52 protein-coding genes and 4 tRNA genes (2 of these 56 cut by a window edge) are annotated in these 57,671 nt (G+C 44.4%); 13 read left to right on the forward strand and 43 right to left on the reverse strand.

The annotated features are described in order from the left end of the window. The 4 genes from VIG27_RS16595 to VIG27_RS16610 form a co-directional block, all read right to left on the reverse strand. Positions 1-658, reverse strand: partial view of a GNAT family N-acetyltransferase gene (locus VIG27_RS16595; RefSeq protein ID WP_394523739.1) — the 5' portion only. It extends 200 nt beyond the left edge of the window; only the first 658 of its 858 coding nucleotides appear in the window; it begins with the start codon at positions 656-658; the stop codon falls past the left edge of the window. 216 nt (positions 659-874) lie between these two features. Further along, entirely contained in the window at positions 875-1,318 is a 444-nt protein-coding gene (locus tag VIG27_RS16600) for a GNAT family N-acetyltransferase (protein ID WP_394523742.1), read from the reverse strand. 198 nt (positions 1,319-1,516) lie between these two features. After that, positions 1,517-2,533 (reverse strand): alpha/beta hydrolase family protein, encoded by a 1,017-nt coding sequence (locus VIG27_RS16605; RefSeq protein WP_394523744.1) that lies wholly within the window; start codon positions 2,531-2,533, stop codon positions 1,517-1,519. A gap of 60 nt (positions 2,534-2,593) precedes the next feature. Continuing rightward, complete coding sequence (locus VIG27_RS16610) at positions 2,594-3,196, reverse strand: GNAT family N-acetyltransferase (RefSeq protein WP_394523745.1); 603 nt, start codon at positions 3,194-3,196, stop codon at positions 2,594-2,596. 97 nt (positions 3,197-3,293) lie between these two features. Between VIG27_RS16610 and VIG27_RS16615 the strand changes: the two genes are divergently transcribed. Continuing rightward, positions 3,294-4,121: a MerR family transcriptional regulator gene (locus VIG27_RS16615; RefSeq protein ID WP_394523747.1), complete on the forward strand. Its 828-nt coding sequence runs from the start codon at positions 3,294-3,296 to the stop codon at positions 4,119-4,121. Between the two features lie 465 nt (positions 4,122-4,586). Here the strand turns inward: VIG27_RS16615 and VIG27_RS16620 are convergent. Both VIG27_RS16620 and VIG27_RS16625 read right to left on the reverse strand, forming a co-directional pair. Beyond that, positions 4,587-4,657, reverse strand: a tRNA-Gly gene (locus VIG27_RS16620). A gap of 41 nt (positions 4,658-4,698) precedes the next feature. Then, positions 4,699-4,771, reverse strand: a tRNA-Phe gene (locus tag VIG27_RS16625). 291 nt (positions 4,772-5,062) lie between these two features. On the opposite strand from VIG27_RS16625, the gene VIG27_RS16630 reads away from it, so the two are divergent. Further along, positions 5,063-5,455, forward strand: coding sequence for a desulfoferrodoxin family protein (locus tag VIG27_RS16630; RefSeq protein ID WP_394523749.1), 393 nt, complete (start codon positions 5,063-5,065; stop codon positions 5,453-5,455). A 68-nt stretch (positions 5,456-5,523) separates the two neighbouring features. On the opposite strand, the gene VIG27_RS16635 is transcribed toward VIG27_RS16630, so the two are convergent. The 16 genes from VIG27_RS16635 to VIG27_RS16710 all read right to left on the reverse strand — a co-directional run bounded on the left by VIG27_RS16635 (position 5,524) and on the right by VIG27_RS16710 (position 19,383). Then, positions 5,524-6,468, reverse strand: coding sequence for a DUF1848 domain-containing protein (locus VIG27_RS16635; RefSeq protein WP_394523751.1), 945 nt, complete (start codon positions 6,466-6,468; stop codon positions 5,524-5,526). A 45-nt stretch (positions 6,469-6,513) separates the two neighbouring features. Continuing rightward, positions 6,514-6,945, reverse strand: coding sequence for a hypothetical protein (locus VIG27_RS16640; protein ID WP_394523753.1), 432 nt, complete (start codon positions 6,943-6,945; stop codon positions 6,514-6,516). A 70-nt stretch (positions 6,946-7,015) separates the two neighbouring features. After that, positions 7,016-8,980 carry a methyl-accepting chemotaxis protein gene (locus VIG27_RS16645; protein WP_394523755.1) on the reverse strand — a complete coding sequence of 655 codons (1,965 nt, stop codon included), beginning with the start codon at positions 8,978-8,980 and terminating at the stop codon, positions 7,016-7,018. 234 nt (positions 8,981-9,214) lie between these two features. After that, a tRNA-Leu gene (locus VIG27_RS16650) sits at positions 9,215-9,300 on the reverse strand. Between the two features lie 40 nt (positions 9,301-9,340). Next, positions 9,341-9,422: transfer RNA gene (locus VIG27_RS16655), tRNA-Tyr, on the reverse strand. A gap of 69 nt (positions 9,423-9,491) precedes the next feature. Continuing rightward, positions 9,492-11,555 carry a glycoside hydrolase family 13 protein gene (locus VIG27_RS16660; RefSeq protein ID WP_394523757.1) on the reverse strand — a complete coding sequence of 688 codons (2,064 nt, stop codon included), beginning with the start codon at positions 11,553-11,555 and terminating at the stop codon, positions 9,492-9,494. A gap of 372 nt (positions 11,556-11,927) precedes the next feature. Then, entirely contained in the window at positions 11,928-13,745 is a 1,818-nt protein-coding gene (gene ftsH, locus VIG27_RS16665; protein ID WP_394523759.1) for an ATP-dependent zinc metalloprotease FtsH, read from the reverse strand. Positions 13,746-13,757: 12 nt separating this feature from the next. Continuing rightward, positions 13,758-14,285 carry a hypoxanthine phosphoribosyltransferase gene (hpt, locus tag VIG27_RS16670; RefSeq protein WP_394523764.1) on the reverse strand — a complete coding sequence of 176 codons (528 nt, stop codon included), beginning with the start codon at positions 14,283-14,285 and terminating at the stop codon, positions 13,758-13,760. Further along, positions 14,278-15,654, reverse strand: a complete 1,377-nt coding sequence (gene tilS / locus VIG27_RS16675) for a tRNA lysidine(34) synthetase TilS (RefSeq protein WP_394523767.1) — start codon at positions 15,652-15,654, stop codon at positions 14,278-14,280. The genes hpt and tilS overlap by 8 nt, the downstream gene beginning before the upstream one ends. A 74-nt stretch (positions 15,655-15,728) precedes the next feature. Then, positions 15,729-17,144, reverse strand: coding sequence for a SpoIIE family protein phosphatase (locus VIG27_RS16680; protein ID WP_394523768.1), 1,416 nt, complete (start codon positions 17,142-17,144; stop codon positions 15,729-15,731). A 147-nt stretch (positions 17,145-17,291) separates the two neighbouring features. Then, positions 17,292-17,615 (reverse strand): septum formation initiator family protein, encoded by a 324-nt coding sequence (locus tag VIG27_RS16685; RefSeq protein ID WP_394523769.1) that lies wholly within the window; start codon positions 17,613-17,615, stop codon positions 17,292-17,294. A gap of 17 nt (positions 17,616-17,632) precedes the next feature. Beyond that, positions 17,633-17,989 carry a spore cortex biosynthesis protein YabQ gene (yabQ, locus tag VIG27_RS16690; RefSeq protein WP_394523770.1) on the reverse strand — a complete coding sequence of 119 codons (357 nt, stop codon included), beginning with the start codon at positions 17,987-17,989 and terminating at the stop codon, positions 17,633-17,635. Positions 17,990-18,006: 17 nt separating this feature from the next. Continuing rightward, positions 18,007-18,291, reverse strand: a complete 285-nt coding sequence (gene yabP / locus VIG27_RS16695; protein WP_394523771.1) for a sporulation protein YabP — start codon at positions 18,289-18,291, stop codon at positions 18,007-18,009. An 89-nt stretch (positions 18,292-18,380) separates the two neighbouring features. After that, on the reverse strand, positions 18,381-18,620 hold the full coding sequence (locus VIG27_RS16700; RefSeq protein WP_394523773.1) for an RNA-binding S4 domain-containing protein: 240 nt from the start codon (positions 18,618-18,620) through the stop codon (positions 18,381-18,383). A 3-nt stretch (positions 18,621-18,623) separates the two neighbouring features. After that, positions 18,624-18,926: an HU family DNA-binding protein gene (locus VIG27_RS16705; RefSeq protein ID WP_394523774.1), complete on the reverse strand. Its 303-nt coding sequence runs from the start codon at positions 18,924-18,926 to the stop codon at positions 18,624-18,626. Between the two features lie 64 nt (positions 18,927-18,990). Beyond that, positions 18,991-19,383, reverse strand: coding sequence for a MazG family protein (locus tag VIG27_RS16710; RefSeq protein WP_394523775.1), 393 nt, complete (start codon positions 19,381-19,383; stop codon positions 18,991-18,993). Between the two features lie 179 nt (positions 19,384-19,562). Here VIG27_RS16710 and VIG27_RS16715 point away from each other — a divergent pair, with 179 nt between their 5' ends. Then, positions 19,563-20,543: a ComEC/Rec2 family competence protein gene (locus VIG27_RS16715; RefSeq protein ID WP_394523776.1), complete on the forward strand. Its 981-nt coding sequence runs from the start codon at positions 19,563-19,565 to the stop codon at positions 20,541-20,543. An 86-nt stretch (positions 20,544-20,629) separates the two neighbouring features. Here VIG27_RS16715 and VIG27_RS16720 read toward each other — a convergent pair whose 3' ends face one another. The 7 genes from VIG27_RS16720 to pth all read right to left on the reverse strand — a co-directional run bounded on the left by VIG27_RS16720 (position 20,630) and on the right by pth (position 29,694). After that, positions 20,630-22,630, reverse strand: coding sequence for a methyl-accepting chemotaxis protein (locus VIG27_RS16720; protein ID WP_394523777.1), 2,001 nt, complete (start codon positions 22,628-22,630; stop codon positions 20,630-20,632). A gap of 202 nt (positions 22,631-22,832) precedes the next feature. Then, positions 22,833-24,005, reverse strand: coding sequence for a tyrosine-type recombinase/integrase (locus VIG27_RS16725; RefSeq protein ID WP_394523779.1), 1,173 nt, complete (start codon positions 24,003-24,005; stop codon positions 22,833-22,835). A gap of 327 nt (positions 24,006-24,332) precedes the next feature. Continuing rightward, positions 24,333-24,476 (reverse strand): AE-binding protein, encoded by a 144-nt coding sequence (locus VIG27_RS16730; protein ID WP_394523780.1) that lies wholly within the window; start codon positions 24,474-24,476, stop codon positions 24,333-24,335. Between the two features lie 31 nt (positions 24,477-24,507). Beyond that, positions 24,508-25,056 (reverse strand): stage V sporulation protein T, encoded by a 549-nt coding sequence (spoVT, locus tag VIG27_RS16735; protein ID WP_394523781.1) that lies wholly within the window; start codon positions 25,054-25,056, stop codon positions 24,508-24,510. Between the two features lie 194 nt (positions 25,057-25,250). Next, a complete protein-coding gene (locus tag VIG27_RS16740) occupies positions 25,251-25,436 on the reverse strand; it encodes a hypothetical protein (RefSeq protein WP_394523783.1) in 186 nt (61 codons plus the stop codon). A 145-nt stretch (positions 25,437-25,581) separates the two neighbouring features. Further along, entirely contained in the window at positions 25,582-29,118 is a 3,537-nt protein-coding gene (mfd, locus tag VIG27_RS16745; protein WP_394523785.1) for a transcription-repair coupling factor, read from the reverse strand. Positions 29,119-29,127: 9 nt separating this feature from the next. Continuing rightward, a complete protein-coding gene (pth, locus tag VIG27_RS16750; protein WP_394523787.1) occupies positions 29,128-29,694 on the reverse strand; it encodes an aminoacyl-tRNA hydrolase in 567 nt (188 codons plus the stop codon). A 294-nt stretch (positions 29,695-29,988) separates the two neighbouring features. Between pth and VIG27_RS16755 the strand changes: the two genes are divergently transcribed. From VIG27_RS16755 to VIG27_RS16765, 3 genes are all read left to right on the forward strand, one after another. Next, on the forward strand, positions 29,989-31,395 hold the full coding sequence (locus tag VIG27_RS16755; RefSeq protein ID WP_394523788.1) for an NAD(P)/FAD-dependent oxidoreductase: 1,407 nt from the start codon (positions 29,989-29,991) through the stop codon (positions 31,393-31,395). 570 nt (positions 31,396-31,965) lie between these two features. After that, the gene (locus VIG27_RS16760; RefSeq protein ID WP_394523789.1) at positions 31,966-32,418 is read left to right on the forward strand and encodes a hypothetical protein; all 453 of its coding nucleotides are present in this window, start codon (positions 31,966-31,968) and stop codon (positions 32,416-32,418) included. 109 nt (positions 32,419-32,527) lie between these two features. Continuing rightward, positions 32,528-33,088, forward strand: a complete 561-nt coding sequence (locus VIG27_RS16765) for a hypothetical protein (protein ID WP_394523790.1) — start codon at positions 32,528-32,530, stop codon at positions 33,086-33,088. Positions 33,089-33,174: 86 nt separating this feature from the next. Here VIG27_RS16765 and VIG27_RS16770 read toward each other — a convergent pair whose 3' ends face one another. The 7 genes from VIG27_RS16770 to VIG27_RS16800 form a co-directional block, all read right to left on the reverse strand. Further along, positions 33,175-33,972, reverse strand: a complete 798-nt coding sequence (locus VIG27_RS16770) for an HAD family hydrolase (RefSeq protein WP_394523792.1) — start codon at positions 33,970-33,972, stop codon at positions 33,175-33,177. After that, positions 33,969-34,553 (reverse strand): xanthine phosphoribosyltransferase, encoded by a 585-nt coding sequence (locus VIG27_RS16775; protein ID WP_394523793.1) that lies wholly within the window; start codon positions 34,551-34,553, stop codon positions 33,969-33,971. The genes VIG27_RS16770 and VIG27_RS16775 overlap by 4 nt, the downstream gene beginning before the upstream one ends. 25 nt (positions 34,554-34,578) lie before the next feature. After that, positions 34,579-35,673: a trigger factor gene (gene tig / locus VIG27_RS16780; protein WP_394523794.1), complete on the reverse strand. Its 1,095-nt coding sequence runs from the start codon at positions 35,671-35,673 to the stop codon at positions 34,579-34,581. Between the two features lie 124 nt (positions 35,674-35,797). Further along, the gene (locus VIG27_RS16785) at positions 35,798-37,192 is read right to left on the reverse strand and encodes an aminopeptidase (RefSeq protein ID WP_394523797.1); all 1,395 of its coding nucleotides are present in this window, start codon (positions 37,190-37,192) and stop codon (positions 35,798-35,800) included. Positions 37,193-37,219: 27 nt separating this feature from the next. Further along, complete coding sequence (locus tag VIG27_RS16790; protein ID WP_394523799.1) at positions 37,220-39,019, reverse strand: glycerophosphodiester phosphodiesterase; 1,800 nt, start codon at positions 39,017-39,019, stop codon at positions 37,220-37,222. 24 nt (positions 39,020-39,043) lie between these two features. Next, positions 39,044-39,718: a GTP pyrophosphokinase gene (locus VIG27_RS16795; protein ID WP_394523801.1), complete on the reverse strand. Its 675-nt coding sequence runs from the start codon at positions 39,716-39,718 to the stop codon at positions 39,044-39,046. A 133-nt stretch (positions 39,719-39,851) separates the two neighbouring features. Further along, positions 39,852-40,784, reverse strand: a complete 933-nt coding sequence (locus VIG27_RS16800; protein ID WP_394523802.1) for a S1 RNA-binding domain-containing protein — start codon at positions 40,782-40,784, stop codon at positions 39,852-39,854. A gap of 180 nt (positions 40,785-40,964) precedes the next feature. On the opposite strand from VIG27_RS16800, the gene VIG27_RS16805 reads away from it, so the two are divergent. The 7 genes from VIG27_RS16805 (at position 40,965) to VIG27_RS16835 (ending at position 46,499) form a co-directional block, all read left to right on the forward strand. Continuing rightward, a complete protein-coding gene (locus VIG27_RS16805; protein ID WP_394523804.1) occupies positions 40,965-41,690 on the forward strand; it encodes a phosphatase in 726 nt (241 codons plus the stop codon). Beyond that, complete coding sequence (locus VIG27_RS16810; RefSeq protein ID WP_394523805.1) at positions 41,687-42,625, forward strand: LysR family transcriptional regulator; 939 nt, start codon at positions 41,687-41,689, stop codon at positions 42,623-42,625. The genes VIG27_RS16805 and VIG27_RS16810 overlap by 4 nt, the downstream gene beginning before the upstream one ends. Before the next feature lie 97 nt (positions 42,626-42,722). Next, a complete protein-coding gene (locus tag VIG27_RS16815) occupies positions 42,723-43,115 on the forward strand; it encodes a Fur family transcriptional regulator (RefSeq protein WP_394523806.1) in 393 nt (130 codons plus the stop codon). Between the two features lie 108 nt (positions 43,116-43,223). Continuing rightward, entirely contained in the window at positions 43,224-43,766 is a 543-nt protein-coding gene (locus tag VIG27_RS16820; protein ID WP_394523807.1) for an NADH peroxidase, read from the forward strand. Positions 43,767-43,811: 45 nt separating this feature from the next. Continuing rightward, positions 43,812-44,348: a rubrerythrin gene (rbr, locus tag VIG27_RS16825; protein WP_394523808.1), complete on the forward strand. Its 537-nt coding sequence runs from the start codon at positions 43,812-43,814 to the stop codon at positions 44,346-44,348. Positions 44,349-44,458: 110 nt separating this feature from the next. Continuing rightward, on the forward strand, positions 44,459-45,166 hold the full coding sequence (locus VIG27_RS16830; protein WP_394523809.1) for a LytR/AlgR family response regulator transcription factor: 708 nt from the start codon (positions 44,459-44,461) through the stop codon (positions 45,164-45,166). Positions 45,167-45,170: 4 nt separating this feature from the next. Then, positions 45,171-46,499, forward strand: a complete 1,329-nt coding sequence (locus tag VIG27_RS16835; protein ID WP_394523810.1) for an ATP-binding protein — start codon at positions 45,171-45,173, stop codon at positions 46,497-46,499. A 70-nt stretch (positions 46,500-46,569) separates the two neighbouring features. Here the strand turns inward: VIG27_RS16835 and VIG27_RS16840 are convergent, their stop codons facing one another. The 7 genes from VIG27_RS16840 to VIG27_RS16870 all read right to left on the reverse strand — a co-directional run. Continuing rightward, the gene (locus tag VIG27_RS16840; protein ID WP_394523811.1) at positions 46,570-47,160 is read right to left on the reverse strand and encodes a hypothetical protein; all 591 of its coding nucleotides are present in this window, start codon (positions 47,158-47,160) and stop codon (positions 46,570-46,572) included. A 14-nt stretch (positions 47,161-47,174) separates the two neighbouring features. Then, on the reverse strand, positions 47,175-49,598 hold the full coding sequence (locus VIG27_RS16845; protein ID WP_394523813.1) for a glycoside hydrolase family 3 C-terminal domain-containing protein: 2,424 nt from the start codon (positions 49,596-49,598) through the stop codon (positions 47,175-47,177). A gap of 25 nt (positions 49,599-49,623) precedes the next feature. Continuing rightward, positions 49,624-52,515, reverse strand: coding sequence for a glycoside hydrolase family 3 N-terminal domain-containing protein (locus VIG27_RS16850; RefSeq protein WP_394523814.1), 2,892 nt, complete (start codon positions 52,513-52,515; stop codon positions 49,624-49,626). Positions 52,516-52,690: 175 nt separating this feature from the next. Further along, entirely contained in the window at positions 52,691-53,704 is a 1,014-nt protein-coding gene (locus tag VIG27_RS16855; RefSeq protein ID WP_394523815.1) for a response regulator, read from the reverse strand. 2 nt (positions 53,705-53,706) lie between these two features. Further along, positions 53,707-55,038: a PocR ligand-binding domain-containing protein gene (locus tag VIG27_RS16860; RefSeq protein WP_394523816.1), complete on the reverse strand. Its 1,332-nt coding sequence runs from the start codon at positions 55,036-55,038 to the stop codon at positions 53,707-53,709. 122 nt (positions 55,039-55,160) lie between these two features. Further along, positions 55,161-56,303, reverse strand: a complete 1,143-nt coding sequence (locus tag VIG27_RS16865; protein ID WP_394523818.1) for a 1-propanol dehydrogenase PduQ — start codon at positions 56,301-56,303, stop codon at positions 55,161-55,163. A gap of 13 nt (positions 56,304-56,316) precedes the next feature. Then, positions 56,317-57,671, reverse strand: the 3' portion of a protein-coding gene (locus tag VIG27_RS16870; RefSeq protein WP_394523819.1) for an aldehyde dehydrogenase family protein. Its footprint extends 61 nt past the window's final position; only the last 1,355 of its 1,416 coding nucleotides appear in the window; its start codon lies off the right edge, out of view; its stop codon occupies positions 56,317-56,319.

Consider the following 57,671-nt stretch of genomic DNA (forward strand, 5'->3'; position numbering starts at 1 on the left):
CAATCTGAGGAATTTCCCCGGTTGACTTATCAATTATTCCATAACCGGCAATATGATTGTTTTTCCGCACAGCCGATATCATAAAACTCTCTGATAATGCCTCAATGGATTGAATGGAATTTTGCCAGGAAGGAGGATAATCCCAAAAGCTGCCAAATAGTTCCCAATCCGGGTTTAAAATGTGTTCTGTCTGATGAATCGGATCGAATCTGTCATTTCCTCGTTCCATCTGACAGCACAGAAATTCTCTCTCAACCGCGAATCCATTTTTTCTATAAATATTTGCTGCAGAGGTGTTCGATGTCAGCACTTCCAGAATATATTGTTCCGCTCCTGAATCAATACAATATTGTTTTGCTGTCTGAAGCATATGTTTCGTGATCCCCTGTTTTCTAAACTGGGGTATTACCCCGGTTCCCACATCATATGCCGTTGCTTTTCCATTCCACTTTCTGCAGCCATTTAAAATAAACCCGACCAGACAGTCCTCCTCAAAGGCTCCCACGGATACATTAGGATCAAAGCCTTTTCGTTTCAGCATCTTTTCAAATTGGTCAAATGACATATCCATGCGAACCGGATAATCGGAAAAAGCGTTTAAAAAAGCCTGGTATATTGTTTCTTTTTCTATATGAATGAATGAGTCATAACGCAGCATTTACAATCCCCCTTTGGATTATGATAGTTATTTTCCATACCTTTCATCGCTTACACTCAGTAAAATAACGTATATTCTCCTTGATTTTAACATGGATAAAACAAAAAGTCATGTATGAGTACAAATCCTCATACATGACTTTAATTTGTGCTAATAGTGCAAAAAAGATTTTTCGAATAGCAGCAACTGATAGCCCGACTGACAAATTAAAGTTTGTTAAACCAATCTCATATATAAAATTGGATAAGGATTTCCTTGCTCGTCTGTGTCAGTTCTTTTATAAACTTGAAATCCCATGTGTTCATAGAAGCTTTTTGCTTGCGGATTTTGTTCATTCACGCCTAATTCGTTTATAGAATAGTTTTCCATCCCATAATGCAAAAGTTGTTTTCCCAATCCCTGTCCCCTATATTGGGGGGAAATAAAAAGCATTTCCAATTTTCTTTTTTCAATTCCCATAAATGCAACAGGCTTCTTTTCATTATTGACTGCAATAATCAAATGAGCTATCGAATTTAAAGCCTGCGGAATATACTGCGCTATATTTTTAATCTCTGAATCAGATAAAAACAAATGGGTTTCTCTAACTGATTTATCCCAAACTTCAAATAATTGCTCTATTAGGATAGGATTCAATTCATTGATTTCAATCAGCTTCATATTTTATGGCTCCTTCTCAAACTCCCGCTTATCTGTTTGACTGAATAAGTCTTGAATTTATAATACCACATTTGATTACGTAAAAAAAGACATAACATCTCCTTGGCGGAAATGCTATGTCTTTCTGTGAGCCACGTCAATTCTGGATATCATCCTATTTTGAGATGTGGATTTGAACTATAGACCAAAACACTATATTCAGTGAGTATCATCAATTAATTGCAGAAACTCTTTAATACCAGCGTAATATTCTCTATCAGCAAGCTGTCGTGGGGCAAATAAACCAGTTAACGTAGTAAATAGTTTGGAATTAACCAAATAAGGTCTTAGCATATAATGATCCGTTGAAGATATCCAAGTGACGCTTAAAAATTCCTCAGAAACTTCGTTTTTATATACCCGCTTTGTATCATTACTATCTACATGAATATCTTTTCCACCTAAAAATAGTTTTACAGGACTGTAGAAATACTGTATATCTTCCGTAGCGTCCGATTTGTAATTCTTTGATATAAAATTCCAACGTTCTTTTGTAATGCTTTTGTCTGCATTTTGATTGTTATGGTATTCTTCATATGTTGCATTCTTATCTAGCATCGATATACTCCATAAAAACTCTTCTTTTGCTTGCTCCTGATCTTTAAGAGATTTACCTTCCCTTTTCATTTCGGCCAAAGTATTGTATAAGCCCTGATCCACCCAATTGATAGCTGGTGCAACGAGTATATTAAATGCAATATTTTTATCCTCACGATTGATTTTAGGGATAACCCAACCGGCTTGGCTGGAACCCCACAGTCCTATTTTTTCCAAGTTGATTTCAGGGAGAGTCCTCGCCCAATTGATGACTTCCAATGCTTCCGATGCTCTATCTTCCATTGATTGTGTCAGCCAGTTACCCGAAGAACCATCAATCCCGGGTTTGCTCCAAGAAAGGGAAGCATAGCCCAAACTAGCCAGTTCTTCCCACAAGGGATTATATTGACTGTTGTAAGAGGCATTAGCCGGTCCATCACCATGAATGAAAATAACTAGGCCAACCCTTTCTTTCATTTCTTTTGGCAATACGATACTCCCATTTAGTACACCTTTGGAAGTTGGTATTTGAACAGAAGTAACTTTCATATCAAAAGTATTTTGCTGTATTATAACGACTATGCAGACAAGAATAAAAATGATCATGCCTGCAATCATTTTAATTGCTTTTTTCGTCATTTATATAACCCCTTTACATTCTGCTTTTTAGGTTTTGTTTCTTTACTGCAAAATGTGCTATCAAATTAAAAGCTTTTTCATAAAAATCCATTGATTAATTCCTATAAAAAATTTTTTCGAACAATGATTAATATGCTTAATCTCTTGAAATCCCATTCTGCTATACAAATGTTTTGCAGAATTATCAGCTGCGACTGCCAAAGTCAAAGTAGAGTAACTCATTTTAATTAGTAGTTCTTCGCAATAGGATATAAGCTGCTCTCCGATGCCCTTTCCACGCATGGATTTGTCCACAGCGATATGCTCAATATAGCATTCTTGGAAATTGAAAATTTCCAGTATGGATAGCTTAAATAGGAGTAGGAGCATATTTAAAAGCCCGTATTGGCGTATCAGATTGAAAATTGGGACTTTTTTTCGATTTTTTGGTATTGGCCCATATCGTATGAGTATCACGCCTACTATTTTTTCATTCACTTTTGCAACAAAGTGTAAATAGCCGGGGTCTTCAGCTTGTATATCCCAAGTGGAGTATAAGATGCTTTCTATCTCACTTTCATTCAGGCTTTGCCGATGCAAGAATTTACTCTTAAAAGAACTGACTAATAGAGATATAACTTCTTTAAAATCTTTATCTTGATATTTTTCAATGCTGACTTGCATGTAACCATACCTCCTTTGCAATTATCATTTATTGATGTTATACTCATTATAAACCCTCGAGTTGGTCAAGGGTCAATACGCGAATATAGGAGGAAGTATGGAGAAATTCTTAAGAATCGGGCAAGTAAGTAATTTATACGGAATATCGCTTGATACGTTACGCTATTATGACCGCAAAAACTTATTAAAACCAATGGTTGATAAACAGAATGGATACAGGTACTATTCTTTAGAGCAGCTTGATACATTAGAAATGATTTTGGTTGGAAAACACCTTGAAATACCTTTAGAACAAATCAAGGAAAAGGTAGAATCTGAAAGTATAGAAGGCTATCTGGACATGATGCAGGAGCAAATTCAGTTTATAGAAGCCAAGAAAGAGGCACTAACAAAACTTGTCCAATATACCACTAAAATGACAAATATGCTGACACATATACAGAACCACACAAACGACAAAACTTTTTCTACGGTTACTTTAGAAAAAAATGTGGATGTTACCATTTTCCAAGTCGATCTTAAAAATGTTCTGAATACCCAAACAACTACAATGATAAACGGAATAGAAGCCTTTGAACAATGGGTCTTTTATTATGTGAATGAGGAAGGAGCAATTACAGAAAACACCCAAGTTGTAGGTCTCTCCATTCATAGTGACATTGTTCATGCGAATGAAATATATAAAAATCTGGATGAAGCAACAAAGCAGGACAGCGTGTCAAAATATTATTTATACGGTGCTTACAGGCACATTAGCTTTTGGGGGAATGAGTCTGATTTAAAGGAGTATCTATATCTGCTTTGTATGCATTTCAAACTAAGAGAGACTACTCTTAATATCAAATTCAGATTTGCTTTACTTCATAAGGATATGAAACACGAATATTGGGCTGACATCTATTTTCCAAATAAGACAGCTGGTTGATATTAGTTTCATATTGAAGATGGCAAGCCCCGCATGTTGAGGAGTGCCTTGCTCAACCCCTGCGACTTCGGGCCAACTTGGACCCAAGTCATTTATTTCTCCTGCTCGCTTTCTTTTCCGAGGCTGAAATGTCTTTCAGCTCATCCTTGTTTTCATCAAGCAGCTTCATAATGGCGTCTTTCATTTTTCTTGGTTTTTTTCTTGCAGAAATACTGGCTGGATAATGGTGGCTTTCTTCTGCCCTTCTAGCTTCTCCTGTTTTATGATAAGAACAAAGTCCTTTCACGAATAGGAGGAAAATTCTATTCAGTTTCACAGTTTTGTGCAACTTAATTTCATTGCTTATAACAAATTTATGATCGTAGGATTAGAGCTTTTATAAATACCCTCTGTTCACTCTAATTTATCATAGAAAGCAAAAAAGTCATGTATGAGTTCAAATCCTCATACATGACTTTAATCTGAAGCGGGTGATGGGAATCGAACCCACGTATCTAGCTTGGAAGGCTAGTGTTCTACCATTGAACTACACCCGCAAAGGAATTTTAAAACGTATTCAAATGTGCAAAAGGCACAATGCCCAAAGCCGGAATCGAACCAGCGACACGAGGATTTTCAGTCCTCTGCTCTACCAACTGAGCTATCTGGGCTAACCGGTCGGAACACGAGTAATTTTACAGGATTTTCTTCTTTTTGTCAAGAGAAGTTTTCTAAATTATGTAAAAAATATAACAAAAAAGTATTATTCGTTATTGGGAGTTCACTGCAGATTTTGGGTACAGCTATATTCGGATGTATATGGACCAGGACAACCGGTTTATAAAAATATGGGAGGAGCTTAAATGACCGTTTTGCTGCCGGAATTGGTAAAAGTTGGTGTTATGTTTCTGCCTCCATTTGGGAATTCTGATAAATGATATCAACAAGATTGGAGAATCCTCATGAAAAACGAACCAGTATTTATGACAGACCAAAACCACAACATCATTCTGGAAGCCATTTTAGGGGCGCCCAATGCTGCAATTCCAGACAGCTTAAAGCCATTTGACATTCTGGAACCAAACACCTCTGACGGAGCAGCCGAAAAACATGCCCCTGTCATTGAAACCAATGGAAATCACGTAACCGTCAAAGTGGGGAATGTATTCCACCCCATGTCCGAGGAACACAGCATCACCTGGGTATGCCTTTATACGAATGCCGACTGCATAATGAGAGTGAATTTAGGAAGAGACTGCGAACCGGTGGCCCATTTCACGTTAGAATACGGTGATTCTCCCAAGGCCGCTTATGCTTACTGCAATCTTCACGGATTCTGGAAAACAGAAGCCTGAGAAAAAGGAGCTTACGCTTCAAGAGAAATCTGATTTTCTCTATGAGGCATAAGCTTCTTTTTTCCACATCATTGACCGAAATTCAAGGGTTCATCCACAAATTTTCTGATACTTCCCGCCTTTCGTTCTGTTATCTTATCCCCTTTTTCTATCCTGCCGCAGAGCAGAGGGCTATGTACATCATAAAGAAGCCTTCTCCTCTTTACAGAGGCCTGACTGTCATTGGCATAGCAATACCGGCATCCCGCGGGACAGGTATCATAGGTTCCTATCTCCACGCTTTCCATACAGCCGCATCCCTTCCTCTGGTTCTTATCCTTCCGGTTCCTGACAGGCACTCCAAGAATCTGTTCTGCCAGGACCGGATCAATACAGCTCCCCGGAAATACCCCTGCCTGGCTTAAATCAAGGCTTTCTGCACAGGTCTCCACTCTCATCCCCCAAAATCCTGCAATATCCGCCATTGCTTTGCTGATACGAAGCATCCGCTCCTCGCTCAACGCCTCCACCTCAATGCCCCTCATGTTACGGGCAGTTTTTCCGTACCAGTCAAGAAAGCTGATGGTAACCTTTCCGGTATAGCCCTGCAGCGCTTTCGCAATCTGCTCAAATGCCCGTAAATGATAGTCTTCCTGATACCTGCTGTTTACAAAGATGGGGTCATACCGCCATACCACTTTATCTGCACCAATAAGGTCTGCGGTCTGGCAAAAAATACGCAAAAGCTCCTTTTTATCCGGAAGCCCCGGCTCGATCTCCCTGCCATATCCAGTGAGTGTAAACTGGATATAACAAGGAATAGGGCCCAGCTTGGATAACCGTTTCAGCATTGGTTTTGGATTTTTCGTCCAGAATACGATCAGCTCCACCTGATCCGGAGACAGATCAATTTTACTGATCTGATGGCTGTTCATGGGATTTTTCACATAGAGATACCCCTCATTTAACCGGTTAAAAAACCATTCTGAATAATATTGGGGAATATCCGTCCGCCTGCTGGCACTGAGTATCACGTGACTCCTCCTCTGCGTTTATACAAATAAAACTATTATACGAGGTCACAGCATCTTTTTCAAGCGTTCCGTATGATCCTCTTCCACTTTCATCAGGTCCTTCATAAGAGCAAGGATATCCTTATCCGCCTCACCTTCATATTGGCTGATCCGTTTGCTGCAGTCAATGATCCCCATGGTTGCGCCCTGTATCAGCATCTCCGCCATATGGGAAACAGATTTGTCCTTAAAAGTCTTCATGTCAATGGCAAGATATGCCATGATCTTTTCCAAAGCCCCGATATCCTTTTCCTCTAATCCATGCTGGTTTAAAAGCTCTTTTGCCTTTTCATGGATCTGAGTATACTCTTTCAGCTCTGCACTCAAATGCTCCTGAAAGGCTTGATTCTCTGTTATAGCCAAAAGCTGCTTTACAGTCTTTACCCCCATCTCAGAATTTTGATAAATAAAATTTAACAATTCCGCATCTGCATTCATAAGTATCCCTCTTTTCTTTTTCTCTTATTATGAGAAAAAAAGAAGGAATTTATCATAAAACGGTGGAGAACTATGCCTTTTCTTTATCACCCTCTGCCTTGCAAAGTTTAAACTTTTCAACCTCCTCATGCAGGACGCGCGCCTGTTCTTCCAGTTTCTCACCGGCAGAGGAGCTTTCCTCGGCTGTGGCTGCATTGGCCTGAATGACCGCAGAAACCTGGGATAATCCCTGATTGATCTGTTCGATGGAACGCACCTGATCCATGGAGGAGGCTTCCACTTCCTTCATCGCCTGCTCCACCTGATTGGCCTGTCCGGCGATTTCCTGGAATACTCTTCCCGTCTCCTCCGTCAGTCTTTTCCCTTCTGAAACCGCCTTTACGGACTGCCCGATTAATACGGACGTCTGCTTTGCCGCCTCTGCGGACTTTTCCGCCAGATTGCGCACCTCTCCGGCAACTACAGCAAATCCCTTTCCAAACTCTCCTGCTCTGGCTGCTTCCACCGCCGCATTCAAAGCCAGGATATTGGTCTGGAATGCAATGTCCTCGATGATTTTTGTGATGTTGGATATTTTTTTGGAGGATAGACTTACTTCACCGATTGCGGCCTGAAGGCTTTCCATATGCCGGCTTCCTGCATCGACCTTCTTTCCCGACTGGCTGGCATAAGCGGAAGCCATGCGCACGTATTCCACGTTTTTCTCCGCCTGTGTATAAACCGCCTGTATGGAAGAATCCAGCTCCTCCACCGCAACTGCCTGTTCTTCACTTCCCGAAGCAAGCGCATGGGAAGAACCGGAAACCTGTCCCGCCCCGTTTTTTACCTCTTCTGCCGTGATCTGGACCTGTTTCAGTGTATCACTCAAACGAAGGGAAATGGTTTCCATGGTGGTTCGTATGCGGTTGAATTCCCCCGGATATTCACAGCTGCTCTGAACCGCCAGATTTCCATAAGAAACCTCCTGCAGATAGAAGGAAATATCCCCAATGATCTCTTTATATTTGCCCGCCATTTCATGGATCTTTTCTGCGATACTGCCGATCTCATCATTTCGTTCCACGGTCAATTCAAGGTTTAAATCTCCGCCGGAAAGTCTCTGCAGGGAATCCACCACATTTCCAATGGGCCTGGTGATCCGGTTTATAATTCTCAAAACCGCAAGGACCCCGAATATCAGGGAAAATAGTCCCAGAACACCTGCGCTGATGACGGAAGTCTTTATTCCGGACATGAATTCCGATTGAAGAGCCGTTACATTGACTGACCAGCCGTTGGTATCCTTGATGGGCGTATACGAACCGATCTTTTTTTCTCCATTTGCTTCATAAAAACGAAACCCGGTCTCTCCCTGAATCATCGCCGTTTCCAGTGCCGCAGTCTCATCGTTTGCCCCCGGAGCTTTTTTGGCATCCTCGATGCTGTTTTGCCTTGCAAGTACCAGAGAAAAGTCATCGCTTGCCACCTTTGCCCCATTGCGGTCCAAAATGTAGGTACTTCCCGTAGTTCCCAGCTTGGCATCAGAAATTATGGTTTCAAACACCGAGTAAGGAATGGTAAGCATAACTACAACATCCCCAAACGGATAGGCATACTGAAAGGAGGCAGAATCCTTCTCAATGATCGGGTCCGACAGAAACGGAGTCCCACCCCTGGCCTGCTGATATGGAATATTATCTTCATAGGATGTCCCGCTGGCAATGGACTTTCCATCCGAAGAAATAATATCAATCTTATTAAGCCCGTACTGAGCGCTTGAAATGTTTAGGAAAATACCGATGTTGCCTCCACGTTCTGCATTTCCTTTCTCATACAGCGCAACGGACTCTGCTATGATGGAATATTCCTTTAACTGCTGTGTGATCTTTTCTGAAACCAGCTCCGACGTTTCCGCAAGACTCTTCGCCAGTGATCTGTGAGCGGTATCATAGATAAAATAAATGGAACTTACAGACAACAAAAATACAATGACTGTGATACAGCCCATGGTAAACAGGACCAACTCTTTTTTAATTCCCTTCCGACGTCTGCTCATCCTTTATGAACCTCCAATATATGATTTGTAACTTAACCCTCATTAAACTTATAAGGATTTTATCTATATATCGGACATAATTCAGATATCAACAGCATATTTACTAACATTTTACACTAATTTTCCAATTTTTACCTGCAATATACACATTTTTTACAATTCCTGCCAGCCCATTTACAAAAGAAGACACAAAAAAAGATACCCATCTTAATTGATAGATATCTTCACCCTAAATGCCGGCGACCGGAATCGAACCGGTACGGGAGGTAAGTCCCGCAGGATTTTAAGTCCTGTGCGTCTGCCAGTTCCGCCACGCCGGCATTCTCATATATAATCGCAGTCAACTGACGTTATATGGAGTGGGCGGAGAAGGATTCGAACCTTCGAAATCGTCGATAACAGATTTACAGTCTGCCCCCTTTGGCCACTCGGGAATCCGCCCATGCTTCTTAACAAGCGTCTGTTATTTTATCATATAGACAAGCAAAAATCAAGGGTTTTTATAATTTTTTTAAATTTTATCCACAGACAGCAGGACAGAACTGGTTTCCGGCATCCATATCCTTACAACACCATCCTTTGCTTCATAGGTGACTTCGCCTGCATTATAGCCCTTCTCATACGTAAACATATGCCTTGTCATGGTGTCCCCATCCTTTACCCCAAGCTGCCATACAGGGATTTCCACCTCCCGTTCTCCCTGACAGTGGTTCACTGCTATTGCACAGATGCTCTCTCCACAGAACCGTCCATAGGAGATCAGATGTTTTTCAGCCAGAAGCTGCTTGAAGGACCCCAGCCGGAGTGCTGGCAGCCGGTGATGGAGCGCCGTCATATACCGGTGGAATTCTATAAGTTCAAAGTCCTCACTGCCCCAGGGATAGGTTCTGCGGCTGTCAGGGTCCGTAAAACCGCACACTCCGGCTTCATCTCCATAATAAATGGTGGGCGCGCCCGGCCAGGTCATCTGGATCATAACGGCTTCCCGAAAGATTCCATAGTGTACTCCCTCAGAAGCTGCCTCCGGTCCCAGAGCTGAAGACCGCCCTACCTTTTTGTTGGTTCTTGTGAGGAAGCGGGAGTGGTCATGATTGGATAATTCATTCATGGCTGCATAAAGAGAACCGGTGGTCATACGGCTCATATGTTCCTTCATGGACTTGAAAAATTGCTCTCCGTCTCCAAACAGAGCGGAATTGCTTTCGTCGCTGTGCTTTTCCATTCCAGTCAGAAACCAGCTGACCGGCTCCATAAATGCATCGTAATTCATGACCGTGTCCCACTGGTCGCCCTTCAGCCAGGCAGAAGGGTCTCCATAATGTTCTGCCAGAATCAGAGCCTCCGGATTCGCCTCCTTGACCGCTTTTCTGAATTCCCTCCAAAAGCTATGGTTATACTTGCTGCTGTATCCAAGGTCCGCTGCCACATCAAGCCGCCAGCCATCTGCATAATAAGGGGCAGACACCCATTTCCTTGCAATGCAAAGAACGTCTTCATATAAGGCCGGGGAATCTTCATAGTTTAGCTTGGGAAGGGTCAAATGGCCCCACCAGCCATCGTAGGTGTTATTATAAGGCCAGCCCTGTCCGTCGGAAAATTTAAAAAAGGAATGATAGGGGCTGTCTGGCGAAACATAGGCTCCCGGCTCATAATTCCCCGACATTTCATAGATTCGTTCCCCATCAAGCCATTTATGAAAAGATCCGCAGTGGTTAAATACCCCATCGAGAATGACTTTCATGCCCCGTTTGTGCACCTCTTCCACAAACCGGGCAAAGAACAAGTCGCTGGCTTCCAGGTTTTCTTTCTCTGTCGTACGGATCATATATTTTGAAGCACTCCGGTTATCGGCTTCTCCGGGCGGGACTGCCTCTCCTCCATCTTTCACGATCACTCCGTAATGAGGGTCTATATGGTCATAGTCCTGGCAGTCATATTTATGATTGGAGGGTGATACAAAAATGGGATTCAAATAAAGCACATCGACCCCAAGGGTTTTTAAATAATCAAGCTTTTCCCATATTCCCTTCAAATCTCCGCCATAAAACCGGCCCACATCCACCGGCTCGGGATATTCTTTCCAGTCTTTCACATGGGTGACTGGCTTTCCGATGTAAATGTATTCCCGGTCCGTCACATCATTTCCCGCATCCCCATTGCGAAACCGGTCCACAAAAATTTGATACATGACCGCTCCCTTTGCCCAGTATGGCACAGAAAATCCCGGAACCACACGAAAATAATGAGCCGGTAAAGTCTCCTTACAAGGGCCCAGACGGTCATAATACCAGCGGTCTGTTCCCTTATCTATCCGAAAGGTATAAAAAACGGTCTCTGCTCCAACTACCTGTCTGTGTTCATAGTAATCAAAAAGCTCATCTGACCTGATTTTATCCATGGCTGTCTCACTGCCGCTTCCTTCTTCTATAAAATAGACCAGGTCCGCATTATCCCTTAAAGTACGGAAAAGAAAGCTCACTTCATCTCCGTTTTCCGGCTCTGCCGGAAAACGGAAATTCTCTGTCTCATCGGTAAATAATGCTTCAGTATTCAACGTTTCAGACGGAATGCACATAGGAACTCATTTCCTTTCATTACTGCTGTTAGTTCTATTTTATCCGATTGACGTTCAAGATACAACCTGCTTTTTTCCAATCAATGGACAGAAAAAACGGTCAGCGGGGTAGCTGACCGTTCTTCGGAGAAGGTATTTCGTTTCTTATGGGGTGTAGCAAAAACTATATAATGTATTGGGGGGGTTTACGTTTATAAATATACCATGCTCCGTAAAATAAGTGTGCACAAACATCATTTTTTTCAATCTGATTTTTTATGCATATTTCCGCATACGACCCATACGTTACAAAAAAGTGCAGAATCAAAGGCAAAAACATAGTCACTTTACCCGATCCTGCACTTTTATTTTGATTAAGCCGCCAGAAGCTTCTTATGCTTCTGCTGAAGCAGAGAACAGACTTTCAAATTCCTGCTGGCCGATTTTTTCTTTTTCCATAAGCAGCTTGCAGCAGGCATGAAGTACATCTTCATGTTTCAAGATGATCTCTTTTGCCTTCTCATAGCACTCATCAATGATTCGTTTTACTTCATTGTCAATGGTGTTGGCAACCTGGCCGCCGTAATTCTTTGTATGAGCCAGATCCCGTCCAATGAAGACCTCATCACCGTCATTATCATAATTGATCATGCCCACCTGTTCGGACATGCCGTACTGGGTCACCATGGCGCGGGCCAGGGCTGTGGCCTGCTTAATATCCTGGGAGGCCCCGGTGGTAATATCCCCGAAGATAATCTCCTCTGCGATCCTGCCGCCTAAATCCACCATAATATCCTGCAGCATCTTTCCTCTGGTGTTAAACATATGATCATTCTCCGGCAATGGCATGGTATATCCGGCAGCACTCATTCCCGTTGGTATAATGGAAATGGTATGAACCGGTCCCTGATCCGGAAGAAGATGGAAAAGAATCGCATGGCCTGCTTCGTGATAAGCCGTGATCTTCTTTTCTTTTTCCGTTATGATTTTGCTCTTTTTCTCGGCTCCGATGCCGACCTTTACAAACGATTTTTCAATATCAGCCTGACTGATGAATTTCTTGTTTTGTCTGGCCGCATAAATGGCTGCTTCATTCAATAGATTCTCAAGATCTGCACCCGTAAATCCGGCTGTGGTCTGAGCGATCCTTTTTAAATCCACGTCTTCTCCCAAAGGCTTTTCCTTGGAATGTACCTTCAGGATATCTTCTCTTCCCTTTACGTCAGGTCTGCCTACCCCTACCTTCCGGTCAAAACGGCCGGGACGAAGGATGGCCGGGTCTAAAATATCCACACGGTTGGTGGCTGCCATAACGATGATTCCTTCGTTGATGCCAAACCCATCCATCTCCACCAGGAGCTGGTTTAAGGTCTGCTCTCTTTCGTCGTGTCCTCCGCCCATACCGGTTCCTCTCCGTCTGGCTACGGCGTCAATCTCATCAATAAAGATGATACAGGGCGCGTGTTTCTTTCCTTCTTCAAATAAATCCCGGACTCTGGAAGCACCTACACCGACAAACATTTCCACAAAGTCTGAACCGGAAATAGAGAAAAACGGAACTCCGGCTTCTCCGGCCACTGCCTTGCCAAGAAGGGTCTTACCGGTTCCGGGAGGTCCTACCAGAAGGATTCCCTTTGGAATTCTGGCACCTACGCTGGTATACTTCTGGGGATTCTTTAAGAAATCCACTACTTCTTCAAGCTCTTCCTTCTCTTCTTCCAGACCTGCCACCTTGCTGAAATTCACTTTGTTGGCATCCTTTGCAAGAAGTGCCCGGCTTCTGCCAAAATTCATCATCTTGGAATTGGCACTTCCGGCTCCTGCCCTGGCATTCATGACCATAAATAAAAATACCATGGCCACGGCCGTAAGTATCAGCGGCAATGTGATGGTAAAGAACAGATTCTCCTTCTGGACTGCGTCCACCGTATAAGTGATGCCGCTGCGGTCCAGACGGTCCTGTATTTCAATTACATCGGATACATTGGCCTGTTTTGACGTCCCGTCGGTCATAGACATCTCGATCTTACCTGTTGGGGGCGGATCGTTCTGCCTGATCGTAGCCGAGGCTATGGTCCCATTGTCTATTGCCTGCATCAACTCCTGATTGGTGATGATTGCACTCTTTTGGGGAAGCCTGCTGGCAAATAAAAGCATGATAACCAGAAGGAGCAGAAATCCCAAGCCTTTAAATGGTTGCTGTTGTTTCAATATGCTGCCTCCTTATTGCTGTTCTATAACTCCAATATATGGCAAATTCCTGTATATCTGATCGTAATCAAGACCATATCCAATGATAAACTGATCCGGTACCGTAAAACAGGTATATTTGACCTGTACCTGCTTCTTCACCCGGCGCTCCGGTTTGTCAAGAAGCGTACACAGCTCAATGCTGTTTGGATTCCTTTGTTTTAATACCTCAATCAAATAGGATAAGGTATTGCCGGAATCAATAATATCTTCAACGATCAGGACATCCTTTCCTTCAATGGGGTCATCAAGATCCTTAACGATCTTTACGATACCGCTTGATACGGTCCCTGACCCGTAGCTGGATACGGACATGAAATCCATGGTGAGCGGCAGAGTGATTCGTTTTGAAAGTTCACAGGTAAAGAAAACGCCTCCCTTTAATATACAAATCAGATGAAGCTTCTTTCCTTCATAATCCTTGCTGATCTGCTCTGCAACTTCTTTAATCTTTGCTGCCACTTCTTCCTCTGATAACAATACACGTATCTTATCATCCATTGTCTTTTCCTCCGTCTAACTGCATTTGTATTACTGTATGGGTATCATCTGTTATCTTATAGTATTCACTGATCCGGTATCCGATGACCCAGAGGACATGGGAACCATCTGCAATTAATGGAATTTTATCACGTTCCTCTCTCGGAACTTTTTCATCAATCATAAATGCCTTGACGGTTTTTCTTCCGCCTCCGGCCAGTGTCATGTAATCTCCGGATTTCCGATACCTCACAGAGAGTGTACATTTGATTTTATCATAATCAAACCATTTCGTATACCCGTTTTTGGGAATTTCCTGACCTTTTTTATAGGAAAAGACTCGAAAATCCACGTTTGGAAGCGGCTGATTTTTGGAATGATCCACAGATTCCTTCTGATTTTTATTCTTTATCCACAAACCGTCAGAAATCCGGACGGCCAAAAGTTTTCCCGGTAAGTCCACCTGCTTGCCTTTCTGGGCGGATAAGAGAGCTTTCACACTTTCCACATGAGTCAAGGTGATATCCTTCATGGATGCCCTGACCGACCGGATCATAGCCCGTAATACGTAGGTTTTTATGATGTCATCTTCCTTTAAAAGCCGGTCTGCCCCGACAGCATATGCTGTGACCGCACCAGTTTCATCCGTTGTTTTGGTCCCCCAGTCCTTTAAAAAGTGTTCTGCCTGTTTTTCCAGATATTCATCGGCCTTTGCAGCCATTTCTCCGGCATGAAGGATATTTTCTGAGACGCGGGGATTGATCTGTTCCCGAATGGCCGGAAGAAGAAAATTCCTGATCCGGTTCCTGGCATAATCGGTATGGGAATTGGTGGAGTCCTCACAATAAGATATCCCTTTTTCCCTCAGATATGCAAGAATTTCCTCCTTGCCCACAGACAGCAAAGGCCGGACGATCCGGTCTCTTACCGGGCGTATTCCGCCCAGCCCTTTTAATCCTGTTCCGCGGAACAGATGATAAAGAATGGTCTCTGCCTGATCATCTGCGTGATGGGCGACTGCGATTTTATTGCCGCCAAATTCCATGCGTTCCTTCTCAAAGATCTCATACCTCAAATGCCTTCCGGCCTCCTCCACAGACATCCTGTGTTCCTTTGCATAGCCTGCCGCATCCACACGGGCAGAAGAAAAAGGCACTCCAAGGGACCGGGAAAGCTCCTTCGCGTAGGCACTGTCCCGGTCCGCCTCTTCGCCTCTTAAACCGTGATGGACATGGACTGCCTTTAATGAGATCCCCAGGGTTTCTTTTAATTCATTTAAGACTACAAGAAGACAGACCGAATCGGCTCCTCCGGAAAGCGCCACGATGATGCGGTCTCCCGGAGCTAACAGCCGGTTCCGTCTGATAAACTCCAATATCTTTTTGTACATTCAGTCACCTTCCTTAGTTGATTTTCTCCCCTCTTTATTATAAATATACCCGCAAAACATGTCTGTTGCAATTATTATTTTCTTTTCCAGATGCCGGCAGTCAATACCGTCATATCATCAGCCGCGTTTTCCGAAAATGACCTGGCAAAGAGCAGAATCCGGTCTGCCATATCCTGAGGATTTTTTACCGGCATACCGGCAATAAATTCCTTGAGCATCAATTCCTTGTCATCTGCCGGCAGAGCGTCTAAAATTCCGTCGCTCACCATGATAATCCGGTTATCGTCCCAAAGCTTCTTCGACAAAAGCACAGGCTCCACAGGATTTAAGATCCCCATGGGAACATCACCCGCTTCCAGAAGCTCTACGCCCCGGTCAGTCAATATGTAGGTAGCTGCTGCTCCCAGCTTCATGGCCTCCATAATGCCTGTCTTTAAGTCGATGCAGCATAAATCCAGGGTTGCCGGGTGCTGGGAAATGCCGGTCAGCAAAAGGACCGTATTGACCATCTTTAGAGAAGCCCTGGTAGAAAATCCGGCCTCCAAAAGCCTTTGGGTCAGTTCAATGACCTGACGGCTTTCTTCCTCGGCGGCCTTGCCGCTGCCCATTCCGTCTGAAAGGCTCATGATCACCTGGCCCGGCTGGACTTGTCCGAAGGTATAGTTGTCACCGGATACCTCTTCCCCGGTTTTTACCGCCTTTGCCGCACCGTAAATGACCTGAAATTCTCCCTTTTCCACAAAACGTATGGTATCGGCCTGTTTTGTCACCAGATTTCTTCCATCCGGTGCCACAGTCCATTCCCCTTCCTCCATTGCCGCCTCCAGGATTTCTGCTGCCTCCTTTACGGTGACACAGCGTCCGTTCATGGTACGCATGGTTAAGTATGCTTCCCTCTGGTGGTTTTCATATTCCAGCATCAGCATTTTCTCTACGATGATATGATTTTTGCGGAATGCCCGTTTCACCTCATCCTCCCAGTCGGGAGTGATATCAACGGCATGTTCGACCTGATGGGAAAATTCCTCCAGAATTACCGCCAGCTCTTTAAACTGTACGATGACTGCGTCCCGGCTCTCCAAAAAGCGGTTTTTCCATGCCAGATTCATGGTAGCTCGTCCAAGGCCCCTGTTTAGATGGACCATGTATTCATCTTTCTTTTTACAGGTTTCCAGAAAAAAACGGGGCATGTCCCCGTAATCCACGTTCCCCTTCTGTTCAAATGCACGAATCAGATATTGCAGATAATACTGATTATCCTGTTCTTTCCCGGGATGCACAAAGCATTTGTTGCAGCCTGCGCATACCATGGCTGCAGCCGTTTCAAGAGCTGCCACACCATCTTCCTTCGTAAGTCCCTGTTCTGCTGACAGATCATCTGTGCACGCTCTGGCAAGTTCTCCCAAGGAGTTTGCCATGTCGTTTAATCTTTTAGCCGTGTATACATTCACATCAGCCATATCGTGATGTGCTGCCTTACGTCTGAACACAAAAATCCCTCCTGCCTGTTTCATGCTTTAGACCACATTATATACAGACAGAAGGAAAATATTTGTCAAAACAACTGACCCATTATGGAAAATCGTACGACAGGTTTCGTCCAAGTTCTTTAGACAACCTGGGATACCTGCAAAACGTCATTGCCTTTCCGACGGTTTCAGAAGAATTTCGTCAGGCTTTACAAGACCAAGCTTTTGCTTGGCTACTTCTTCTATGTATTGTTTGGTTTGGACATAGATCCTGTAGTCCTCTAACTCTTTGGCCCGTTGCTGTTCCTTGTCCACCTGTGTCTGAAGGCTTTCCATACGCGCCGCATAGTACCGCTCCTTTTCCTTCAGGGTGGCACCCTTGATGGTAACAGTCACGGCAAGACTGAATACTACAAAAGTAATACCAATGAGGGTCATACGATTGCCCCATTTGTCTTTTCTTTTTCTTCTAGATTTTCCCATCTTGTTCATACATTCACCAGTCATCCCTATTGCCGTCTTTTGTGACGGAATAACATACGTAGTTTCATTTTAAGATATTTCCAAAACTTTTTCAAGAACTTTAGAAAAAATCTGCTTATCATTCTGTCATACAGGAACATTCCCAGAAAAATCCCAGCTATGACATAACCCCTTAATCCGCCGTCATTCTGCTCATACAAAAGGGAAAATACCGTCAAAGCGGCATATACCCAGAATACCATGTCCTCAATTCCAATACATAGATAGGAGTGAGGAATTAAAATACGGAATGTCCGCAGCAGGTCATATGTCATCATAAGCCCTGCACCCGTTAAAAAGCTGTAGAGCAGAAGTTTTACTTCATATATAATATGAACGCTCATATGACTCCTTTTGATTCTTATTTAAACAGCCTGGTAAGCAGCGATTCTCCAGATCTTCGCAGCGCCTCGTTGGAAGAATAATTTAAGCTCTCAATGTTGCCGCTTAAATCCACTTCCCCCTTTTCCAGGGTCAAACGGCTTACATGAAGTTCCTTCCCCTTTAATGTCAATAACCCCATGTCAGTGTCTAAAACCACCTGGTTCTCGTCAAACGACACCACTTCCCGTATTCCTGTCAACGTCCCGGAGGCACGATTTTCTATTGTAAGCCGGTGAGGGCGGATGCTCATTTTCTCTTCCATAAGAAAAACCTCCTAATATACCTGTCTAAAGTATATTAGGAGGAATGCTTTAATATTCCTGAAAATTATCATACGTATAAGATTTTGGTTTAAAGATACCGGTATAGTTCCTTTGCCTCGTCCTTTTTCACCGTCTCTGCTACATCAAGAACCTCAACTTTAACCGAACTGGTTCCAAAACGTATCTCGATCACATCACCTTGTTTAATGTTTAAGGAAGCCTTCGCAGCCTTGTCATTGACCAGCACCCGGCCCGCATCACAGGCCTCGTTGGCAACAGTCCTTCTTTTAATCAGACGGGAAACTTTTAGAAACTTGTCCAATCTCATAGATTATGCGTTTACCATATCCTTTAAAGCCTTACCAGCTTTAAATTTTGGAGTCTTGGAAGCAGGAATGTTCATAACCTCGCCGCTCTTTGGATTTCTGCCTTCTCTTGCAGCTCTTTCAGATACCTCGAATGTACCAAAACCAACTAACTGGATTTTCTCGCCCTTTACTAACTCTTCAGATACAACATCTGTCAAAGCCTTTACTGCCTTCTCCGCATCCTTCTTAGACAGCTCCGCCTTCTCTGCTACTGCTGCGATTAACTCTGCTTTGTTCATTGATATCTTCCTCCTGAAATGTAGCACTTTGCTACGATTTTTCGCATTAACACGATTACTATATCATTTATAGCTGTTTCTCCTGTTTTTGTCAAGGTTTTTTCCTCTTTTTACGGGCTTTCTCCTGCATTTTTATAGCACTCCACAGGGCTTCTCCTTCTTCCGCCGAAATCTCCTTTTTATCGCCAAAAACATGGGGATGTCTGCGTATCATTTTTTCACAGATCCCATTCACAACATCGTCAATGGTAAAGTCCTGATTCTCCTTTGCAATCTGGCTGTGGATCATAACCTGGAACAAAACATCTCCAAGCTCTTCGCATAAATTTTCCTGATCCCTGCTGTCGATGGCTTGTATTACTTCACCGGTTTCCTCTAACAGATATTGCTTCAGGCTCTCATGGGTCTGTTCCCTGTCCCAGGAACAGCCGTCTTTGGAACGCAGTTTATTTGTAATATTTACTAAATCACTGAAAGTATACATGATTGCTTTCTCCCGATTCCTTTTTTTATTTTTATTATACCCCATATCCTCCGTATGTAAATTTTCTTTTGAAATAAATTCCAATTCTGAAGATTTTCTGACATTTATATCCGGCCCCTGTTAAAAAGGAACGGATTCTTATATAATAAGTTATAATTCAATTGAAACCGGAGGTACTTATGAAAGAATTTAATTTCTGGAAAAAAATAGCAGCGGTCATACTCTTTTTTAACATTGTTTTTTCTGCATTCCACGTTCAGACCATTTCAGCCACACAGGAAGACGGCGGTTTAACGGCACAGTCCATGGGGTTTGGACCGGCCCTTTCCATGGGGTCGGGCGGCAGAATTTTTAACGGCGGCAGTTTATCTCTTCTGGCGGATTATGACAAACGTCAGATGCTTTCCATGGTTTTACAGGACAAGAATGGCAGGCTTGTGGTCATCGACGGCGGCTGGGATATTGATGCGGAACATTTAACAGACGTGATCCAAAGCAAGGGCGGACGAGTATCTGCCTGGTTTATCACTCACCCTCACTCCGATCATGTGGGAGCACTGGTGAAGATCTTAAATAATCCGGACAGAAAGATCACCATTGACCAGGTATATTACAATCTGGCAGACCAGTCCTGGTATGATAAGGTGGAATCCTCCAGATCCAATCTGGTCACTCAGCTAAGGGAGGCACTGGCTACTCTTCCGGCAGAAAATCTCCACGTGGTTCATAAGGGCGATGAGATTCAGGTGGGCCAGATCAAAGCCAAGGTTTTGAATGATCCTTACCTTCTTGATGTGACCTCTGTGAACAACAGCTCCGTTGCCTACAAATTTTTCTTAAATAACGTAAGCATTCTTGTGCTTGGTGACATGGGTCCGGAAGCCGGGGAAATATTATTGAGAGAGACAAGCAGGGAAGATTTAAAAAGCGATATTGTACAGATGGCTCATCACGGACAGTACGGGGTCAACAAGGATGTGTATGAAGCAATCGCCCCGAAGATCGCACTTTGGCCATGTCCTCTCTGGCTGTGGAACAATGACGGCGGCTCTGGCATCGGAAGCGGGGACTGGAAGACGCTTGAGACCAGACAATGGATGGAAGAACTTGGTGTGAAACAGAATTACTGCATCAAGGATGGCGACCAGATCATCCATTGATGCCGGCTCCCTTTCTTGTGTTTCTGAACTCATTAATACTTAAAATGCCCACCAGATCCTTTTATAAGGACGGGGGGCATTTTTGATTACTTCTCATATTCCATGGCAGCTTCTGTGTCTACGGAGTCATGATTTTTATCTGGAAGTTTAAACTTTGACACTTCCTGATGCAGGGTTTGTGCCTGGGCCGCAAGTTCTTCACTGGAGGCCGAGCTTTCTTCCGCAGTCGCCGCATTGGACTGGACTACAGAGGAAACCTGGCTTAATCCCTGATTGATCTGCTGGATGGATTCTGCCTGCTGGGAGGATGCTTTTTCGATTTCTTTGGTCGCAAGCTCTACCTTTTGTGCTTTTTCTGCAACGCCCATAAGGATTTCGGCTGTTTCATCTGCAAGTTTTTCACCATTTGAGACCGATAGAACGGTATGGGAAATCAGCTCTTCTGTCTGCTTTGCGGCTTCACCGGATTTTGCGGCAAGGCTGCGGACCTCATCGGCAACCACGGCAAAGCCCTTACCTGCTTCTCCTGCCCGTGCCGCTTCAATGGCGGCGTTTAAGGCCAGTATATTGGTTTGGAAGGCGATATCTTCGACTACCTTGGTGATCTGTGAGATTTGTTCGGAAGAAACGGCAATTTCTTTCATTGCTGTATTCAGTTTCTGCATATGGACATTTCCATCATTAAGCCCCGAACTGGCCTGTCCTACATAATCTTTGGCAGTATTGACACTGTGGGTATTTTGTTCCGCTTCCCTGGCTACGGCGGCAATGGAAGCGCTCAATTCTTCCAAAGCGGCCGCCTGCTCTGCGGTGCCTGATGCAAAAACCTGGGCGGCTGTGGAGACCTGGTCCGCACCTATGGTTACCTGCCCGGCAGATGTGTCAATCAGGGAAAGCGTATGGGAAAGGTTCTGGACCGACTGGATAATTGCGGTTTCGATTCTTTTAAAGTCACCGATATAGGTTTGTGAGGGACCCGTCTGTAAATTACCAGCTGCGATCGCTTCCATATTTCTGGTAATATCATCGACATAGAGGGAAAGCGTTTGAATGGAACTGCCAATGCTGAATGCAAGATCACCAATTTCATCGTTGCTGTCAATTTGGGGAACGGTTTGGGTCAAATTGCCTTCAGCCAAAAGTTTCATTCGGTCGTTAAGTAATAAAAGAGGTTTCGTAAGCTTGCCGGCAAATGCCCCGGACACCCAAATCGCCATCAAGACCAATATGAAAGAAGTGGTGAGCATACCTGCTGCAACGGTTTGAATGGCAGAGGTCATTTCGTGGATTGGAGCCGCCACACCAAAATACCAGCCATCGCTTCCTGCCACCGGGGCGTAGTAGCAGATTCTCTTAACACCAGAATAGGAATATGTATCAATGCCCGTACCACCTGCAACCATCTTGGAATAGACGTTAGCGGCTGATCCGTAGCTTTTATCTGTTTTGGCCATTTTGATGAAATTCTTTTTTTCCTGTACCTCTTCCGGACTCACATTGGCAATCATAGTTCCAGTGCTGTCAATGATAAAAATACTTCCGCTCTTGCCAAAACGAATATCCTTTATGAGATCACTCAGATACATACCGTCAAGCCCGGCAATCAACACGCCTCCGTCACAGGGGGTATACAGGTTAATGACCAGAGCGCCTGAAGGGTCTTTAAAAGGCGAGGAGATCACGGTCTTCCCGTTTAACGCGCTGACAAATGCCGGGGCTTCCTTGTAATCATGGTTTTCCGATGACGCAGACCCTTTCTTTATCGTTCCGTCTGCATCGGCGATCCCCAGAGAACGCCAGCCATTTTCCTTTGCCAATGTTTCCAGCCCGGCTGGGGAGACGGACGATAAATCGGATTTGGCAACACTCTCCAGTCTATATTTCATAAGCTCGGTTTCTGTTGACAGCTGCAGGCCCACAACGGTTCCCATAGAAGAAAGGTCTTCTTTTACATCGTTTAAGATTCCATTATAACTGGTTACCAGTCCCACCACTAAATTTGCTGCTGATAAAACAATAATTAAAATAATGGTAAATACAAGCAGCTTGAACTTTATTGATCCTTTTTTGATTGCTTTCTTAATCATAAACATATCCCCCTGTCAGTATTTTTTTGATATTTGACGGTTTATCAAAAAACCAATTTTAATACATCCAATGCACCTGTCAGTATTTCCCTTCAATCATGCATAAAATGGCAATTGGGGGGGAATTATTGTCTTTATAGAAGTTGGATGCTTGGTTCGCAGTATCTTTAATACTGTGTATCATGTGAAAAAAACACTGGATTTACCTTGCTTGTTCCGATATTGCGACGGCAGAATTGACGGCGAAATCTGTAAATTCCGTATCGGTAAGCAGCATATCATTAAACTTTTCAATGGCAATTTTTTTATGTTCCATAAGGGAATGTACATAGACATTCAGCGTGATTCCCACATTGGAATGTCCCAATATCTCACTGAGCGTTTTGACATCCACACCAAGTTCCAGCGCTCTAGTTGCAAACGTGTGACGGATCGCATGGAACTTTCGTTCTTTTACTCCTGCACGTTTTAATATCTCCTTATACAGCTTTTGTACACAGCGGGGCTCATAAGGTTCTTTTTTCCCTGACATAATATAATTGTCCTCCTTTTGAATGTACAAGCCGCATGTTATAGTAAAGTTCAGCAAAAACTCAGGAATCGGAATCCTGCGCATGGATTTTCTGCTTTTGGGAGTTCCGACACACAGTATGGTCTTCTTTCCCTCCGGCTTAAAATTCTTTATTCGTGAAACCGTGTGGGTGATAGAAAGCGTTCCGGATTCCAGATCCACATCACTCCATTTCAATGCACATAATTCTCCCAGACGCAGACCCGTATAAAAACAGAGAATGATTCCCAACGCCCGTTTATTCCCGCTGCGCAATGCCGCGTATTCAATCATGCGCTGCTCCTTCATGGAGAAAATCTCCACTTCCTTTTCTTCCGCCTTGGGAAAAATGATTAATTGCGTAAGATAAAGACACTCGGGCGAGCGTTTTAAAACGCTTTTCAGTGCGATTTTAAAGATGGACAGAATTTTTTTCGCGGAGGTATTGGGAATGGAAGCATCTTCTCTGATACTCTTTACAAACCGTGTGACAGAATCTTCATCCAGTTGTTCATTGCCCGGCCGCTGAAAAAAGGGGATAATATACTTGCAGATGCTCCAATAATAGCTTTCATAGGTGGAAGGCTTGACCTGAGTTTTGATATCTCCCATCAGCCAGTCCTCAAACAATTGGGCGGACCGTGCTCCTTTGCCAAAGCTTTTTTGGGCTGGTTTCTCTTTTTGCTCCAAAAAGCTCCGCATTCTTTCCTTTACCTCTTTGTAGCTTTTTGCATAAAGATAGCGGTATTTTCCGCTGTCCATCAAGACTCTTCCTTCCCATCTTCCATCCTTGCGCTTATAGATGTTTTCTCCTCTTCGTGACATGCATTGCTCCTTTCAATCAGACAAATTTTTGACGGCGAAATTATTGAAATAGAACGAAATAATCACCACATTTTATCATACACCATGAGCATTACGATTTATTTGACACTCAAAATCCGTTGATGTATAATAAAAAATGTCGATTTATACAAAATTTCGGCGACACAGTATTAAAGATACTGCGAATGATAATAAACATTACACAAAAAAAAGCAACCCTTCCAGATTCATAAGGAGGCGTTGCTTTTTCTCTTTGTTTTGTTATGTAAAAAGGCAGCCGCCAGTGAGTCCAGTTTTACTCTCCGTCTCCATGACAGCTGTCTTTTCCTAATTTCCTCCTGGCCCATCCCTTCTGGGACGCTCAGATTCGGGCAATGGTTCTACATAAAAACCGTCCTCATATGGTTCATAATCAATTTCCGGGATATCACCATCGCCGTAATCATCTTCCTGCGGTTCAATTACCTTCATATTTTTCACCTCCTGATTGTGTTTTCTTTCATTATCCTTCCATCTGGCGGCCTAAGAAACCGGCTGCTGTGGTTGCAAGCTTTGTTTCCATCTCACCAAAACGGGCTCTTGGTTCTCTGCTTAATAATGCTACGGCTCCTATGGCATCACCTTCACATATAATGGGAGCCACAACCTGGGCCGTGATCCCTTCTAAAGTTTCACCGGTCAACGCAACGAAGCCTTTATCATCTTTACCAGCAACAACAACGGAACGCTCATTGATAATGTTTTCCAGCTGTTTGCTGATGGTTTTTTGAAGCAGTTCTTTTTTAGAACCGCCTGCTACTGCTATGATCTGATCTCTGTCACTGACACAAACCGTCAGTCCTGTAGTCTGAGCCATTGCTTCTGCATACTGGGAGGCAAAAGCAGTCAGTTCGACCATGGGGGAATATTTCTTTAGAATAATCTCTCCTTCTCTGTCAGTAAATATCTCAAGCGGAGTTCCTTCTCTTAAGCGGAGTGTCCTTCTGATTTCTTTTGGTATAACTACCCGGCCCAGGTCATCAATTCTTCTTACAATACCAGTTGCTTTCATAATTAAAATTCCTCCATCTTGTGCAATTTAATATCACTGTTATTATTTTGCTACGAATGCGGAAGATTATACTTGAGCCTGCCATTTTTCCCAAAATTTTAAATCAGGGTCCGCCCTTTTTTAAGAGCTGGACCCTGATTTTTATATTAAAGTTCGTATAAAATAAGAAGAAGTGGAATTGTCAGTACCCCAGATCAAAAGTCACCTTGTCTGACGCGATGAGAAACTTCCTTGGAAGTAGTCAAATATCTCTCATGAGCCGCCCTTGCAGCTGCATTATCCGGAATGGGAGATACAAATCTGTTTTCAAAAGAGCCATTCCGCTGAATCGTCAACTCATCTGATACTCTTTGCAGAAGATACATACTTAAAACGTCCATAGCTACCACCTTTCTCCGAAACAAAGATTTTGAAGTAAAGAAAGCATCTGGGACTCAATTCCTTCTTCTACAATTAGTATATCGCAAAACGCATAAAAAATCAACAAAGCAAGGTTTTATTTTAGTTAAACTTTTCAATTTTTTCCTATTTTTCGCACAATTCACCAATTTGTTTCAGAATCTTTTTTGCCTGGCTGATCATGACATCGGTAGATGCGTTCTTTTTACGGTCCAGGTAGGTAAACCTGGGTTCTTCTCCTGCGAGGAACTTTAAATCTCCGCGGTACTGCTCCACGATCTTTGGAATTCCTTCTGCTTTCAGCTTTGCATTCTTATACATGGTCAGCCGGATCTCCTGGCGGTTGATATTCACTTCAGTCACATAGGCGCTGTGTGCCAGTGCCTTTAATTCCGCCACCTTTAAAAGGTTGTCAACCGGCTTTGGAATATCTCCAAAACGGTCCATCAGTTCATCCTGCATATCCATGTATTCATCTTCACTCTCAATCCCGGAAATGCGCTTGTAAATATCAAGCTTTTGATATTCATTCTTAATATAGGAAGTGGGAATGTAAGCATCGGTGTCGCAGTCCACCACAGTCGTGTAAGTTTCCTCTTCTTTGCGTTCTCCTTTTAACTCTAAAACCGCCTGGTTTAAGAGCTTACAGTAAAGATCATATCCCACGGCCTCCATGTGTCCGTGCTGCTCCGCTCCAAGAACATTTCCGGCTCCCCGGATCTCTAAATCCCGCATGGCAATCTTGATGCCGGAACCAAGTTCGGTAAATTCCCGGATCGCCTGAAGACGCTTTTCCGCCTCTTCCTTTAACATCTTATCCCGTTTGTACATAAGAAACGCATACGAGATGCGGCTGGAACGCCCCACCCGGCCCCGAAGCTGGTACAACTGGGAAAGTCCCATGCGGTCTGCATCCTGAATGATCATGGTGTTGGCATTGGGAATATCAAGTCCGGTCTCAATGATGGTGGTGCAGACTAACACATCAATTTCCCCATTTACAAAATCAAACATGATTTTTTCCAGCTCATGCTCATTCATCTGTCCATGAGCGAAGGTGACGCTGGCCTCCGGCACCAGCTTTGCGATGTGGTTTGCCACCTCATCAATGTTGCTGACCCGGTTATATACATAATAAACCTGTCCTCCCCTGGAAAGCTCCCGGTGAATCGCCTCCCTTACCATCTCATCGTTGTGTTCCATCACATAGGTCTGGATGGGCATACGGTCTACCGGAGGTTCCTCCAGTACGCTCATATCCCGGATTCCCACCAGACTCATATGCAGAGTTCTTGGAATGGGGGTGGCTGTCAGGGTCAGGACGTCGATATTATCCTTCAGCTGTTTGATTTTTTCCTTGTGTGTTACCCCGAACCGCTGTTCCTCGTCAATAATAAGGAGTCCCAGATCCTTAAACTTCACATCCTTTGACAGCACCCGGTGGGTTCCGATCACAATATCCACCAGACCCCGGCTTAGATCCTCCACCGTCTTTTTGATCTGGCCCGGTGTACGGAACCTGGACATCAAATCCACCCGGACCGGGAAATCCTTGACCCGCTGGGCAAAGGTATTATAATGCTGCTGGGCCAAAATGGTGGTGGGCACCAGATAAACCACCTGCTTGCCATCCTGGACCGCTTTAAATGCGGCTCTCAATGCGATTTCGGTCTTTCCGTAGCCTACATCCCCGCAGATCAGGCGGTCCATGATCTTTTTGCTTTCCATATCCTTTTTGGTGGCTTCGATGGCCTCCCACTGATCCTCTGTCTCCTCATAAGGAAACATCTCTTCAAATTCCTTCTGCCAGACCGTATCTGGCCCATACTGGAACCCTTGGGTCTGCTGCCTTGTGGCGTACAGCATGACCAGATCTTTTGCGATCTCTTTTACTGCACCTTTTACCCTGGTCTTTGTCTTGTTCCACTGGTCTCCGCCCAAGCGGTTCAATTTTGGCTTTTTTGCCTCTGCTCCCGCATATTTCTGGATGCCGTCAAGTCTGGTCGCCGGAAGATATAAATTGCCGTTATCCGCGTACTCAACCTTTAGATAATCCTTAATGACTCCATCCTGCTCAATCTTTTCGATTCCGCGGTAGACCCCAAGACCGTGGTCTTCATGAACCACATAATCCCCGATGGAAAGATCGGAAAAATTCTGGATCTTGGTTCCTTCGTAGACCGCCTTTTTCCGTTTGCGCTTTTTCTTTTCCCCGCCAAACATATCGCCTTCGGTGATGACGATGAATTTAATCAGCGGATATTCAAAGCCCCGGTGCAGCTTTCCGTATGTGACAAGAATCTCTCCCGGCTTTACTTCATGCCCTTCGCCCCCGTCATCCGGGCAGTAGGCACGTAAGTCATACTCCCTTAAATCACCGGCAAGGCGGCTGGCCCTGGTCCTTGAGGCGGATAAAAGAATAACCCGGTAGCCGTCCTTTTTCCATCTGGTTAAATCTTTGATCAGCAGTTCAAAGCCATTCTGGTACACACTTACGTTCTTTACCTGAAAGCTGTAACGGTTCCTGACCGTAAATCCGGCCAGCTTCTGTTCCAGACCGGTCAAATAGACTGCCGTCCTGGTCTGGACCCTGGCTAACATCTCTTTGGCGGAAAAAAGAAGGCCGGTCTGTCCCGGAAGCAGATAGCCGTTACTTAAACGGTGGATCATGCTTTCCTTAAATTCCGCTTCTACCGTTTCCCCTTTTTCCTTTAAGCGTTCCGGTTCGTCTAAAAATAGAATCGTGTCATCCTTATTAAAATAGTCGAGAAAGGAAACACTGTCCGGACAGAAATAATGGATGTAGCCATCTAGTCCCTGCTGCTTATATCCTTCCTTTAACCCTTCCAAAAGTTCATTTACAATGGAACGGATTCTGGCTGCCTCTTCGATCTTTGACTGTCCCCGTAAATCCTTTTCGTATTTTTTTACTTCCTTTAAGATGGCTTCCATTCCCTCTTCAATCCGGTCTTTGGTCAGCACCATCTCTGTCGCCGGATAAATCAATACCTCCTCCAGCTGGTCCATGGACCTCTGGCTTTCAATATCAAAGGTCCGAATGGAGTCCACCTCATCATCCCAAAGCTCGATCCGCACCGGAAGCTCTTCTGTCAGAGGGAATATATCAATGATGCCGCCGCGTATGGAAAACTGCCCCATGCCATCTACCTGGGCCATACGCTCGTACCCAAGCTCTGCCAGATGCTTCTTCCATTTTTCCACTTCAATGATCTGACCGCTTTTTACGGACAGCACCTGCTCTTTTAAGCATTTAAGGGGGAGCAGATGATCCATCAGGCCATCCATGGTGGTGACCACCCAGCCTGATGAGCCTTCCATCAGACGGCGGAAAACGGTCATACGCTGCTTGGTAAGAAGGTTTCCATGGATGTCGGCGTTGAAAAACAGTAAGTCTCTGGCCGGATACAGCCATACGTTTGAATCAAAAAAACTTAGATCCTCATAGATTTCCCTGGCTCTGGTATCGTCATAAGTCACCACCAGCTTTCGCCCTGTGTGCTTTGCCGCTTCGTACATCAAATGAACCTTCTGAGAATCCATGCAGCCGCTTGCCGCTACCGGTCCGGCTTTTTTTTCCAGATCTTTTAAGAGGTCTTCAAAATCCTTTAGCTCTCTCAATGGTTTTTCAAATAGTCCGCTCATGAAGTCTCCTTATTTCTTCCTGTTAAAATGATTCATTGCCATATCCGCTCCATCTGTGACCATCATAATGGCTGCTTCTGCCGCCTCTTTGTATGCGTTCTCCATAAGAGCTTCCTGTTCCTTTGGAAAACGTCCCAAAACATAGTCCGCCAAATCCATTTCCTTTGGCTTTTCACCGACCCCCACCCGGATTCTCAAAAATTCCTGGGTTCCCAGATGGTTTATAATATCTTTAAGCCCATTATGGCCTCCGGCACTGCCCTTCGTCCGGATTCTCAGCTGACCCTCCGGCAGATTGATGTCATCACAGATGACAATAATCTGTTTTGGATCAACCTTATAAAAATCAGCCATGGCACCGATGCTTTCCCCGCTCAAATTCATAAAGGTCTGAGGCTTTGACAGGATTACCTTTTCCATACCAATCATTCCCATACCGCAATAAGCCCTGTGCTTTTTATCCGTTACCCTGATTCCCAGTTTGTCTGCCAAAACATCAATGGCCTCAAAGCCTGCGTTATGTCTGGTCTTTTCATATTCCCTGGTTGGATTCCCTAATCCTGCAATGATAAACATGACAATTCTCCTTATTATTCTCTATATTAACTGCTGTTATGATTCATGACTTTCCCGGCTTTAAAACGCCTGAAAAGCGTTAGATTTTCCTGGTTGGGGATCTAACGCTGTTTCTCCCATTTTAACAGTTTGCCAGGAAGAAGTAAAGGTTTTAAAGTGAATCCCTTGCCATCAGTCTGCCCGTTATGATAGAATGAAACCGCTGCGCTTATGTAATTTTTAATTTGACGGAGCATTTCTGCCTACTGCAAAACTGGTTTACTATAGGGTTAAAAGGAAAAAGGAGTGATGTTCATGAAGGATGCTAACAAAAAATACGATGTGATCATCATTGGTGCAGGCCCCTCCGGCATTTTCTGTGCCTATGAACTGATTGAAAAGAAACCGGAACTCAAGATTCTTATGATTGAAAAGGGCCGTCCCATTGAAAAACGGAAATGCCCAAAGCGTACCACAAATGTGTGTGTCGGCTGTAAACCCTGCTCTATTACCACAGGCTTTGCGGGAGCCGGAGCATTTTCTGACGGAAAGCTGTCTTTATCCCCGGATGTAGGAGGAAACCTGCCGGAGATTTTAGGGTATGATAAGACTGTGGAGCTGTTAAAAGAATCCGACAACATCTATTTAAAATTCGGTGCAGATGAAAATGTCTACGGCGTGGATAAACAGAAGGAAATCGAAGAAATCCGCCGGAAAGCCATCAATGCCAATTTAAAACTGATCGAATGCCCCATCCGTCACTTAGGCACCGAAGAGGGCTATAAAATCTATACCCGTCTTCAGGAACATTTGCTGGCAAAAGGCGTTGAAATGGAATTTAACACCATGGTAAAAGACATTCTCATTGAAGGAAATAAAGCAAAGGGTGTCGTTACCGATAAGGAAGAAACCTTTTATGCAAAGGAGATCGTTTCTGCCATCGGGCGGGAAGGCTCCGACTGGTTCAGCCACATCTGCAATAGCCACAGCATTGAAACACAAGTTGGAACCGTTGATATCGGAGTTCGTGTGGAGGTCCGTGATGAAGTCATGGATTTCTTAAATAAGAACTTATACGAAGCCAAGCTTGTTTATTATACCCCTACCTTTGACGATAAGGTCCGCACCTTCTGTACCAATCCTTCCGGTGAAGTTGCAACCGAATACTACGAAAACGGTCTGGCCGTTGTCAACGGTCACGCCTATAAATCACAGGAATACAAGACAAACAACACCAACTTTGCAATCCTGGTATCCAAAAACTTTACAAAACCCTTTAAGACCCCCATCGAATACGGCAAACATATTGCCCAGCTCAGCAACATGCTCTGCGACGGACGAATCCTGGTACAGACCTTCGGCGATTTTCAAAGAGGCCGCCGTACCACAGAAGAACGGTTATGCCGCAACAACTTAATCCCAACCCTAAAAGATGCCGTACCCGGAGACTTATCCTTAGTATTCCCCCACCGCATCATGGTTGACATAAAAGAAATGCTTCTGGCCCTGGATAAAGTAACCCCCGGAATTGCCAGCGACGAAACCTTATTATACGGGGTAGAGGTAAAATTCTATTCCAATAAAGTAGTGGTAAACCCGGACTTTGAAACCAGCGTAGAAGGACTTCGGGCCATCGGCGACGGTGCATCCGTCACCCGCGGACTCCAGCAGGCATCTGCCAATGGGATCAGTGTGGCTAGAAGTATATTAAAAAATATCTAATCGGGCATTTCCAGGAAATGGCGTTGGCCGTTTATGAATCTTAATAACGGCCAAAGAGCCATTTTCAATACTGTTTTCGGCACCCTTGCTGCAAAAAACTCATTTCCTTAACCTAATTTGTTCTGGTATTTTATTCGTATTTAAAGGTTTTTCTTTTTCTCACTTTATTCCCCTTTTATAAAATAATACGCAAGTCATTAAGCGTCTTCTCTATTATCTTAATTCATATTCATTATTATGCCTTATTCTTGTTTTCAAAGATAATCACCATGAAAGCTGATTTTCAGAATTTATGACCCAGGGTTACAAATTTCGGCACCTAACATGTATAATTCTGGCACTTCCATTGAAATATTTAGGAAAGGCATTACAATAAACAAGTAATACTAAGCCTAAAATATATGCATGTAACGATTTTATTATCTTTAGGTTCTATCATTATTTATAAGGTGGAAGTAAAAATAACATTTAAGTTTTCGTAAACATATTCATGAAAAGGAAATTAAAGGTATCCAGTAGATAAGATAAAATATAAGAGACTTATTGTTATCTTAAACTTGGAGGTTCACTATGTTAAAAAAAATTTCAATAGTATTCTTTTCAGTGCTCATGCTGTTTTGCATCACCAGCACTGCTTTTGCTGCACAGACCGTTTCCAATCAATCGAGCATTTTAAAACTGCCTAAACCCAATGCCAGTGTCAATTTATGGCCCGGCGATAAGATACCACAGGTTTCAAGTTTAGAATTTTATGATATTGGCACATTAGCCAATGGCCATGCAGCAATAATTCTTAAAGTAATGGGATACGGTAATGAAAATACCATATTTAACGGAAACAGAATATGGGCGATACAACAGGTCCCCATTGTTCTATCTGGTACCGGAGCAGACGGCTTTTTATATATCTATGATCTGGGAGAGTTAAAGCCTGGAAGTTATAGCTTTAAAACCACCTTTACTTCGAGAGAGTATCCGTATACTCAACAGTTTTATTATGACACCATCACGGTTACGGAGTAATACTTTATATCTATAATCCTATATGTATCTACTGGTTCCTTTAATAAATATGTTACTCTATGTCTTGTTAATAAAACAACAATAAAATTCTCACTTTAGGAGGTAAATAATGTTCGTATCTTCAAATTCTTACAGAAATATGGTTCCTGTTATCCCACAAAGAAAAAACATAAAAAAAGATGGTGCATATGAAACGCCATCTGCTAATACTTCATCATCAACGAAAGCTTACAGTCATCCTACGACGTTATACTTAAAGAAACCTGATATGATATATTCTGGCGGAAATGCAGCCGGAGTGTCCTTTTACATTAAATATGCAGAAGAGTCAACAGAAGATAACCCGGTTGTTAAAGCTACAGGTATTGACGAAAAGGGAGAATCTTTCGAGCAGACCATTGCACTGAATGATATAGATCCATCTAATGCTACCTACGTAGAGATGCGTGCTTTGGAAGCCCATAACAAAGTACCTTATGGAATTATGAGCACTACTTCCCTGCCTCTTGATTGTAACAAAATGAAATTGAATGACAGAATTGACTTCTTTGAACTGTTTGAAAAGGATATTCAGAATTACAAAAATTGCGGCAGATATGATCTGGCCGCAATTCAAAGTAAATGCTATCAAACCTATTTAGATATTAACGATAGAAAAAAAGATTATTAATTATGGAAAGCAGAAAAAAACAGAGAGAATAACCTTGGACCGAATTTCGGCCTGGATCCAATCTCTCTGTCTCTTTTGCTGCTATTCTATACCAGCCCCAGCTCTTTCATCGCATAAGCCACCCCGTCGTCCTCCACGTTCTTCGTAAAAAACGTAGCATAAGGTTCCAGCTCCACGCTATGATGTCCCATCAGCACACAGTTCTTTGCAAATTGGAACATGGAAAGGTCATTGGTACTGTCTCCAAAGACATAGACATCTTCCAATGCAATTCCATAGTGGTCCATCACAAGTTCAATCCCGGTCGCTTTGGAATACCCAACCGGAACGCACTCATAAAACCCGCCGCCCCGGTCAATGATCTCAAAGTCCCCTTTGAGTGCCTGAGAGAACCCCTCCATATCACTATTCTCATCACCGAACACGCAGAATTTATCAAAGTCATAACAGTCCTCATCCCAGCCGTAAGCTGAGATCATACCGCTTTCCCTCATCTGCGCTTTCATGCGCTCCACTTGAGGCATCCAGGAAGTTTCTTTTCTGAAATAGCAGCTTTCCGTTCCTTCCAAAACTCCATCAAATTTATGCTCCATGATGATCTTTTTTATCTGTGAGCCTTTCTCCCTGGGGATCACGGCAGAAAATAAAACATCATCTCCTGCCACCACCCTGGTTCCGCAGCCACAGCAATATCCGTCTACTTCAATCAGCCGCACAATCGGGCCGATCAGACTATACACCCTTCCGGTATTGATAAATACCAGATGCCCCTTTTTACGGGCCTGGGAAATTGCTTCTTTTGTGCTTTCCGGCACATTCCGGTTGATCTCGGAAAACAGCGTTCCGTCAATATCAAAAAACAGCGCCTTACGTCCTTTACTCATCGGTCACCTCGAAAACAAATGGTACCCGTAGTTTCATCCATACTTTCCACAATCGCCAGAGACTCCACTTTTATTCCTTCTGCTCTTAATCGGTCGCCTCCCGGCTGGAACCCTTTTTCAATGACAATTCCTGCACCCACTAACTCTGCACCGGAATCCTTTACAATGGCAGCCAGGCCTTCCAGCGCTTTTCCATTGGCAAGAAAATCATCAATCAGAAGAACCTTGTCCCCGGCTCCCAGAAATTCCTTGGAGACCATCACATCATAGGTCCTTCCGTGGGTAAAGGATTCGACCTGGGTGGTGTAGACATCACCTGCAATGTTCTTGGTCTTGGATTTTTTGGCAAATACTACAGGCACATCAAAATACTGGGCAACAATACAGGCGATTCCGATTCCGGAGGCTTCAATGGTTAAGATCTTATTGATTTCGCAGCCAGCAAAGCGCCTTTTAAATTCTTTCCCGATCTCAACAAACAGCTTGATATCCATTTGGTGATTCAGAAAACTGTCGACTTTCAGTACATCACCGGACTTGATCTTGCCGTCCCTCCGTATTCTGTCCTTTAAAAGCTGCATAAAGGTTCCCCCTGTCGTAAAATTATTATTTGATTACCGCATTCTTTGTTAAGAAATCCATGACCTTGTTGTTTATGATATAATCATCAACATCAAATTTGCTTTCTGTCTCCATCAGCTTGTCGGCACTTTCATAGCCTAACTCTTCAGCAACCTTTTTGCGGTCATCATCCGTTACCTTAATGTTCTCTTTTAAAGCGATGGCATTGACGATCAGTCTCTGCTTTACGACTTCTTCTGCCTGAGCCTTGGCTGCCGTTTTAAAGTCTTCCTCTTTCATTCCGGTAAATGCACCTATAAAGGTAGCAAAATCCATCCCATAAGAAGAAGCCTGGTTGGTATATTTGGCAATCAGGTTATCATAATTGGCATCAATGGCTTCCTGTTTCGGTTCCACCTTCGCCTCCTTTGCGATGGCTGTGTAAATGTCATTCTTTACCTTCTGCTCTGCCTGTTCATTCTTGCTCTTCAAAAGAGTCTGTTTTTTGTCTTCCTTATATTCATCAATGGTCTTAAAGCTTGTGTTCTCCTGAACAAACGCATCGTTTAGTTCCGGGATCTGCTTTTCCTGCACCGAATTGATGGTCACTTCAAACACGACTGGTTTGCCTGCAAGATCTGCATTCTTATATTTCTCAGGGAAGGTGAGGTTTAAGGATACCTTGTCCCCTTTTTTGGCACCGATCAGTCCGTCTTCAAATCCATCAATAAACTGATTGGAACCGATGGTTAAGTCTGTTCCCTTGGCGGTACCGCCCTCAAAGGCAACGCCATCCTTGGTTCCTACATAATCAATATTCACCACATCACCGTCTTTTACGGGGCGGTCTACATCTACCTTTTTCATTTTGGCAGACAGATCACTTTCTATGGCCTGATTTATCTCTTCATCCGTGACTTCTACTTTTTCTTTCGTCACTTCAATTCCTTTGTACTTGCCAAGTGTTACCTTGCCGTTGTCAATATCTGTTAAATCCTTCACCGCTACTGTTTCCTGGGCGGAGGATTCTGTTGCTTCCGTTTTTGATCCGGCAGTCTCTTTTACATCTTTTTTGGAACAGCCGGAAATAAGGGTGGCGGCAATCAGACCGCACATACAAACTTTAAAGATTTTCTTCATAATACAATCCTTTTTCTTTCTTTTTAATGTTTAACAGGGAAACCGCTTCCTGTCAGTTATACCATATTGAACGACTGAAAAAAAGCGTTTTCCCGAAATTAGCAAAAATTTCAAAATTCTTTTTTTACTTATAAAATGCCCGGAAAGCCTTGTATGTATTGTATACGTCAAGTTTGGAGGACAGTTCAAACGGCGCATGCATGGAAAGAATTGGCACACCCAAATCCACCACGTCTACGTCCATGGAAGCCACATATTTGGCAATAGTTCCGCCGCCGCCCTGGTCAACGGCACCAAGTTCTCCGATCTGCCAGTACACGCCTTCCTCTTCCATCATGGCGATGACCTTAGCCATGAGTTCTGCGCTGGCATCATTGGAGCCGCCCTTTCCTCTTACGCCGGTATATTTGGTCAGCACACAGCCTTTGTTCATAAAACAGGAATTGCGCTCTTCGTACACCTGGGAAAAGGTTGGATCATAAGCTGCGTTCACATCAGAAGATAAGCATATGGAGTTGCGGAGCACGTTTCTCACTTCCACACCAGCCATATCTGCCAGATCCTCTATGTAGTGAAGGACAAAATCAGAATTTAATCCGGTATTGCCGTCAGAACCGATTTCTTCCTTGTCTGCAAGAACGGTCACAGTTGTAAACTGAGGATTGGCAGCATCAATCTCTGCCATCAGTGCGGTATAGGCACAAACTCTGTCATCCTGACCGTAGCCGCCGATCATGCTGCGGTCAAAGCCAACGTCACAGGCCTTCTGAGCCGGCACCAGTTCGATCTCCGCCCGTAAAAAGTCAGCCTCCGTTACGCCGTAGCGGTCGTGAAGCAGCTTTAAAGCCAAAAGCTTTACCGGGTCCTTGATGTCCGCTTCGTCAACATAAGGAACTGAACCGATGATCACATTTAATTCCTCGCCTTTGATACCGTCTCTTAATTTTCTATCGTTCTGGTCTGCAGCCAGATGAGGGAGCAGGTCTGTAATGCAAAATACGGGATCGCCTTCTTTTTCACCAATGTTTACTTCCACGCTTTCCCCGTTTTTCTTAATGAAGACGCCATGCATGGCCAGGGGAATGGTCACCCACTGGTATTTGCGGATTCCGCCGTAATAATGGGTCTTAAAGTAAGCAAGATCATTCTTTTCATAAACCGGATTCGGCTTTAAATCCAGTCTTGGGGAATCAATATGGGCTCCGTTGATACGAACGCCTTTTTCCACGCTTTCCTTCCCGAAGGTGGTGGCAATGATGGCCTTTCCCCGATTTACATAATATACCTTATCTCCGGTCTTGTATTTCTTTCCGGCGTCAAAGGGGGTATAGCCCTGCATCTCCAGCATGGCTACCGCTTCTCTTACGCACTCTCTTTCCGTCTTTCCATTGTCCAGAAACTTCTTATAGCCCTCACAGAACATCTCCGCTTCTTCCTTCTGCAAAGGGGCATCTTTTCCAATATGAGGAAGCTTAAATGTCAGCTCCTCCTGTAATAACTGTCCTTTCGTTTTCTCCATTGTTATCTCCTCCATATTCTCTTATGTCTATTTTATTACTAGTCTCAAATATTCCAAAAGATTCTCTGTCGCCTCTTCCCGGTATACGATCTCTCTTGTAAGTACCGGATAATCCGTGATGATATTGTCCACGGAAAGCATCTTCATCCGCTCCATCTCACTTTTGCTGTTCACCGTCCAGGCGTGTACGGCCTTGCCTTTTAAATGAGCCGCTTCCACCAGCTTTTCGCTGACAAAGCTTGACCGCACGCTGATAAAGTCGATGTCGTCACTGGAATAATAATTGCCATATGCGGCCGAAATAATATATCCGGTGCGAATCTTTCCATTAACCTTCTTGATCCTGGTCAGATAAGAAAACCGGGTGGAGGTGACCACACACTGCTCATTCATCTGGTATTTGTCGATCAGCATCGCCACCTTTTCGGGCAGAGCACTGTCGCTTCCAGCGTTCTTGATCTCAATATTGATATTGATCTTTCCCTTGCAGTATTCCATGACCTCTTCCAGAGACGGAATCCTCTCCCCCTGAAACCCACTGGAAAACCAAGTCCCTACATCCAGCTGCTTCAGTTCCTCAAAAGAATAGGAGCCTATGGTCCTGTTGATTCCTGCCACACGCTTTAAGGTGGTATCATGGCCCAGCACCACCACGCCGTCACGGGTTTCCTGGACGTCGATCTCTACATAATCCGCCAGATCCTCCACCGCTTGTTTAATGGCCGCCATGGTATTCTCCGGTGCTTCCTTTGAGCTGCCCCGGTGAGCGGTGATCTGTATGGTGTTTAAGATGCCCTCAGTGATGGCGGAACCGTTGTAAGCCACATTAAAAAGGGTAAATAAGCTGAAGGCTGCCGCAACTGCTATGGATGCACCGACGATCCGGCCGCTTACGGGTCCGGTGCCGGAGGGTTCCGCATAGCCTCCCTTACTCATGCTCTTGCTGCTGAACCGGAAATACTGGACACTTAAAGCCCCATAACTTCCCATGGCAAGCAGTATGCTGCTTAGAAACAGAAGCACAAACTCGATTTTGCCGCAGGCTGCCGGCAATAAGGCCAGCGCCAGCCGGTTATCCGTAAATAAAGTCACACCTACGGCTGCCACCAGCACGCAGAAGAAATAAACCAGCTTTAGAAGCAATACAAAAGCCACGTAATAAACGGTCAGCAGGACGGTCACCTTCACGATCCGATGCCTCAACAGCCACCAGCTGCGAAGATATCCATCCCGGAAATTCTTCTGCTCCACCATACAGGCATGAAACGTATAAAGCCCCGGAATCACCAATGCAAGGATAAGTAGCACGATTATAAGGAGACACGCCTTTCCCCACAGCTGTGACAGCAGCTCCGACATGACGTAATTCAAAGGCCTGATATGAGCGAACCCCCGGTAAATGATATATAAATTGGCAAGTGCGTAGTTGGCAAGAACAAACAGCCCCAAACGCCAGTTCTTTTTCCTTACCTCATCCCAGAGCTTTAAAAATCCTCCGGTCAGTATCTCCATTGGTTTCAGTTTTCTGGTGTAAAAGCTTCCCTGATAAAGGGTCAGATAACAGCCGGTCTCCAGTACGAGGATCAAAATCCCCATAAAGATCAGCACCGCCATCGTAAGAAGTGTCCAGGGCCTGAGCAGGAAATCACCGATATTGGCACCTGTCAGATAACTGTAGCCGGCCATATGAAGTGCAAACAAAAGGCCCTTGTCTAAGGCGAACAGATACAGCGTGGTGGTAACCATACGAAAAACAAATCCAAAAATAAAAGAGTTCTTCCGGTTAAACTTTAGAATTTCTAACGTGTCTTTTGTTAATGTGCTCATATAACAACCTTCTTTATTGCAACGCTATGAATGATGAGTCCCTTCTTCTTTGCCAGACTCCTGCTGCTTTGCTTCGCTGAGTTCCAGGATGGCCTGATTCAAGGAAAACATCTTTGCGTCCAGCATATCCACAACATCTGCACAGGCTTTTAACTCCTGCTGCAGATAAGCCGGAGCATTGCCTTCAAATTTATAATAAATCTTATGCTCCAGGCTTGCCCAAAAATCCATGGCAACGGTCCTGATCTGAATTTCCACCTTGGTATCCACCGGTCCGTCCGTTAAATAAATGGGAATGGTGACTACCATATGATAGCTTTTATATCCGTTGGGCTTGGGACTCTTGATATAATCCTTTACATAGAGTACCGTAACATCGCACTGGTTGGTGATCATCTCTGCGATCTGGTAAATATCTGATGTAAAGGAACAGATAATCCTTATACCGGCAATATCACTCAGCTTTTCCACCATGTTGTCGATGGTCACCTCAAAGCCGTAGCGTTTTAGCTTCTTTACGATACTGTCCGGCGTCTTAAGTCTTGACTTGACGTGTTCAATCGGATTGTAGTTGTAAATATGCACAAACTCATTATTGAGTATTTCAATCTTTGTATTGATTTCCTTTAATGCAGAGTCATACAAAAACATCACTGATTTCCACTGGTCCACCTGGTTAAATGAATTGGGAACATTCATTCCTCATTCCCCCTCTCCTTACCCCTAATCTGAGTATATGAGACAGGGGCACCCCGTCTCCGGAAGCCCCTGACCATAACAGCAGATATTATACCATAGAAACCAGATCTTTTATATTGTTTTTCCTGACTTTCTAAAATTTTAATCCTTTTAATAAAGAAGAAAGATCTGTGGACGCACTGCCGGATTCCTGATAATCGAAGACCTCCCCGGTCAATTCGCTGTCTTCCTCAACGGCTTTCATGCTTAAACTGATCTTATTATCCGCGGTGGATAAAATCTTTACTTTGACCTTCTGGCCTTCCTTTAACACTACCCCAGGGTGCTTGATTCTCTGGCTGCTGATCTGGGAGATATGAAGAAGACCTGTAAGACCGTTTTCCAGATTGATGAAGGCGCCGTATTCCTTCAGACTTTCAACGGTCCCTTCCATAACAGCACCTGCCTGGCACTTAGCGATTTTCCGGTTCTTCTCCTCCTGCCGCTTGAAAAGGGCCGGTTCTTTGCCGGAAAGAATCAGCTTTTTATTCTCTTCGTCCGCGGTGATTACCGTCACTTCAATGGTCTTCCCTTTGTATTCCTCTAAATTCTCCACAAACTCTGCTGCCAGCTTAGACGCAGGGATAAAGCCCCGGATCCCCTCTAAATAAGCAACCGCACCGCCTTTTACGATTTCCGTAATCTTAACGTTCACAACGGTTCTGTCCGTTAGCAGAGCATTCAGCTTCTCCCATGCCTTCTGATCACCGAACAGCTTTGCGGACAAAAGCACATTGCCCTCCCCGTCATCAGGGTTTAACACCATGGCAGTGATCTCATCGCCCGGATGGATTTCCTGGATGAGATGAAACTCAGGGTCTCCGTTTATGTCTTCTTTCCGGATGACTCCCTGTGCATAATACTTTAAGTCCAGTAAAATCATGTCTTCTTTTACGTGAATCACCGTCCCGGTCAGCACATCGCCTTTTCTTACACGCTTAAATGACGCCTCCAGCTCGTCCTTGAAATCGTCCATTGTTTCCACTTTTTCTTCCGGTAATCCGGTTTCCTTAAATTCTTCGTTCATAGGAACCTCCTCCATTCATAAAACGCCTGTTTCTGCGTAAAATCTAACTATATATTTAACACATCCTGCTTGATATTTCTATAGTTTTCTAAGGAAAAATGTGATATATTTGAGTTAAATGGGCTTTATCCCGCAAAAGGACAAACACCAGCCGGGTGCTCACAGAGAAAGGACAAGGAAATGAATGACATCATGGATTTGCATACCCATACCATTGCCAGCGGACATGCATACAATACGTTATATGAAATGGCAAAATCGGCTTCTGAGAAAGGACTGGCTCTTTTGGGCTCCACGGACCATGCTCCAAAAATGCCTGGAACCTGCCATGAGTTTTATTTTTTAAACTTTAAAGTAATACCGCGAAAGCTGTTTGGAATCAATATTCTGATGGGATCAGAGTTAAATATATTGGATTATAACGGAAAGGTGGATTTAAGAAAAGGACTTCTGGAACGATTGGACTATGGAATCGCAAGCCTTCATGAACCCTGCTTCAAAAGCGGGACCGTTTCCCAGAATACCAGCGCCTATGTGGGTGCCGTCGAAAACCCTTTCATCCACATCATCGGTCACCCTGATGACGGACGCTTTCCTATTGATTATGACACACTGGCGGCAGCGGCCGCACAGAACCATACCCTATTGGAGGTAAATTCCAGTTCCCTTCATCCGCTCAGTACCCGGCAGAATGCAAAAGATAATTACAAAATCCTGCTGGAGCGGTGCAGGCACTACAAGACAAGCATCATTCTTAACAGCGACGCTCATGTGGAATCAGATGTGGGCAATCACGAAAGAGCCTGGGAGTTAATCAGGGAAGTGGATTTTCCGGAGGAACTGATTGTAAACGGTTCTATAAAACGGCTTCTTCCCTTTATCCCCAAGCTGGAGGCTTATTTATGATCAACTTCTTAAATCTTGAGTACTTTCTTGCAGTTGCCGAGGAGCTGAACATTACACGGGCCGCCAAGCGGCTTTATATTTCCCAGCAGTCATTAAGCAACCATATTTCCAATATGGAGAAGGAATTCGGCGTACAGCTTTTTAACCGTACCATGCCTCTCACCTTAACGTATGCGGGCCGGGCCTTAAAGCTCCGCGCCAAACAGCTTCTGGATTTAAAGGATGAGACCTACCGGGAACTGGCGGATATTAAGGATTTCACCACCGGACAGTTATCCATCGGCATTTCCCATACCAGGGGCCGGTTTCTGCTTCCCGCCATCCTTCCTGCCTACCGGGAGAAATTCCCCAATATCGAGCTTCATCTGGTGGAAGGCAATTCCTCGGAGCTTAGTTCCTCTTTGATCCATGGTGAAATTGATTTGATGATCGACCTTCTTCCCTTTAAGGCTGAGAACGTGGAAACGGTTCCGATTTGCGAAGAAGAGATCCTGCTTGTGGTCCCGGACCAGATCCTTAATATCTATTTTCCTGGAAAACAGGAGGAGGTAAAAAAGGAGCTTGAATCAAACCCTGACATACTGCTGTTAAAGGACTGCCCTTACCTGCTTATTCACAAAGGAAACCGGGTCCGCACCATTGCGGATGAAATTTTTGAAGACGCCCAGTTAAGCCCCAACATCCTTCTTGAGACAGAAAACATTGAAACGGTGCTGGCCCTTGCGGCAAAGGGGATGGGAATCACATTTTATCCCAGAATGTTCGTTTCCGGAGAAACAAGTACCGGAGATGGCATCATGAAAAAAACAGGACTGAATTTTTTTTCCTTAAACTACAGCCGAAGCCATGGAGTTCTGGCCTTTGGGTGCCACAAAGGCAGATATTTATCCCAGGCCACTAAGGAGTTCATACGCATCGCCAAGGAAAATATTTGAAGGTTTTTAACTGCACATTGACAAAGTGATAGGAATCTACTATTATTAAATAGTAACAATTACTAATATAATTATCGTTTATAGAAAGGGAGCGGCCATGAAAACATTAAAGTACAGCCGTCAACGGGAATCCATCAAAGCCTGTTTGATGGCAAGGCATGATCACCCTACTGCCGACGCTCTATACACCTCCATCCGCGAAGAATATCCCAACATCAGCCTTGGCACCGTTTACCGGAACCTAAATCTTCTGGTTGAACTGGGTGAAATCCAGAAGCTGACCTGTGGAGACGGAGCAGATCACTTTGATGCCGACACATCACCCCACTATCACTTTGTTTGCAAATCATGCGGGCAGGTTTCCGATATGCGGTTATCCCCCATGGAAGAAATCAACCAGCTGGCCCAGGAACATGCGGAGGGGCAGGTGGACAGTCACACAATCTACTTCTACGGCACATGCGGACACTGTTTGAGAAATAATTCTTAATAAGACTTGACATAAGAGAAAAGATATGCTAAATTAATATCAGTAATAATTACTATTACTAATTAATCACGCAGTTAATAAATTTATAAATAAAGGAGACATGATATTATGAAGAAATGGGTTTGTACTGTATGCGGTTATGTTCATGAAGGAGAGGCAGCTCCGGAATTCTGCCCGATCTGTAAAGCTGGTTCTGAAAAGTTCAAATTACAGGACGAAGATATGTCCTGGGCCTGCGAGCATGAAATCGGTGTTGCTCAGGGTTCTCCGGAAGACATCATGAAGGATTTAAGAGCCAACTTTGAAGGCGAATGTTCTGAGGTTGGTATGTATCTTGCAATGTCAAGAGCTGCCCACAGAGAAGGATATCCTGAGATCGGCTTATATTACGAAAAAGCTGCATTTGAAGAGGCAGAGCATGCTTCCAAGTTCGCAGAGTTACTGGGTGAGGTTGTAACCTCCAGTACAAAGAAGAACCTTGAATTAAGAGTTGCTGCTGAAAACGGTGCAACTGCCGGTAAATTCGACCTTGCAAAACGTGCAAAGGCTCTGAATTTAGATGCGATCCATGATACCGTTCATGAGATGGCTAAGGACGAGGCCCGTCACGGCAAAGCATTCAAGGGCTTATTAGAGAGATACTTCGGTTAATTTAAGACCACTTGTGAACAGGAGTCAAATATAGGAGGGTTCAAGATGTCAAAATATGCGGGAACAAAAACAGAACAGAACTTAAAAGACGCTTTTGCAGGGGAATCCATGGCAAGAAACAAATATACCTTTTTCGCTTCCGCTGCAAAGAAGGCCGGCTATGAGCAAATGGCCGCCTTATATTTGGAAACAGCAGATCAGGAAAAGGAACATGCCAAGATGTGGTTCAAAGAGCTTCACGGCATCGGTACCATGGAAGAAAATCTGGCTGCAGCTGCTGAAGGGGAAAACTACGAGTGGACCGACATGTATAAACGCATGGCAGCAGAAGCCAGAGAAGAAGGATTTGAAGAGCTGGCATTCAAATTTGAATTCGTGGGAAAAGTCGAAGCGGCCCATGAAAAGCGTTACTTAAAGCTCCTTGAAAGCTTAAAGAATGACAAGACCTTTAAAGGAGATGCTCCTCTTGGCTGGAAGTGCCGCAACTGCGGTTACATCCACGAAGGAGTTGACGCTCCTGAGATCTGTCCTGTCTGTGCTCACCCGAAAGCTTATTTTGAAAGAAAAGTTGAAAACTACTAATTTGAAGGCCGGTTTGGTATTTTCCAGACCGGCTTTTTTCATGCCTTGGTTTTTTACTTTTGCCGTGATATACTATGGATGAAAATTCACTACCAGACGAGGACCCAGCCATGATTAAAATAGCAATTGTAGAAGACGAAAATGAATACGTACATACACTGAGAAGCTATCTGAAGCGGTACGAAACCGAACACGGTTTAAACTTCCAGGTTGAAGTATTTTCCGATGGCCTTGACATTTTATCGGATTATACGGCCGGCTATGACATCATACTCATGGATATCCAGATGAAGCATTTAAACGGAATGAAAACAGCGGAGAAGATACGGGAATTTGATGAAGAGGTCATATTTATTTTCATTACCTCCTCCTCCCAGTTTGCCGTAGAGGGATATATGGTGGATGCGCTTGGCTATGTGTTAAAGCCGGTCCCCTATCTTTCCTTTTCCCAGATTTTAAATAAAGCGGTCCGAAAAACAATAAAAAAGCAGGAAATCCAATATATGAATATTGATGTGGATGGCGGTACCATGCGCATCAATTTAGACTCTGTCTATTATATCGAAAGCCAGCTGCACCATCTGCTGATCCATACGGAAAAGGGGGATTACATCACCCCCGGTCCCATGAAGCGGATGGAGGAGATTCTGACACCACATGGATTTTCCAAGTGCCACAATGCCTATCTGGTAAATTTCAAGCATGTTACAGGAATTCTAAATAACTATGTGCTGTTGTTTTCCGGACACAAAATACCGGTCAGCAGAACCCGTAAAAAATCATTTATGGACGGTCTGACTGACTACCTGGGAGGTTGATGCCATGAATTTTGCTGAACTGATGAATACTCCCCGTCCCTTTACCGCTCTTGCAGAATGGAGTGCCTGCTTCCTGTATATCCTCATGCTGCCAAAAAAGCAGAAGGGGTATAAGCTGGCTGCCTCTTACGCCGGTATGTTCGGATTATTTATGATCTTTCACTTGATTGCCGGAACGCTTCCGCTGTATTTATGGTTTCCGGGAATGATGGCTGCTATTTTTATGATTTATTTCTGCATCTATGCGTCCTGCCAGGTATCCGCCTATGACGCTCTGTACTTATGCGTCCGGGCTTTTGTTCTTGCGGAATTTGCCGCCTCCCTGCAGTGGCAGCTTTATGTTTGGTGGGCGTTAAGCGCGCAGAGAGAAAACCGGCTCGTTTCTCTGGGGATCATGTTGATTACCTATCTGTGCATTTTTTCAGTCTATTATTATCTGGAGAAAGAACATATTTCAAAGGAGGAAGGTATGGAGGTGGAGCGAAAGGAACTTCTTGGTACTGCTTCTATCGGCCTGGGCGCTTTTCTCATGAGCAATATCAGCTTTGTCATGCCTAATACCCCATTTTCCAGTGCCACCAGTTCCCTGTTCTACGTCCGTACGCTGGTGGATTTTGGAGGGCTTATCATGCTGTTTGCCCAGCAGAACCGGCGGAAGGAACTGCGGGTGCGCAGTGAGAACCACGCCATGAATGTGGTCCTTCAGCGCCAGTATGACCAGTACCGCATGGCCATTGACAATATGGAGCTGCTACGAAGGGAATTCCATGACTTAAAGCACTACATGATCGCCATCCGGGCAGAATCAGATCCCCAAAAAAGAGAAGAATACTTATTGGAAATGGAAAAAGCCATTCTGACCCAGGAATCCTTAGTGAATACCGGGAATCAGGTACTTGATGTGGTCCTCACCACCAAAAGCACCTATTGTACCCAGAATGGCATCTCCTTTACGTGTATGGCTGATGGGAAACTGATCTCCTTTCTCCATGTAAAGGATATCTGTTCCATCTTCGGCAACGCCCTTGATAATGCCATTGAATGTGTCTCCCAGTTTGAAGATCCGGAGAAACGGGTGGTCACTTTATCTGTTTCCAGGAAAAATAACTTTATTTTGATCCAGTGCGAGAATTACTCTGAAATTCCTCTGGTGATGATGGACAGCAAACTTCCCTCCACTACCAAAAGCAATAAATTGTTTCATGGCTACGGTTTAAAAAGCATTCAGGCGGCCGCACAGAAATACGGGGGAACCATGACGGTTTCTTCGGAAAACAACTGGTTCACCCTAAAGGTCCTGATTCCTGCCTGTGATAAAGATTACAGCCGGTAGGATGTAAAAAACCGGAGCAAACGGCTTTCGCTTTGCTCCGGTTAAAAACTCTTCTCAGACGTTTCGTCTACTAATTTTCATTTTTAAATATAACCTTAAATATTGGGAAAAATACCCAGAAAGAAATCGCGGAATTAATCAGCATTGTGATCACATCTGCAATTGTCTCTCCCCCCGTACCCATGTTGAAACCGTTCATAAATAAGTTGTAAATAGGTGCTTTATAAAGACCCTGCAGGGCAGCGGCGCCTATGGTGATAATGATATAGGCAATCACATACCACATAGCAGCCTTTGCGGCACTGTTGCTGGCCTTAAAGGTCACATTCCTCTGAAGAAAGAAATTGATCACCTGAGCGATGGCCATTGTGATCTCTACTGCCAGGAAGTAGGCGAGTCCGCCGCCTCCGCCCTGGGACAATTCCCCGGCAGCATAGTTAAAGATATAATATGGCGTCCCATCCAGATTGGCCCCTATGTGCCATATCTGAAAATTCGTATCCACCAGAGAAGTCATTCCGAAAAGACTTCGGAACACCGGCATTAAAACCATCTGTAATACGGTTACCCCATTGGATACAAGAAAAAATACTAAAAATTGCGCAACTGTCGGATGTTTATGGGAAAATGTCTTCCACCCGGCTTTTATTCCTGCCAGCATGCCCTCACTCCCTTCTATTTGCCCGAAAGCTTCTTTTCATAAGCCCGGTTTGCTTTTGCATTGGCGAAATATCCGCCTATGATCTTTTTAAGGCCCCGAAAAAGATGGCCGTTGACTGCCAGGACCATTCCTTCTGCCATCTCCATGCTGACTGCTCCCCCGGTCATTTTTGCAATTCCACGGAAGGGCATGTTATAGATAAACAGAAGATTCAGATTCGGTTTCCCCTTTGCTTCGCTCCTTGTTTTCAGGCCGGTAAGAATCTTAAAGACCAGTCTTGCCAGCAGACTTTTTGCCTGATGCATCTGGCAAATGGCATCATTGATCCCTAATTCGTTTTTCCATTTTCCGTCTGGTATGGGATGCCCCAGCAGTGTTTCAAATTCCTTTGCCGGAACTTTTTTGATGCTTCCCGAATAGTAAGAGGGAAGTGCTTCCGGCTGATAAGGAAACACCTGGGTGGTGCCTTTTACCGGTATGGTCTGGGTCAGCTTCACATCTGCTGCACTGGAGCCAATGAATACCGTATAATCCCCGCCTTCTACTTCAAATCTTCCGGTGGCTGTGTTCCAGTAGCGGAAGGTCTTGTCATCAAAGGGGATGGTGACTCTTTTGCTCTCCCCTGCCTTTAAAAACACCTTGGCAAACCCTTTTAGTTCTTTCTCCGGACGGAATACCGTTTCCCTTGGCCCGCCTATATAAAGCTGGGCGACTTCTTTTCCGTCATAGGCTCCGGTGTTTTTAAGGGTAAACTCGACCCCATTTTCAGATACCTCAAGATCGGAATAGGCAAAGGTGGTATAGGAAAGTCCATATCCAAAGGGATATTGTACCGGGATATTCACGGTATCATAATAGCGGTAACCGATATAAATGCCTTCCCGGTACTCGCTGTTGCGTTCTTCACTGGGATAATACTGGTATGCAGGAGTATCCTCATATCGGATCGGATAAGTCTCGCTTAAATGCCCGGAAGGACTGACCACTCCGGTTAAGACACGCAGCATGGCCCCCGGCCCGGCCTCTCCGCCTAAAAAGCCGTGAAGAATGGCTTTGCAGAAATTCTGCCATGGCATCTCAATGGCGGAGCCTGCGCTTATGATCCCAACAATATTGGGGTTGACCTCTGCAAGTGACTGAAGCAGATGAATCTGGTTTTCAGGAAGTCTCATATGGCTGCGGTCCATTCCCTCTGATTCACTCAGTTCGTCAAGTCCAAAGCAGTAAAGCACCACATCGGCCCGGGCTGCCAGTTCTTTTGCCTGGCTTTCCAAACCGGCATCGGGTCTTTTGCTGCGCAGATAGCCTTTGGCTATTCCGATGCAGTTTAAGGGGAAGTTCCCAATTTCGGTTTCCATGGTCTCTAAATGAAGGGGCTTTACCAGAGAGGAACCTGCCCCCTGATAGCGTGGTTCTATGGCAAAATCACCGATCAGAGCCACCTTGCAGCCTGGTTTTAACGGGAGGAGCTTTTCGCTGTTTTTAAGAAGAACCACGCTCTCCTCTGCCGCTTTCCTTGCCAGTTCATGATGGCGCTTCTGGTCAAAGGATTGCCGCTTTGCTTCCTTTTCTTTTGTTAAAGTGAATACCGCGTCTAAGAGATCATCCACACAGGCATCCAGCGTTTCCATGGACAGGCTGCCTTCTTCTACCGCTTTTACCACCTGTCTGGCAGAATCCAGGCCGGGGGAAGGCATCTCCAGGTTTGATCCGGCTGCGATCCCTTTTACATGGTCATTGGAACCGCCCCAGTCCGTGATCACAATGCCGTCAAAGCCCCACTCCTTACGCAGGATATCCTGCAATAGATGTTTGTTTTCGTTGGCATAAGTCCCATTTACTTCGTTATAGCTGGTCATGATGGACTTTGCGCCGCCTTCCTTGACGGCGATCTCAAATCCTTCTAAATAAATTTCCCGGAGTGTCCTTTCATCCAGCACGGCATTCATGGCCATACGCCTTAATTCCTGGCTGTTGACTGCGAAATGCTTGGGACAGGCATAGACTCCCTGGTTCTGAATTCCTCTTATATAGGACGCTGCCATTTTCCCGGCCTGATAGGGGTCCTCGGAGAAATATTCAAAGTTTCTTCCGCACAGGGGGCTTCTTTTGATATTAAGGCCCGGCCCTAACAATACATTTACTCCCTGAGCGGCCGCTTCCTCGCCCAGGGCATTCCCAATATCCTCACACAGGGCTTCGTCCCAGCTGTTGGCTACTGTGGCAGCGGTTGGAAAGCAGGTTGCGGGAAGGGAGGGGTTTAACCCCAGATGATCCCCCTCCTTTGCCTGCTTCCGGATTCCATGAGGACCATCGGCACAAAATATGGAAGGGATTCCAAGCCGGTCGATATTCCGGGACTGCCATACATTTTTCCCACTTAATATGGCTGCTTTTTCTTCAATTGTCATTTTCTCAATGATACTTGAATATTTCATGTTATTTCCCTCCAGGGTCTCAGCTTTATTCCTTCCTTTCGGTCAGAACTGCGTCCTCTCCCTCTTGTAATTGCCGTTTTCTCCGGTAAACGTTGATGATTCTGAATTGAAGAGCAACAAATCCTGCCGCTAAAACAAGATCTATTACAATGGCTGCAATCTGCCAGTTCAATAATCCTTCTTTGGCATTGTCACCTTCATAGGCCCGGCTGTTGACAATGGTATACATCATGTTCTTACATGCCTGGCGCATTGCCAGAACACTGGTGGCACTGGTGGTGTCTTTTGGATGATTGGTTTCGTTGTCATATGCGACCAGCATGGTATCATTGCCGTTTCTGATTTCCTGATCTGCATTCTGATATCCAAATCCGCCAAAGTAATCTGTGATCACAAATCCACGGAATCCCCACTCATCTCTTAAAACCTTATTAAGAAGGTTGTCATATGCACCTGCATATACCGTTCCAATATAGTTGAAGGCTGACATGACTGCCTTTGCCTTGCCCTCTTTGACTGCGATCTCAAAAGGCTTTAGGTATATCTCACGGATGGCCTGCTCATCGGCCCAGGTACACAACATTCTTTCCCGGTTGGTTTCCTGATCGTTTAATGCAAAATGTTTGATATAGGCATAAACACCGTAGTGCTCTGCTCCCTTTACCGCACTGGATGACATCCTTCCGCTGAGAACTCCATCCTCAGAAAAATATTCAAAATTACGTCCTGCAAATGCGGAGCGGTGAAGATTCATGGCCGGAGCATACCAGCCGGATACCTTCATCTCATCTGCCATCTTACCAATGCTCTCTCCAAAGGCTTCTGCCATATCCTGGTTCCAGGTGCAGGCGATCATCACTGCAGAAGGAAATCCGATGGATCCGGTTCTGGTAAAGTTATTGTTAATGGAAGCCGGTCCGTCACAATCTACCGTTCCCACCTTTTTTACACTTTTAGCTGCCGGGGTCTGATATCCTCCGAGGGCGACCATTTTATCCATCTCTTTTACGGTCAGCTGATCGAGAAGCGGCTCCCACTTGGGGTCATCATAATCAAGTCCCCTCATATCGGCAAGAGAAAGACCGTTTTTCGCACCGGTTTTCGGCATCACGTCAGAAGGATTGTTATAATCTTCCGGATTATAGTTGATGTTATTAATAAATGTTTTTTTATACTTCTCAGGCATCACATCGGTAGCAGGTGCTTTGGTTGCTTCTTCGTAGTTGGAAAAGCCGTTGGCTCTGGAAAGATATGTGATTCCTCCATTGGCCTGCTCAAACTGGTTTGTGGCTGCCGTATGATCGGTGGTACGGGGATTCGAGGAATCATATACCACTTCTTCCGATACGTGAACGGTCTGTTCCCCAATGATGGTATGGGAATCGGACCGGACAGAAATGCCATAATCTCCGGCTTCCAGCACATAAGCACCTTTTCCGTCTGCATCATAGGAAGCCATATCCTGTAAGTCGAAGGATACTGGTATGGTCTCAGATGCACCTGGTTCAAGCTTCTCGGTTTTATCAAAGGCGATCAGGTTTGCAGATGCCTTTTCGATTCCTCCGTTATAGTAGGGAGGATTGTAATATACCTCTACCACATCCTTGCCGGCTGTATTTCCGGTATTGGTAACGGTCACATCAAAGGATATCTTTCCATCCTGTTCTGAGACAGGTCCCATCTCCTGCTTAAACGTGGTATAAGACAAGCCATAGCCAAAAGGATACACCACAGTTTTATCATAGTCGATCAGACCTTCCTCTGCTGCCGTTTCATAGAAGCGGTAGCCCACATAAATGCTGTCTACATAATTCACAAAATGAGGGGTGGTAGGAATTCCCAATAAGGATTTTCCAGGGAATTCATCCATGTTGCTGTACGCAAAATCTCCAAAATTGTGGAACGTAGGGGTTTTGGTTAAATCTGCTAAAAAAGTATCGCTGGTCTTTGCTGACGGATTAACTTCGCCGCTTATGATTTTGCCCAGACCTTCAAATCCGGACTGGCCGGTACCTGGACACCAGATAGCACTCTTGATCTGGCTGTATTCCTTTAAAAATCCAAGTTCCATTGCATTTGCGCCGTTATATACAAAAACAACATTGTCAAAATTAGAACAAACCAGATCGACCATATCTTTTTCTGTCTGGCTCAATTTCAGGTAATGGTCCCCTTCTTTGAAATCATTATATTCAGTGGAATTATCCGTATAGTTGACCTTGCTGACATCGGTCGGAAGGTCCGCACCTTCTCCACCCACACGGCTGATGACGATCATGGCCGTATCGGAAAATGCCTTTGCATCATTGATCAAGTCACTGCTGTAGGAATCCTTTGCAGGCTCCGGAAGGGTCCAGTCCTGTTCCCACATCTCTACCTTGGGGCGGTCCGCCCGGTATGCAGTATAAAAATCAGAAAGCTTGGTGTTCAGCTGAAAGCCGGAATGTTCCAGTCCCTGAAGAAGAGTCACTGTTTCATATGCCTGTGAAAGGGAACCGGAACCGGTCCCGCCATAGCAGGGATTGGTGGAGGCCCAGCCAAATACATTCAATTTAGAATCCTTTTTTAAGGGAAGAAGGTTATCATCGTTCTTTAACAAAACGATTCCTTCCTCTGCAATCTCAGCACAAAGCTCCGCCGCTTCATTGGACGTTTCTTCTGAAATTCTGCCGCTGCCTGTGGCAAGTGAAATCAGGTTTGACATCGGGCCCCAGCAGATGAGGTTGACGGTGATGACTAAAACCAGCACCAAAGCCATAATTCCCTGTCTGCGTACCAGATATTTTACTGCACGTTTTTTCTTTCGGACTGCCACCATTGCAGCAATGATGATTACCGCTGCAACTGCCATACCGATCAAATAGGGCACGCAAAGTTTTACAACTTTTAATACATCGTCCATATTAACCTGTAACATTTCTTTCATCCTCCTCAATACGAATTACCCTTATTTCTTGTGGTATGGAGTTACTTTAACATAAATCTAAGCCTAAGAGGGTTCTCCTGCATAACTGGTAGAAATTTCAGCACAAACAGCAGGCTGCTTATCCATAAAAAAAGCCCCCGGAAGGTCCGGAAGCTTTTGACATCATTTATTGGGAGCCTTTTCTGCGGCTCTCCATTTTATATTGTTTCACCGTTATTTTCTCATATTTTTTAAATACCTTGCTGAAATAGCTGCTTTCATTATAACCGAGGCGAAAGGCCACATCGGCAATGCTGTCCTCCGTAAAATAAAAGTATCCCTTTGCCAGATGGATTTTTTTCATATGGATATACTCTGTGACGCTGACATTCAGCTGTTCCCGAAAGATACGGCTTAAATATCCCTGGCTGATGGCACAGTTTTCTATGATCGTGTTTAGGGTAATATCCTCCTTGATATGATTCTCAATATAATAAAAAATATTTTCCAATAAGGGATAGCGGTTGATGCTATTTTGCTGAAACAGGTAGTCCATTACCCGGAAAAGCCACAATTCTGAGGTCTTTTGGTCCAGAATCAATGCCTTGTTGATGGGAAATAACTCTCCAATCTGCATTTTTTCATCGTAAACGTTCCTGGTATCCAAAAGATTCTGCCCGATGTAATGAAAGAGCTTGATTAACCTGACAGAATCCCCTCCTGCCATCTCATAAATACGGTCAATGATCTCCGGAAGCTCCCGGTAAAACCTGCCAAAATCCTTATTTCTCAAAAGCATTGCAAGTGCTTCCTCATGATCCATGACGGCATCTTCATGATTGGTCTTATAGTTTTCCAGTATTTTTTTTACCTTGGCCCAGGTTACCGGTTTTTCCAAAACATCTTTTACTTCATCTCTTGCCATACTCCGCAGAAATACATGAGAAGAAAAGGAGGAAAGCATATAAATGGTTATCTGCGGATTCATCTGATGAATGATCCTGCCGGCTTCAAGTCCTGTGATGCCGGGCATCAGCATATCCATAAACACGATGTCTATGGCATCCTCTCTGCATGCTTTTACCGCACAGTCTCCGCTGCCTACCACCCGGACCACCTGGAAGGATTCTTCTCTGGATATTAAAATCTTCAAAGCTTCCTGCATTAAAATATCATCATCCGCAATCAGAACCCTATACATGGTTACTCCGTCCTTTCTTCATAATGTTCGGGCCAGATCAGAATCGTTTTACCCCCTCGGTTCCTGTCGATTTCTGAAATGATCTTATACTCCTCACCAAAGAGTCTTCTCATTTTCTCTCTGGCATATTCCTTCCCAAGTTTGATGTAATATCCTTCATGCTTGTCCTGAAAGGCTTCATATTTGGCTTCCAGCTCCACCTCTAAAAGGCCCGGACCATTGTCACTGATCTCCAGGATTAAGTTGTTATTCCTGACAGAACCGGATACTGTAATCTTTCCCCCCTGTTTTTTTTGCATAATTCCATTATAAAGGGCATCCTGAATAAAAGGCAATACAATATCAGAAGGCATCTTTCTCATATGCATTTCCCTTGGCACCTGAATGGAATAATCCAGCCGGTCTCCCAGCTTCTTTTTCTGGAGAAGAAGGTACGTTTCTGCCTGATTCAGTTCTTTGGAAACAGGGACAAAGGTTCCTTTCTCCATATATTTATATTTGGTATATTCTATAAAAGAACCCAAAAATTCCTGAAAGCCCTCTGTGTCTTCCATAATGGACAAATTCATAAGTGAGGTCAAAACATCTATGGTTTCAATGGGATTGTAGTTGATCTTCATTTCCTGCAGCTCCATGTTCTTTTCTGAAATTTCCTTTACAAGAAGCTGATTGGCTGCCTGCACTTTCCTGATCCGTTTTTTTAATACATCCTCATGAAGATGTTTGCTGACCTCATTTTCGCTTAACTGATTGATGACGAGGAACACCAGATTGGCAATATCCAGGAACTTTTCGTAAGAATAGATTGGAATCTCCTTCCGCAGCTCCTCACACTCTGCCCTTACCTCTTCACACTGGTCGGAACGCATAACAGAACCCAGGCGGCTCACCGATTCCGGAGCGTCCAGACACTGGATCTGTCCTCCGATAAAGCCTCCCAAATAATGGCCTCTGACAATAATGGGGATGGCCATCTCCAACAGTCCGCAGGGACAAAAGTATACGTTTGTTTTTTTGGTGACTGCGGCTTGTATGGAACCGAATGCATCCGAGGATTTACACCGTTCAATGGCTTCTTTGCTGTTTCTTATCTTTTGGCAAAAGCTGGAAAAGAAGGTTGCATCCGTAATCGGCTCTCCTCGGAAATCCACCGTGACGAATGCCAGTCCGGTGGCTTTTGAAAGACTCTTTTGTATGTTTTCCAGCTTTTCCTTTCCAAACAGGTGGATAATGTCCAGCTTTGACATATTGCCTTCTTCATCTGTACTGAAATAATCATCTGGGGTATCTGACTGCATTTCAGCTATATGGAGCAGTTCCTGATATTTTTCCATCTTCGTAACCTCTCTTTGCTGCTATGTTATGATTGCCATTTTCCTTATAACGATTCGTTTCTATATCAGAATAACACAAGAAGACCGGGCTGTCATATAAAACAGCTCGGCCTTATGATTTTTTATTCCTGACTGCCGTATTCCTGTCCTTCGTAAATAGTTAATAAAATCTTCCGGATATCAGGACCTCCGATTTTTGTCGGATTGGCGGCAAGGCAGGCGTCCATAAGGGCATTCTCTACCATATTTTGAAGCTGGCTTTCATACTCTGTACGGTCAATTCCCAATTCCTTTATGGAAGAGGGCATATTCATACAACGCATCAAGGCGGTGATCAGACCCTTTACTGCTTTTACGGCAACTTTAGCATCTTCCTTTGGCTCTGCCAGCTGCAGCTTTATGGCAAGTGCGGCGTACTTGTTCATGATGGCCTGGTCTCTGCTATTATATTCAATCACATGATTTAATAGAATGGCATTTGCCAGACCATGGGGAATGTGAAAGGTTCCTCCCAGCTGATGGGCAATGCTGTGATTCACGCCCAGACCAGCCGTTTGAAATGCGATTCCTGCTAATGTAGAAGCCTCCTGCATCATAGTCCTGGACCGCAGATCATTGCCATCCATGTAGCAGACCAGAAGGGATTTCATCAAAAGCTCTGCCGACTTTTCTGCCATCGCATCGGAAAAAACATTGGAACCTGTGGCTACATAAGCTTCCAGCGCATGAGTCAGCACGTCCATTCCTGTGTTGGCTGTCACCGCCTGGGGAACCGACAAGGTCAGTACCGGGTCTAAAATCGCTACATCTGCCAGAATGTCCTCGGATGAAATCAGATGCTTACTCTTTGTTTCCGTATCGGTTATAACGGAGGCAGAGGTAACTTCAGATCCGGTTCCGCTGGTTGTGGGAACTGCCACAAAAAGGGGTTTGGGAGCCAGCTTTTTCACCGTGGAAAAATAAATGATTCCCTTTGCGGTATCAATGGCAGAGCCGCCTCCAAAGCCAATGATGATATCGGGTTTTACCTGATACATCATACAGAGCCCTGACCCTACCACTTGTATGGCAGGATCAGGAACTGCTTTGTCAAACAGCTTTACATCATTGCAGGAACCAAGAATATCCGTTAAGTATTTCACCGTCCCGTTTTCTGAGAGAAATTTATCACAGACGATCATAATCCGCTTATTTTTTATACTTTTTAAATATTCCTTTGCCTGCGGCCCTTCCTGTATTCTGGTTTTCATGTATACATTTGACATATGGGTTTCTCCTTTATCGGATGCTGAATGCATCGGAGAGAACGCATTTGCGTTTCCTGCAGAAGGATCTTGCAGAAGTAAGTCCTTCTCCGGTGGGTCCTGCAATGGTAAAGGTCGTATGGCCTTCTCCGCCTGCTCCGATTCCTGCATAGGAAGGGGCATTCTTTACAAAAATGGTGGTCTCCAGGATTTTCGCCATCTTGCTTAATTTCTCTACATTCTGGGAGTGCATAATTGCGGTATGGCGGTTTCCATGTTCCGCTTCCAGGGCATATTCAATTGCAGTATCCACATCAGCGACACGAACGATGGGGAGGATAGGCATCATCATTTCTTCCTGAACGAACAGATCGTCCTTCGGTACTTCCATAATAATGGCACGAATGGAATCTGGTACTTTTACCCCCAGCTTTTCCATGATGTAGCCTGCGCTCTTTCCTACAAAGGAAGTTTTGGGTCCGCCCTTTTCTGTGGTCACCAGAGCTTTCAGTTCCTCGATCTGCTGTTTGTCTGTAAGGAGATAAGCTCCGTTTTCTTTCATATACTGAATCAGGTGATCGCAGATGGAGTCGACTGCAAATACTTCCTTTTCTGCGATACAGGGAACATTGTTATCAAAGCTGCAGCCATCAATGATGTCCTTTGCCGCTTTCTTAATATCTGCCGTTTCATCCACAACCACCGGCGGATTTCCAGCACCTGCTCCGATGGCTTTCTTTCCGGAGGAGAGAACTTTTTTTACAATGGAGGGACCTCCGGTAGCAACCAGAAGGCGGACTTTGGGATTGCTTATCATCTTTTCCGTATTCTCCAGAGAAGGTTCTTCCACCATGGAAATCAAATCGGAGGGAGCACCGGCTTCCTTCAAGGCTTTATTCAGCATCTTTACCAGAAGTGTGGATACCTTCTTAGCTCTTGGATGAGGGCTGAATATCACGGTATTACCTCCGGCGATCATGGAAATGGAGTTATTGATGATGGTCTCTGTTGGATTGGTGGTAGGTGTGATGGCACCAATGACACCAAAGGGACAATATTCGATTAAAGTAAGCCCATTGTCGCCTGTTACTGCTTCTGAAACCAGATCCTCGGTTCCTGGAGTCTTTTCCGCAGCCAGGCGGTTTTTAATCAGTTTATGTTCATAATGGCCTATTTCCGTCTCTTCTACTGCCATTCTGGAAATCAGCTCTAAATTTTCTTTGTTCAATACCGTTTTCCGGATGACATCCACATATTTCTGGCGGTCAGCCATACTGGTAAACAACAGCTTTTTCTGTGCCTTTTCCGAAGCTTCGATGGCTTCATCCATGGTTGAAAACAGACCGTATGTCTCTGCCTTCTGCTCTCCTGTACTGATAAGCTGTTCTG

The sequence above is a fragment of the Lacrimispora sinapis genome (assembly GCF_043633585.1).
GTDB classification, from domain to species: Bacteria; Bacillota; Clostridia; order Lachnospirales; family Lachnospiraceae; genus Lacrimispora; species Lacrimispora sinapis.

Bases quoted from the DNA above. Each gene is read 5' to 3' on its own strand.
- VIG27_RS16600 (WP_394523742.1), bottom strand. From the start codon at position 1,318: ATGAAGCTGATTGAAATCAATGAATTGAATCCTATCCTAATAGAGCAA.
- VIG27_RS16605 (WP_394523744.1), bottom strand. From the start codon at position 2,533: ATGACGAAAAAAGCAATTAAAATGATTGCAGGCATGATCATTTTTATT.
- VIG27_RS16610 (WP_394523745.1), bottom strand. From the start codon at position 3,196: ATGCAAGTCAGCATTGAAAAATATCAAGATAAAGATTTTAAAGAAGTT.
- VIG27_RS16615 (WP_394523747.1), top strand. From the start codon at position 3,294: ATGGAGAAATTCTTAAGAATCGGGCAAGTAAGTAATTTATACGGAATA.
- VIG27_RS16630 (WP_394523749.1), top strand. From the start codon at position 5,063: ATGAAAAACGAACCAGTATTTATGACAGACCAAAACCACAACATCATT.
- VIG27_RS16640 (WP_394523753.1), bottom strand. From the start codon at position 6,945: ATGAATGCAGATGCGGAATTGTTAAATTTTATTTATCAAAATTCTGAG.
- VIG27_RS16645 (WP_394523755.1), bottom strand. From the start codon at position 8,980: ATGAGCAGACGTCGGAAGGGAATTAAAAAAGAGTTGGTCCTGTTTACC.
- VIG27_RS16660 (WP_394523757.1), bottom strand. From the start codon at position 11,555: ATGTGCATTCCGTCTGAAACGTTGAATACTGAAGCATTATTTACCGAT.
- hpt (WP_394523764.1), bottom strand. From the start codon at position 14,285: ATGGATGATAAGATACGTGTATTGTTATCAGAGGAAGAAGTGGCAGCA.
- tilS (WP_394523767.1), bottom strand. From the start codon at position 15,654: ATGTACAAAAAGATATTGGAGTTTATCAGACGGAACCGGCTGTTAGCT.
- VIG27_RS16685 (WP_394523769.1), bottom strand. From the start codon at position 17,615: ATGAACAAGATGGGAAAATCTAGAAGAAAAAGAAAAGACAAATGGGGC.
- yabQ (WP_394523770.1), bottom strand. From the start codon at position 17,989: ATGAGCGTTCATATTATATATGAAGTAAAACTTCTGCTCTACAGCTTT.
- yabP (WP_394523771.1), bottom strand. From the start codon at position 18,291: ATGGAAGAGAAAATGAGCATCCGCCCTCACCGGCTTACAATAGAAAAT.
- VIG27_RS16700 (WP_394523773.1), bottom strand. From the start codon at position 18,620: ATGAGATTGGACAAGTTTCTAAAAGTTTCCCGTCTGATTAAAAGAAGG.
- VIG27_RS16710 (WP_394523775.1), bottom strand. From the start codon at position 19,383: ATGTATACTTTCAGTGATTTAGTAAATATTACAAATAAACTGCGTTCC.
- VIG27_RS16715 (WP_394523776.1), top strand. From the start codon at position 19,563: ATGAAAGAATTTAATTTCTGGAAAAAAATAGCAGCGGTCATACTCTTT.
- VIG27_RS16720 (WP_394523777.1), bottom strand. From the start codon at position 22,630: ATGATTAAGAAAGCAATCAAAAAAGGATCAATAAAGTTCAAGCTGCTT.
- VIG27_RS16725 (WP_394523779.1), bottom strand. From the start codon at position 24,005: ATGTCACGAAGAGGAGAAAACATCTATAAGCGCAAGGATGGAAGATGG.
- VIG27_RS16730 (WP_394523780.1), bottom strand. From the start codon at position 24,476: ATGAAGGTAATTGAACCGCAGGAAGATGATTACGGCGATGGTGATATC.
- spoVT (WP_394523781.1), bottom strand. From the start codon at position 25,056: ATGAAAGCAACTGGTATTGTAAGAAGAATTGATGACCTGGGCCGGGTA.
- VIG27_RS16740 (WP_394523783.1), bottom strand. From the start codon at position 25,436: ATGGACGTTTTAAGTATGTATCTTCTGCAAAGAGTATCAGATGAGTTG.
- mfd (WP_394523785.1), bottom strand. From the start codon at position 29,118: ATGAGCGGACTATTTGAAAAACCATTGAGAGAGCTAAAGGATTTTGAA.
- pth (WP_394523787.1), bottom strand. From the start codon at position 29,694: ATGTTTATCATTGCAGGATTAGGGAATCCAACCAGGGAATATGAAAAG.
- VIG27_RS16755 (WP_394523788.1), top strand. From the start codon at position 29,989: ATGAAGGATGCTAACAAAAAATACGATGTGATCATCATTGGTGCAGGC.
- VIG27_RS16760 (WP_394523789.1), top strand. From the start codon at position 31,966: ATGTTAAAAAAAATTTCAATAGTATTCTTTTCAGTGCTCATGCTGTTT.
- VIG27_RS16765 (WP_394523790.1), top strand. From the start codon at position 32,528: ATGTTCGTATCTTCAAATTCTTACAGAAATATGGTTCCTGTTATCCCA.
- VIG27_RS16770 (WP_394523792.1), bottom strand. From the start codon at position 33,972: ATGAGTAAAGGACGTAAGGCGCTGTTTTTTGATATTGACGGAACGCTG.
- VIG27_RS16775 (WP_394523793.1), bottom strand. From the start codon at position 34,553: ATGCAGCTTTTAAAGGACAGAATACGGAGGGACGGCAAGATCAAGTCC.
- tig (WP_394523794.1), bottom strand. From the start codon at position 35,673: ATGAAGAAAATCTTTAAAGTTTGTATGTGCGGTCTGATTGCCGCCACC.
- VIG27_RS16785 (WP_394523797.1), bottom strand. From the start codon at position 37,192: ATGGAGAAAACGAAAGGACAGTTATTACAGGAGGAGCTGACATTTAAG.
- VIG27_RS16790 (WP_394523799.1), bottom strand. From the start codon at position 39,019: ATGAGCACATTAACAAAAGACACGTTAGAAATTCTAAAGTTTAACCGG.
- VIG27_RS16795 (WP_394523801.1), bottom strand. From the start codon at position 39,718: ATGAATGTTCCCAATTCATTTAACCAGGTGGACCAGTGGAAATCAGTG.
- VIG27_RS16800 (WP_394523802.1), bottom strand. From the start codon at position 40,784: ATGAACGAAGAATTTAAGGAAACCGGATTACCGGAAGAAAAAGTGGAA.
- VIG27_RS16805 (WP_394523804.1), top strand. From the start codon at position 40,965: ATGAATGACATCATGGATTTGCATACCCATACCATTGCCAGCGGACAT.
- VIG27_RS16810 (WP_394523805.1), top strand. From the start codon at position 41,687: ATGATCAACTTCTTAAATCTTGAGTACTTTCTTGCAGTTGCCGAGGAG.
- VIG27_RS16815 (WP_394523806.1), top strand. From the start codon at position 42,723: ATGAAAACATTAAAGTACAGCCGTCAACGGGAATCCATCAAAGCCTGT.
- VIG27_RS16820 (WP_394523807.1), top strand. From the start codon at position 43,224: ATGAAGAAATGGGTTTGTACTGTATGCGGTTATGTTCATGAAGGAGAG.
- rbr (WP_394523808.1), top strand. From the start codon at position 43,812: ATGTCAAAATATGCGGGAACAAAAACAGAACAGAACTTAAAAGACGCT.
- VIG27_RS16830 (WP_394523809.1), top strand. From the start codon at position 44,459: ATGATTAAAATAGCAATTGTAGAAGACGAAAATGAATACGTACATACA.
- VIG27_RS16835 (WP_394523810.1), top strand. From the start codon at position 45,171: ATGAATTTTGCTGAACTGATGAATACTCCCCGTCCCTTTACCGCTCTT.
- VIG27_RS16840 (WP_394523811.1), bottom strand. From the start codon at position 47,160: ATGCTGGCAGGAATAAAAGCCGGGTGGAAGACATTTTCCCATAAACAT.
- VIG27_RS16845 (WP_394523813.1), bottom strand. From the start codon at position 49,598: ATGAAATATTCAAGTATCATTGAGAAAATGACAATTGAAGAAAAAGCA.
- VIG27_RS16850 (WP_394523814.1), bottom strand. From the start codon at position 52,515: ATGTTACAGGTTAATATGGACGATGTATTAAAAGTTGTAAAACTTTGC.
- VIG27_RS16855 (WP_394523815.1), bottom strand. From the start codon at position 53,704: ATGTATAGGGTTCTGATTGCGGATGATGATATTTTAATGCAGGAAGCT.
- VIG27_RS16860 (WP_394523816.1), bottom strand. From the start codon at position 55,038: ATGGAAAAATATCAGGAACTGCTCCATATAGCTGAAATGCAGTCAGAT.
- VIG27_RS16865 (WP_394523818.1), bottom strand. From the start codon at position 56,303: ATGTCAAATGTATACATGAAAACCAGAATACAGGAAGGGCCGCAGGCA.